Origin of the sequence: Streptomyces sp. NPDC051364 (assembly GCF_040682115.1) — a bacterium.
Taxonomy (GTDB): Bacteria; Actinomycetota; Actinomycetes; order Streptomycetales; family Streptomycetaceae; genus Streptomyces.
Genome location: NZ_JBFBAH010000004.1, coordinates 170,076 through 225,178 on the forward strand (window position 1 = coordinate 170,076; position 55,103 = coordinate 225,178).

At 71.7% G+C, this 55,103-nt stretch carries 56 protein-coding genes, 2 pseudogenes and 1 riboswitch (2 of these 59 cut by a window edge); of the genes and pseudogenes, 29 read left to right on the top strand and 29 right to left on the bottom strand.

Features of this window, described 5'->3' with window-relative positions:
* The 5 genes from AB0M76_RS10410 to AB0M76_RS10430 all read right to left on the bottom strand — a co-directional run.
* Positions 1-260: the 5' portion of an FxsB family cyclophane-forming radical SAM/SPASM peptide maturase gene (locus AB0M76_RS10410; protein WP_365952487.1), read on the bottom strand. Its footprint begins 991 nt before the window's first position; only the first 260 of its 1,251 coding nucleotides appear in the window; its start codon is at positions 258-260; its stop codon lies off the left edge, out of view.
* A 126-nt stretch (positions 261-386) separates the two neighbouring features.
* Complete coding sequence (fxsA, locus tag AB0M76_RS10415; RefSeq protein WP_365952488.1) at positions 387-581, bottom strand: FxSxx-COOH cyclophane-containing RiPP peptide; 195 nt, start codon at positions 579-581, stop codon at positions 387-389.
* A gap of 59 nt (positions 582-640) precedes the next feature.
* On the bottom strand, positions 641-3,892 hold the full coding sequence (locus tag AB0M76_RS10420) for an SAV_2336 N-terminal domain-related protein (RefSeq protein WP_365952489.1): 3,252 nt from the start codon (positions 3,890-3,892) through the stop codon (positions 641-643).
* Between the two features lie 6 nt (positions 3,893-3,898).
* Positions 3,899-4,951 carry a MoxR family ATPase gene (locus AB0M76_RS10425; RefSeq protein WP_365952490.1) on the bottom strand — a complete coding sequence of 351 codons (1,053 nt, stop codon included), beginning with the start codon at positions 4,949-4,951 and terminating at the stop codon, positions 3,899-3,901.
* Positions 4,952-4,976: 25 nt separating this feature from the next.
* On the bottom strand, positions 4,977-7,058 hold the full coding sequence (locus AB0M76_RS10430; protein WP_365952491.1) for a trypsin-like peptidase domain-containing protein: 2,082 nt from the start codon (positions 7,056-7,058) through the stop codon (positions 4,977-4,979).
* A 132-nt stretch (positions 7,059-7,190) separates the two neighbouring features.
* Between AB0M76_RS10430 and AB0M76_RS10435 the strand changes: the two genes are divergently transcribed.
* The gene (locus AB0M76_RS10435) at positions 7,191-7,376 is read left to right on the top strand and encodes a DUF6104 family protein (protein ID WP_010061466.1); all 186 of its coding nucleotides are present in this window, start codon (positions 7,191-7,193) and stop codon (positions 7,374-7,376) included.
* 118 nt (positions 7,377-7,494) lie between these two features.
* On the opposite strand, the gene sodN is transcribed toward AB0M76_RS10435, so the two are convergent.
* Complete coding sequence (gene sodN, locus AB0M76_RS10440; protein WP_266663854.1) at positions 7,495-7,890, bottom strand: superoxide dismutase, Ni; 396 nt, start codon at positions 7,888-7,890, stop codon at positions 7,495-7,497.
* Positions 7,891-8,133: 243 nt separating this feature from the next.
* On the opposite strand from sodN, the gene sodX reads away from it, so the two are divergent.
* Positions 8,134-8,493 carry a nickel-type superoxide dismutase maturation protease gene (gene sodX, locus AB0M76_RS10445; RefSeq protein WP_365952754.1) on the top strand — a complete coding sequence of 120 codons (360 nt, stop codon included), beginning with the start codon at positions 8,134-8,136 and terminating at the stop codon, positions 8,491-8,493.
* On the opposite strand, the gene AB0M76_RS10450 is transcribed toward sodX, so the two are convergent.
* Complete coding sequence (locus AB0M76_RS10450) at positions 8,397-9,026, bottom strand: CGNR zinc finger domain-containing protein (protein ID WP_266996989.1); 630 nt, start codon at positions 9,024-9,026, stop codon at positions 8,397-8,399. The two genes, sodX and AB0M76_RS10450, sit on opposite strands and share 97 nt — an antisense overlap.
* An 82-nt stretch (positions 9,027-9,108) precedes the next feature.
* Here AB0M76_RS10450 and AB0M76_RS10455 point away from each other — a divergent pair, with 82 nt between their 5' ends.
* The gene (locus tag AB0M76_RS10455) at positions 9,109-9,864 is read left to right on the top strand and encodes a class I SAM-dependent methyltransferase (protein WP_365952492.1); all 756 of its coding nucleotides are present in this window, start codon (positions 9,109-9,111) and stop codon (positions 9,862-9,864) included.
* A 113-nt stretch (positions 9,865-9,977) separates the two neighbouring features.
* On the opposite strand, the gene AB0M76_RS10460 is transcribed toward AB0M76_RS10455, so the two are convergent.
* The 3 genes from AB0M76_RS10460 to AB0M76_RS10470 all read right to left on the bottom strand — a co-directional run bounded on the left by AB0M76_RS10460 (position 9,978) and on the right by AB0M76_RS10470 (position 12,681).
* Positions 9,978-10,742 (bottom strand): amino acid ABC transporter ATP-binding protein, encoded by a 765-nt coding sequence (locus AB0M76_RS10460; protein WP_365165676.1) that lies wholly within the window; start codon positions 10,740-10,742, stop codon positions 9,978-9,980.
* Positions 10,742-11,614 carry an amino acid ABC transporter permease gene (locus AB0M76_RS10465; RefSeq protein WP_365952755.1) on the bottom strand — a complete coding sequence of 291 codons (873 nt, stop codon included), beginning with the start codon at positions 11,612-11,614 and terminating at the stop codon, positions 10,742-10,744. Before AB0M76_RS10465 ends, AB0M76_RS10460 begins: the two co-directional genes overlap by 1 nt.
* A 107-nt stretch (positions 11,615-11,721) precedes the next feature.
* A complete protein-coding gene (locus tag AB0M76_RS10470; protein ID WP_365952493.1) occupies positions 11,722-12,681 on the bottom strand; it encodes an ABC transporter substrate-binding protein in 960 nt (319 codons plus the stop codon).
* Between the two features lie 534 nt (positions 12,682-13,215).
* Here AB0M76_RS10470 and AB0M76_RS10475 point away from each other — a divergent pair.
* The 4 genes from AB0M76_RS10475 (at position 13,216) to AB0M76_RS10490 (ending at position 16,660) form a co-directional block, all read left to right on the top strand.
* A complete protein-coding gene (locus AB0M76_RS10475; protein WP_328623310.1) occupies positions 13,216-14,406 on the top strand; it encodes an NADP-dependent malic enzyme in 1,191 nt (396 codons plus the stop codon).
* Positions 14,407-14,860: 454 nt separating this feature from the next.
* Positions 14,861-15,823, top strand: a complete 963-nt coding sequence (locus tag AB0M76_RS10480) for a quinone oxidoreductase (protein WP_053784639.1) — start codon at positions 14,861-14,863, stop codon at positions 15,821-15,823.
* Between the two features lie 67 nt (positions 15,824-15,890).
* Complete coding sequence (locus AB0M76_RS10485; RefSeq protein WP_008741547.1) at positions 15,891-16,100, top strand: helix-turn-helix domain-containing protein; 210 nt, start codon at positions 15,891-15,893, stop codon at positions 16,098-16,100.
* The gene (locus tag AB0M76_RS10490; protein ID WP_365952494.1) at positions 16,100-16,660 is read left to right on the top strand and encodes a Clp protease N-terminal domain-containing protein; all 561 of its coding nucleotides are present in this window, start codon (positions 16,100-16,102) and stop codon (positions 16,658-16,660) included. The genes AB0M76_RS10485 and AB0M76_RS10490 overlap by 1 nt, the downstream gene beginning before the upstream one ends.
* A 45-nt stretch (positions 16,661-16,705) precedes the next feature.
* Here AB0M76_RS10490 and AB0M76_RS10495 read toward each other — a convergent pair whose 3' ends face one another.
* The 4 genes from AB0M76_RS10495 to AB0M76_RS10510 form a co-directional block, all read right to left on the bottom strand.
* Positions 16,706-17,629, bottom strand: coding sequence for a helix-turn-helix transcriptional regulator (locus tag AB0M76_RS10495; protein ID WP_365952495.1), 924 nt, complete (start codon positions 17,627-17,629; stop codon positions 16,706-16,708).
* Between the two features lies 1 nt (position 17,630).
* Positions 17,631-18,545: a DUF4097 family beta strand repeat-containing protein gene (locus AB0M76_RS10500; protein WP_365952496.1), complete on the bottom strand. Its 915-nt coding sequence runs from the start codon at positions 18,543-18,545 to the stop codon at positions 17,631-17,633.
* 104 nt (positions 18,546-18,649) lie between these two features.
* Positions 18,650-19,072: an alpha/beta hydrolase gene (locus AB0M76_RS10505; protein WP_365952497.1), complete on the bottom strand. Its 423-nt coding sequence runs from the start codon at positions 19,070-19,072 to the stop codon at positions 18,650-18,652.
* 229 nt (positions 19,073-19,301) lie between these two features.
* Positions 19,302-20,234 carry a LysR family transcriptional regulator gene (locus tag AB0M76_RS10510; RefSeq protein WP_266996974.1) on the bottom strand — a complete coding sequence of 311 codons (933 nt, stop codon included), beginning with the start codon at positions 20,232-20,234 and terminating at the stop codon, positions 19,302-19,304.
* A gap of 206 nt (positions 20,235-20,440) precedes the next feature.
* Here AB0M76_RS10510 and snpA point away from each other — a divergent pair, with 206 nt between their 5' ends.
* Entirely contained in the window at positions 20,441-21,106 is a 666-nt protein-coding gene (gene snpA, locus AB0M76_RS10515) for a snapalysin (protein ID WP_365952498.1), read from the top strand.
* A gap of 4 nt (positions 21,107-21,110) precedes the next feature.
* Here the strand turns inward: snpA and AB0M76_RS10520 are convergent, their stop codons facing one another.
* The 4 genes from AB0M76_RS10520 to AB0M76_RS10535 form a co-directional block, all read right to left on the bottom strand.
* Entirely contained in the window at positions 21,111-21,464 is a 354-nt protein-coding gene (locus AB0M76_RS10520; RefSeq protein WP_365952780.1) for a hypothetical protein, read from the bottom strand.
* Positions 21,413-22,036 (bottom strand): GNAT family N-acetyltransferase, encoded by a 624-nt coding sequence (locus AB0M76_RS10525; protein ID WP_365952499.1) that lies wholly within the window; start codon positions 22,034-22,036, stop codon positions 21,413-21,415. The genes AB0M76_RS10520 and AB0M76_RS10525 overlap by 52 nt, the downstream gene beginning before the upstream one ends.
* A gap of 187 nt (positions 22,037-22,223) precedes the next feature.
* Entirely contained in the window at positions 22,224-23,276 is a 1,053-nt protein-coding gene (locus AB0M76_RS10530; RefSeq protein WP_365952500.1) for a family 2 encapsulin nanocompartment cargo protein polyprenyl transferase, read from the bottom strand.
* Positions 23,277-23,317: 41 nt separating this feature from the next.
* A complete protein-coding gene (locus tag AB0M76_RS10535; protein WP_365952501.1) occupies positions 23,318-24,724 on the bottom strand; it encodes a family 2B encapsulin nanocompartment shell protein in 1,407 nt (468 codons plus the stop codon).
* 131 nt (positions 24,725-24,855) lie between these two features.
* On the opposite strand from AB0M76_RS10535, the pseudogene AB0M76_RS10540 reads away from it, so the two are divergent.
* From AB0M76_RS10540 to AB0M76_RS10550, 3 genes and pseudogenes are all read left to right on the top strand, one after another.
* Positions 24,856-25,899 (top strand): annotated as a pseudogene (locus AB0M76_RS10540) (FAD-binding oxidoreductase); the annotation flags it as partial.
* A gap of 150 nt (positions 25,900-26,049) precedes the next feature.
* Positions 26,050-26,640 (top strand): N-acetylmuramoyl-L-alanine amidase, encoded by a 591-nt coding sequence (locus AB0M76_RS10545; RefSeq protein ID WP_365952756.1) that lies wholly within the window; start codon positions 26,050-26,052, stop codon positions 26,638-26,640.
* A gap of 97 nt (positions 26,641-26,737) precedes the next feature.
* Positions 26,738-27,646, top strand: a complete 909-nt coding sequence (locus AB0M76_RS10550; protein ID WP_365952502.1) for a pyridoxal-phosphate dependent enzyme — start codon at positions 26,738-26,740, stop codon at positions 27,644-27,646.
* Positions 27,647-27,662: 16 nt separating this feature from the next.
* Here AB0M76_RS10550 and AB0M76_RS10555 read toward each other — a convergent pair whose 3' ends face one another.
* Positions 27,663-29,240 carry a Na+/H+ antiporter gene (locus AB0M76_RS10555; protein ID WP_365952503.1) on the bottom strand — a complete coding sequence of 526 codons (1,578 nt, stop codon included), beginning with the start codon at positions 29,238-29,240 and terminating at the stop codon, positions 27,663-27,665.
* Between the two features lie 76 nt (positions 29,241-29,316).
* On the opposite strand from AB0M76_RS10555, the gene AB0M76_RS10560 reads away from it, so the two are divergent.
* The 3 genes from AB0M76_RS10560 (at position 29,317) to AB0M76_RS10570 (ending at position 31,238) form a co-directional block, all read left to right on the top strand.
* Positions 29,317-29,577 carry a UBP-type zinc finger domain-containing protein gene (locus tag AB0M76_RS10560; RefSeq protein ID WP_365952504.1) on the top strand — a complete coding sequence of 87 codons (261 nt, stop codon included), beginning with the start codon at positions 29,317-29,319 and terminating at the stop codon, positions 29,575-29,577.
* Between the two features lie 204 nt (positions 29,578-29,781).
* A complete protein-coding gene (locus tag AB0M76_RS10565) occupies positions 29,782-30,195 on the top strand; it encodes an anti-sigma regulatory factor (protein WP_030291315.1) in 414 nt (137 codons plus the stop codon).
* Positions 30,192-31,238, top strand: a complete 1,047-nt coding sequence (locus AB0M76_RS10570) for an RNA polymerase sigma factor SigF (protein WP_365952505.1) — start codon at positions 30,192-30,194, stop codon at positions 31,236-31,238. Before AB0M76_RS10565 ends, AB0M76_RS10570 begins: the two co-directional genes overlap by 4 nt.
* A 42-nt stretch (positions 31,239-31,280) precedes the next feature.
* Here the strand turns inward: AB0M76_RS10570 and AB0M76_RS10575 are convergent, their stop codons facing one another.
* Complete coding sequence (locus AB0M76_RS10575; protein ID WP_365952506.1) at positions 31,281-31,718, bottom strand: hypothetical protein; 438 nt, start codon at positions 31,716-31,718, stop codon at positions 31,281-31,283.
* An 84-nt stretch (positions 31,719-31,802) separates the two neighbouring features.
* Between AB0M76_RS10575 and AB0M76_RS10580 the strand changes: the two genes are divergently transcribed.
* Together AB0M76_RS10580 and AB0M76_RS10585 are read left to right on the top strand one after the other, a co-directional pair.
* Complete coding sequence (locus AB0M76_RS10580; protein ID WP_365952507.1) at positions 31,803-32,768, top strand: diacylglycerol kinase family protein; 966 nt, start codon at positions 31,803-31,805, stop codon at positions 32,766-32,768.
* A gap of 322 nt (positions 32,769-33,090) precedes the next feature.
* Complete coding sequence (locus tag AB0M76_RS10585; RefSeq protein WP_004937597.1) at positions 33,091-33,348, top strand: WhiB family transcriptional regulator; 258 nt, start codon at positions 33,091-33,093, stop codon at positions 33,346-33,348.
* 134 nt (positions 33,349-33,482) lie between these two features.
* Here AB0M76_RS10585 and AB0M76_RS10590 read toward each other — a convergent pair whose 3' ends face one another.
* Together AB0M76_RS10590 and AB0M76_RS10595 are read right to left on the bottom strand one after the other, a co-directional pair.
* Positions 33,483-34,952, bottom strand: coding sequence for a PAS domain-containing sensor histidine kinase (locus AB0M76_RS10590; RefSeq protein WP_365952757.1), 1,470 nt, complete (start codon positions 34,950-34,952; stop codon positions 33,483-33,485).
* Between the two features lie 407 nt (positions 34,953-35,359).
* The gene (locus tag AB0M76_RS10595) at positions 35,360-35,953 is read right to left on the bottom strand and encodes a TetR/AcrR family transcriptional regulator (protein ID WP_365952508.1); all 594 of its coding nucleotides are present in this window, start codon (positions 35,951-35,953) and stop codon (positions 35,360-35,362) included.
* Between the two features lie 85 nt (positions 35,954-36,038).
* Here AB0M76_RS10595 and AB0M76_RS10600 point away from each other — a divergent pair, with 85 nt between their 5' ends.
* Positions 36,039-36,800 carry an SDR family oxidoreductase gene (locus AB0M76_RS10600; RefSeq protein ID WP_365952510.1) on the top strand — a complete coding sequence of 254 codons (762 nt, stop codon included), beginning with the start codon at positions 36,039-36,041 and terminating at the stop codon, positions 36,798-36,800.
* A gap of 36 nt (positions 36,801-36,836) precedes the next feature.
* Here the strand turns inward: AB0M76_RS10600 and AB0M76_RS10605 are convergent.
* Positions 36,837-37,011 (bottom strand): annotated as a pseudogene (locus tag AB0M76_RS10605) (glucosamine-6-phosphate deaminase); the annotation flags it as partial.
* A gap of 15 nt (positions 37,012-37,026) precedes the next feature.
* Complete coding sequence (locus AB0M76_RS10610; protein ID WP_365952511.1) at positions 37,027-37,251, bottom strand: hypothetical protein; 225 nt, start codon at positions 37,249-37,251, stop codon at positions 37,027-37,029.
* 190 nt (positions 37,252-37,441) lie between these two features.
* On the opposite strand from AB0M76_RS10610, the gene nagB reads away from it, so the two are divergent.
* The 3 genes from nagB (at position 37,442) to AB0M76_RS10625 (ending at position 40,149) form a co-directional block, all read left to right on the top strand.
* Positions 37,442-38,227 carry a glucosamine-6-phosphate deaminase gene (gene nagB / locus AB0M76_RS10615; RefSeq protein WP_365952512.1) on the top strand — a complete coding sequence of 262 codons (786 nt, stop codon included), beginning with the start codon at positions 37,442-37,444 and terminating at the stop codon, positions 38,225-38,227.
* A gap of 280 nt (positions 38,228-38,507) precedes the next feature.
* Positions 38,508-39,668: an adenylate/guanylate cyclase domain-containing protein gene (locus AB0M76_RS10620; RefSeq protein ID WP_365952513.1), complete on the top strand. Its 1,161-nt coding sequence runs from the start codon at positions 38,508-38,510 to the stop codon at positions 39,666-39,668.
* Positions 39,652-40,149 carry a Pycsar system effector family protein gene (locus tag AB0M76_RS10625; protein WP_266663914.1) on the top strand — a complete coding sequence of 166 codons (498 nt, stop codon included), beginning with the start codon at positions 39,652-39,654 and terminating at the stop codon, positions 40,147-40,149. The genes AB0M76_RS10620 and AB0M76_RS10625 overlap by 17 nt, the downstream gene beginning before the upstream one ends.
* A 90-nt stretch (positions 40,150-40,239) precedes the next feature.
* Here AB0M76_RS10625 and AB0M76_RS10630 read toward each other — a convergent pair whose 3' ends face one another.
* The 4 genes from AB0M76_RS10630 to AB0M76_RS10645 all read right to left on the bottom strand — a co-directional run bounded on the left by AB0M76_RS10630 (position 40,240) and on the right by AB0M76_RS10645 (position 45,057).
* Positions 40,240-41,748, bottom strand: coding sequence for a glycoside hydrolase family 3 protein (locus AB0M76_RS10630; RefSeq protein WP_365952514.1), 1,509 nt, complete (start codon positions 41,746-41,748; stop codon positions 40,240-40,242).
* 6 nt (positions 41,749-41,754) lie between these two features.
* Complete coding sequence (locus AB0M76_RS10635; RefSeq protein WP_365952758.1) at positions 41,755-42,591, bottom strand: carbohydrate ABC transporter permease; 837 nt, start codon at positions 42,589-42,591, stop codon at positions 41,755-41,757.
* A gap of 62 nt (positions 42,592-42,653) precedes the next feature.
* The gene (locus tag AB0M76_RS10640; protein ID WP_365952515.1) at positions 42,654-43,670 is read right to left on the bottom strand and encodes a sugar ABC transporter permease; all 1,017 of its coding nucleotides are present in this window, start codon (positions 43,668-43,670) and stop codon (positions 42,654-42,656) included.
* 103 nt (positions 43,671-43,773) lie between these two features.
* Positions 43,774-45,057: an extracellular solute-binding protein gene (locus tag AB0M76_RS10645; protein ID WP_266663920.1), complete on the bottom strand. Its 1,284-nt coding sequence runs from the start codon at positions 45,055-45,057 to the stop codon at positions 43,774-43,776.
* A gap of 290 nt (positions 45,058-45,347) precedes the next feature.
* Between AB0M76_RS10645 and AB0M76_RS10650 the strand changes: the two genes are divergently transcribed.
* From AB0M76_RS10650 to AB0M76_RS10660, 3 genes are all read left to right on the top strand, one after another.
* Complete coding sequence (locus AB0M76_RS10650) at positions 45,348-46,112, top strand: GntR family transcriptional regulator (RefSeq protein ID WP_030153577.1); 765 nt, start codon at positions 45,348-45,350, stop codon at positions 46,110-46,112.
* 206 nt (positions 46,113-46,318) lie between these two features.
* A complete protein-coding gene (locus tag AB0M76_RS10655; RefSeq protein ID WP_365952516.1) occupies positions 46,319-48,472 on the top strand; it encodes a carbon starvation CstA family protein in 2,154 nt (717 codons plus the stop codon).
* Positions 48,469-48,666, top strand: a complete 198-nt coding sequence (locus AB0M76_RS10660; protein WP_365952518.1) for a YbdD/YjiX family protein — start codon at positions 48,469-48,471, stop codon at positions 48,664-48,666. Before AB0M76_RS10655 ends, AB0M76_RS10660 begins: the two co-directional genes overlap by 4 nt.
* Before the next feature lie 49 nt (positions 48,667-48,715).
* Here the strand turns inward: AB0M76_RS10660 and AB0M76_RS10665 are convergent, their stop codons facing one another.
* Positions 48,716-49,300 (bottom strand): Uma2 family endonuclease, encoded by a 585-nt coding sequence (locus AB0M76_RS10665; protein WP_365952519.1) that lies wholly within the window; start codon positions 49,298-49,300, stop codon positions 48,716-48,718.
* 78 nt (positions 49,301-49,378) lie between these two features.
* Between AB0M76_RS10665 and AB0M76_RS10670 the strand changes: the two genes are divergently transcribed.
* From AB0M76_RS10670 to AB0M76_RS10695, 6 genes are all read left to right on the top strand, one after another.
* Positions 49,379-49,879, top strand: coding sequence for a GNAT family N-acetyltransferase (locus AB0M76_RS10670; RefSeq protein ID WP_365952520.1), 501 nt, complete (start codon positions 49,379-49,381; stop codon positions 49,877-49,879).
* Between the two features lie 44 nt (positions 49,880-49,923).
* Positions 49,924-50,055: riboswitch (cobalamin riboswitch) on the top strand.
* Positions 50,056-50,211: 156 nt separating this feature from the next.
* Positions 50,212-52,599: a ribonucleoside-diphosphate reductase subunit alpha gene (locus AB0M76_RS10675; RefSeq protein WP_365952759.1), complete on the top strand. Its 2,388-nt coding sequence runs from the start codon at positions 50,212-50,214 to the stop codon at positions 52,597-52,599.
* Entirely contained in the window at positions 52,599-53,612 is a 1,014-nt protein-coding gene (locus tag AB0M76_RS10680; RefSeq protein WP_365952521.1) for a ribonucleotide-diphosphate reductase subunit beta, read from the top strand. The genes AB0M76_RS10675 and AB0M76_RS10680 overlap by 1 nt, the downstream gene beginning before the upstream one ends.
* 86 nt (positions 53,613-53,698) lie before the next feature.
* On the top strand, positions 53,699-54,409 hold the full coding sequence (locus AB0M76_RS10685; RefSeq protein ID WP_365952522.1) for a helix-turn-helix domain-containing protein: 711 nt from the start codon (positions 53,699-53,701) through the stop codon (positions 54,407-54,409).
* Positions 54,410-54,456: 47 nt separating this feature from the next.
* Positions 54,457-54,843, top strand: coding sequence for a DUF3703 domain-containing protein (locus tag AB0M76_RS10690; RefSeq protein ID WP_365952523.1), 387 nt, complete (start codon positions 54,457-54,459; stop codon positions 54,841-54,843).
* Positions 54,844-55,026: 183 nt separating this feature from the next.
* Positions 55,027-55,103: the 5' end (the start) of a helix-turn-helix domain-containing protein gene (locus tag AB0M76_RS10695; protein ID WP_365952524.1), read on the top strand. It continues 892 nt past the right edge of the window; the window shows 77 of its 969 coding nt (coding positions 1-77); its start codon is at positions 55,027-55,029; its stop codon lies beyond the right edge, outside the window.

Below are 55,103 nucleotides of genomic sequence, written 5' to 3' on the forward strand. Positions count from 1 at the left end.
ATGCGGTCGGCGGCGCGGGCGGTGGTGGCCGGGGACATCGCGGCCGGCTGGCCGCGCCAGCCCTGGTCGGCCATCTCGTACACGTAGCAGTAGGTGCAGGCGAGGTTGCAGCGGCTGCGGGTCTTGAGCACGAACTGCCGTATCGGGTGCGGCCGGTGGCCTGCGGCGCGCAGCGCGGGCACGTCGAGCCGGGCGTACGGCCACGGCGCGTTGATCCGATGGGAGGGCAGCACGACATCGCTCGTGTTGGTCTGCCTCATCGTTCGTACCTCCCGCGCCGCGGACGGTGCATCCCTGCCCGGCGGACGGCACCGGCTAACGGCGGAAACGGGTCAACTGTGGCTGCTCTGCGTATCCTTGGGAATGCGGTGCGTGAGCGGACCGCGTCAGGCCACTCCGGAGTCGAACGCGTTGAGGATCTCGGCGGGGTGGGTGACCCGCTCCACCATGCCTTCGATGACCCGGGCGAACACGGGATGGTCGATCCCGCGCAGTGCGGCCAGGTCGAGGCCGGAGAGGTCCGGTAACTGCCCGGAACATGCGGAGCCCGTCGTTTCCGCTTCCTGCTGCCGAGTCACCATGGGCTGCCCGTCCCCCTGTTGAGTCGCATGTCTGATGGTCCACTACCCAAATCCAGGGGTCACAGCCCCGCCTCCAGGGTCCGGACCCTGGATCCCAGGGCGTCCCGCCGGTCCGCGGCCGCCGGACCGAGCCGGGTCCAGAGCTCCAGCGCCGAGCGGTACGCGTCGAGGGCCGCCCGGGGCCGCGCCAGGCGCTCGAGCACCTCCCCCCGCAGCTCCTGTACCCGCGCCCCCAGTTCCACCGCCACGTCCCGCCGCTCCTCCCGGTCGGCGGCCAGCGCGGACCGCCAGGCCCGGCGGTAGGAGTCCGCGGCCCGGTCGAGCCGGTCCGGCGCCCGGGTGTGCGCATGGATCTCCTGCTGGACGTCGCCGTGCTCGCGCCAGGCGCGGGCCTGCTCCAGCGGGCTGCGGCTCTGCCGGACGGCCAGCTCCAGCAGGTACTCCGCCTCCCTCAGGTCGACCACGTCGCCCTCGTAGCCGTGCCGCAGCCGCAGCCCCGCCGCGAGCCGCATCAGCCGCTGCGCGGAGCGGGGGTCGGACTGCGGGACCGCCGCCCGGCTGTCGCGCAGCACCCGTACGGCCGTCGAGGTGAACCGCCGCCCGTCGGCGGCCCGCGCCCGGTCCAGGAGTACCTCGCCCCACTCGGGCAGCAGCTCCCCGTAGGCCTCCCCGTCGCGGGGGATCAGCCGGCGGGCCCTGCCGTACGCCTCGGCCGCGTCCTCCAGCGCCGCAGGGTCCGCGTCCCGCGCGTACCGGGCCCGGTGCACCCGCGCCAGGCAGACCAGGCCGGCCAGCCGCAGCTCCGGGTCCCCGGTGGCCTCGGCCAGGGCCAGGTCCAGCTGCCCGGCCGCCTCCTCCAGCCGCCCGGGCAGGTACCACAGGGCCGTCGCCAGCTCCACCCGTACGCGGGCGGCCGCCGCTCCCGACGGCTCGGCGGCCAGGCCGGCCGCCAGGTGCTCGGCGGCCAGGCCGGCCAGGGCGGTGCGCTCCTGCGGGTCGGGGGTGCGGGGCAGCAGGGCCAGCAGGACCCGGCCGAGGGCCGGCCGTACCGCCGGGTCGGAGGCCGGGCCGCCGGTCACCGCCTCCAGCGCGGACCGCGCCTCGCGCAGCGCGCCCGTGTCCTCGCGGAGCTCGCCGAGGCGGACCAGGGTCTGCGCCCGCCGCACCACGCAGTCGAGGCGCAGCCGCGGGTCCAGGTCCGGGCCGGCGGCGCCGCCGACGGCCGCGAACTCCCGTTCCGCCGCGGCCAGCAGCTCCGCGTCCGGCTCGGCCGCCAGGGCCTGCTCGTACAGCACCCGGCCGAGCACGGCCCGGGCCGGCGGCGTCCCGAGGCCGGCCACCGCCCGCTCGGCCTCCGCGAGCAGTTCCGGGTCCCGCTGCCCGGCCCACAGCCGCAGCAGTACCCCGGCCAGCTCGCACTCCGCCTCGCCCGGCGGGTCCTCGGGCCCGGCGGGTGCGGCGACGGCCCGGCGCAGTACGGCGACGGCCTCGTACAGTCCGCGCTGCCCGCCGTCCTGATCGTGGGCGGCGAGCCGGTCGCGGGCCGTGCGCACCGCCCAGGCCCGGCCGGGCGGGGGTGCGACGGGTTCGGCGACGGCCGGGTCCTCGGCGGGCGGCCCGGGCAGGTAGCGCCGTACGACGCGTGCCGAGACCTCGGCGAAGGCCTGCGGGAGCCGCCCGGCGGGGACCCGCTCCTCGCCGCCCTCCTCGACCACGGGCGCCCCGGTGAGCTGGGAGACGGCCAGGGCGGGGAAGTTCCGTACGCCCCGCCCGAAGTGCGCGAGCACGTACTCGGAGCAGTGCTTGAGCACCAGCGCGGCCTCGTCCCGGCCGAGCGGCCCGAGCAGGACGTCCTGGACGCCGGGCACGAACTCGTACCACTGCCCGGCGGACCGGCCGCGCCGCAGCAGCCCGCTCAGCAGCACCTCCGCCAGGTCGGAGGGCTCGGAGTCCGGCAGCATCGTGCGCTGCACGAGCCGCATCACGGGCAGGGTCAGCGGCGCCGCCGACAGGTACACGGCGAGCTGTACGGCGCGGGGCGAGGCGGAGGCGCGGAAGCGGCGCACCAGCTCGCGCGGCGGGCGGACGGCGCGCGGCGGCGGTACGGGCGTCGCGGGGTGGTCGGCGAGGACCCGGCCCACCTCGGCGGGGACGGGCCCGGTGCCCAGCCCGGCGACGAGGCGGGCCCAGGCGCCGAGCGCGGTGGCGCTGGGTGGCAGGACGGGGACGGCCAGCCCGCCGGTGGGCCGCCCGTGGCGGGCCGGCCGGTCGGGCCGGAACCGCAGCTTCCCGGCGCTGCCCTCGGCGCGGGTGAGGGCGCCCCGCTCGGTCGGCAGCCAGCTGCGGCTCCACAGCCGCTGCGGCAGCGGCTGGACGACGGCGCAGGGGGTGCACTCGGCCCAGCGGTGCAGCAGCCGCTGGGCCTCGCCCTCGCGCCAGAGCGGTCCGGCGCAGTCGGAGACGACCATGGTCAGGGCCCGTCCGGTCGGGTCCCGCAGCTGGTCCCCGGAGCGCAGCCGGGTGCCGGGGCCGGGTCCGCGCCCGACGGCGGCCCGGCCGTCGCCGAGCCGGTGCAGGTAGTGCACCTGTACGTCCCGGAAGGCGCCGAGGCGCTCGCACACGGACCGCAGTTCCTCGAACATGTCGTGCCACACGGCCATCGACGGCGAGGCGTCCATGACCAGCCGTACGGTCGCCTCGCGCCGGCTCTCGGGCCGCAGCACCGGGATGACCAGCCCGAGGGCACGGGCGCTGGCCTCGGCGGTGGCCGGCTCGTCGAGGACGAGGCGGGTGGGCGGGCCGGGCGGGCGGTGCCGCTGGAGGGCGCGCAGGGCCCGCTGGATCTCCAGGATCCGGGGCAGCGCGGCCGCTCCGGGGACCCGTACGGGCACTCCGGCGCCCGCCGGGAACTCGGCAGCCTCCTCCGCGACGGTCCCGAGGACCCGGGAGGCGTAGAGCCTGACCGGGTCCTCGGGCTCGGGCTCGGGCCGTACGGGCTCCTCCTCGGGCGGCGGCGCATCGCCCGAGGTCCGCGGCCGCCGGGGCGGGGCCGTCCGGTCCCGGTCCGGGGCGGCGGGGCCGGGCGGGCCGATCCGCCCGGCCAGCCACAGCGCGTCGGCGAGCTCCTCGGCGGTGGGGTCGAGCCCGGCGGCGCGCAGCAGCCCGGCGAGGTCGCGGAGCGCGGCGGGGACGGGTGGCGGGTCGGGGGAAACGGGGACGGGAGGCTGCTCGGGGACGGGAGGCTGCTCGGGGACGGGAGGCCGGTCAGGGACCGGAGGCTGCTCGGGGACGGTTGGCCGGTCGGGGGACACGGGCGCTCACCTCGGGCGGTCGAGGCGCTGGATGAGCAGGTCGGCGAGGTCCTCCCGGGTGGGCGGGGCGGCGTAGTGGGTGAGGTAGATGGCGTTCAGCAGCTGGTCGGCGGCGACGAGTTCGGACTGGGAGCGGCTGAGGAACTCCCGGATCAGGTCGGCGCCGAGCTGGGCGGCCTCCTCGCCGAGGTGCGCGCGGACCATGGTGGCGAGCCGTTTCTCGCCGGGCTGCCCGAGCTTGAGCTGGATGCAGCGGCGCAGCAGGGCGGCCGGGAAGTCCCGTTCGCCGTTGCTGGTCAGGATGATGAAGGGGAAGGCCCGGCAGCGCACCCGGCCGCCCTGGACGGTGACCTTCGCCCCGTCGTCGGTGAGCACCTGCACCTCGGGCTCGGTGTCGGCGACCCGTTCCAGCTCGGGCAGGGCGAACTCGCCCTCCTCCAGGACGTTCAGGAGGTCGTTCGGCAGGTCGATGTCGCTCTTGTCGAGCTCGTCGATGAGCAGCACGCGGGGCCGTTCGGTGGGCAGCAGGGCCGTCCCCAGCGGTCCGAGCCGGATGTATTTTCCGATGCCCGGGACCTTGCCGATGCCGGGCGGCGTGCCGGCGCCGGTTGCGGGAGCCGCGCCGGGGAAGCCGCCGCTCGCGGCGATCTGGACGTCCTGGAGCCGGGCGATGGCGTCGTAGCGGTACAGGCCCTCCTGGAGCACGGTCCGCGAGACCACGGGCCAGCGCAGCACCCGGCCGAGTTTCAGCTCGTGGGCGACGGCGTGGGCGAGGGTGGACTTCCCGGTTCCGGGGTAGCCGGTCACGAGCAGCGGCCGCCGCAGGTACAGGGCCGCGTTGATGGCCTCGAGCTCCTCGGGCTCGGGCCGGTGCAGCTCGGCGGCCTGCCGGTGCGCCCCGAGGCGGCGCGCCACGTTCCCGTCGGCCGTGTCCGCGAGTCCGCCGGGCTCGCCGACGGGGCCGCCGTCGAAGTCCCGCCACGGCGGCGGATCGGGCAGGGCCTCGATCCCGTCGTGGGGTGCGCCGACCCCCCGGTATATGAGCCATTCCTCGTTCACGGCTGCTCCCTCCCCCTCCCGCCCGTCACAGGTCGCCCTGCAGCGGCTCGTCTTCGGGCAGCGCGCGGGCCGGGTCGTCCCATACGAGGGCCATCCCGTCCGCCCAGTACGCGTCGGGGTCGGCCCCGTGCGCGCGGGCCCGCAGTGCCTGGAGCCGGACCGGCAGCGGCGCTCCCCGCCCCGCCTCGGTCAGCTCCTCGCGCAGTCCGCGGTGGAACGGCGCGCAGTCGGCCGCCGGATCGGCCGGGGGCCGGCGGGTGACGGCCACCCCGTATCCGGCGTCGTGGACCGCGTGGAGGGAGCCGCGGGTGGGCTCCGCGTCGGCGGCCCGGCAGTGCACGGGCACGGTGTTGTCCGGAAGGGCGTCGAGCCATTCGGGCGCCGGGGTCCGGGGACGCCCGCGCGCGCAGTCGGCCCGCTCGTCGGCCAGCGGCCCGGCCTGGACGCGGGCCCAGCGGTCGGCTCGGCGGTGGACGGACTCGTCGTCGGGCGGGGTGTCGCCGTTGCCGGCCTGGTGGCGGAACACCACCGGCCGCTGGACGCCCAGCGGCACCCGGCCCGCCACGGTCCAGGTGTCCACGGGCAGGCCGAACAGCTCGGGCGCCACGGCGACTTCGAGGAGGGCTGCCGCCTCGTGGGTGTCGCAGCGTCGGAAGGCCTCGGCGAGCGGGACCCGCAGCGCCTCCGCGAGGCCCGCGCGGGTGACCCGTACGCCGGAGTCCACCGGGGTCAGCCGCCCCGGGTGGGCGGGCCCGGCCAGCACCGAGACGCGCCAGTCGTAGACGTCCTCCCAGCCGTGCGCCCACGCCTCCAGCAGCACCGACGGCCCGCGGGTCAGCCCGTCGACAGGGCGTGCGTGCCCGTTCGTGTGCCCGGGGGCCGCGTCCCGGCGGCGCCGGTCCCGCTGTACCAGGCCCTGTTCGTGGCGCTCGCCCAACTCCCGCCGCAGGGGCCGCCACAGCCGCTCGGCCGTCGCCCGTACCCAGTCCCACAGCTCTTCGTCGGAGCCCGGGGAGGGCGGCTCGCGGTGGTCGGCCACGCTCACGTCGGTCGCGTACCGGAGCATCGCGGCGGCCTCGCCGGCGCCGGCCGGCGGGTCGTGGAGCATGCCGAGCCCGTCGCGCCAGCTGAGCGGGGCCGGCAGGCCCGGGTCCGGCTCCTCGCCGCGGGCGGCCTCGACCAGGGCGCGGACGGCCTCCGAGGAACGCGGCGGGGGCAGTTCGGCAAGCAGCCCGCACAGGGTGGTGCGTTCGGCGGCGGTGAGCCGTCTGCGGCCCTCGTACGGGTCGCCGCCGGCCGGGAGCTCGTCGTGGACGTCGGTCCAGGTGCGGCGGCTGCCCAGATCGCTCAGGTGCTGGTCGTAGTGGTAGAGGTCGTGGGCCTGCATGACGCGGCGGTAGAGCCCGACCTGGCCGGTGGCGGCCAGCGGCAGGGTGCGTAACTGGACGACGGACACGGCGAGTCCGCCGCCGCCGGTGTGCCGGCGGGCCTTGACCACGCCGACGACCTCGCCGCGGGCCAGGTCCACGACCGGGCCGCCGGACATGCCGGGCTCGATCTCGTCGTCGCCGCCGAGGCGCAGGGCGGCGCCGGCGGCGGCGGTACCCCGCAGGCGGGTGGTGCGGCCGGTGATCTCGGGGGTGCCGAGGTCCTCGGTGCAGCCGAAGTAGGCGACCTCGTCGAGGCGGGGTCTGGCGCGGTCGGTGAGCCGTACGCAGGCGTGCGTGATCGGTGCGAGGATCCGGACCAGCGCGAGGTCGGGCAGGTCCCACAGGGCGTGCCGGGCGGGCCGGCGCTCCTCGAGCCGCTCGGGCAGGACGCACTCGACGCGGCCGGTGACGGTCCCGGTGGCGCCGCCGGCGCCGGAGGAGAAGGTGATGCCGAGCTCACGCCCCACGAGACGCACCGCTGCACCCCCTTCACCGACGACGTGCGCGCACGTCAGGACCCAGCCCGGGGCGATGAAGAAGCCACTCCCCCAGGTGGGACCGGTCCCATGGGGTGCATACCCGTCCGGGGCCGCGTGGACGCGCACGGTGGCCGCCTGGACGAGGGGTTCGAGGAGCTCGTAGGCGCGCGCGGCGCCGCCCGTGCGCCCGTCCGGCATCCCCTGCCCCCTCAGGTGTCTGGCAGTCCAGGCTAGCGCCGGGGCCGGTAGGGCGGGAGGTCTCGCCGGGCATGCGGATTATCCTGGCGGGAAACATCCCCTGCACACCTTCATCACGGCACGGAGCCCGACTTGTACTTCACCGATCGCGGCATCGAGGAGCTGGAGAAGCGGCGCGGCGAGGAGGAGGTCACCTTCGAGTGGCTCGCCGAGCAGCTGCGCACCTTCGTCGACCTCAACCCGGACTTCGAGGTCCCCGTGGAGCGCCTGGCCACGTGGCTGGCGCGGCTGGACGACGAGGACGACGAGGACGAGTAGTCCCACCAGCGGACGAGTGGTCCCACGGGGGGACGAGTGGTCCACGCGCAGTCCCTGCACGGCGAAGGGGCCCGACCGGTGACGGTCGGGCCCCTTCGTGCAGGAGAGCAGGCCTGGATCAGGCGGCCTTGGTCTCCCAGAAGATGCGGTCGATCTCGGCGATGAGCTCGAGAGCCTTCTGGCCGGTCGCCGGGTCGTTCGACGCCTTGGCGGCCGAGAGGGCCTTCAGGGTGTCGTTGACCAGGGTGTGCAGCTGCGGGTACTTCTCGAAGTGCGGGGGCTTGAAGTAGTCGCTCCACAGCACCGAGACGTGGTGCTTGGCGAGCTCGGCGCGCTGCTCCTTGATGGTGATGGCGCGCGCGCGGAAGTCAGCGTCCGTGTTGGCCTGGTACTTCTCCTGTACGGCCTTGACGGACTCGGCCTCGATGCGGGCCTGGGCAGGGTCGTACACGCCGCACGGAAGATCGCAGTGGGCGGAGACCTTCGCCTTGGGGGCGAAGAGGCGGGAAAGCATGGAGTTTGTCCTCCTCGTGATCGTCTTCTCAAGAGGGGAGATTACTCCGTGGGAAAGGGGATTTCGCGAGCGGCCCCGTGGGCTTAGGACAAAAGTCCAGGGTGGCGTGCGGACCGGTGAGCGAACGTACGGGAGTGTGCGGCAGCATGCGCAGTGAGTCGAGAGCGGGCGAGGAGGTCGGGCACGGTGGAGAGAAGGCGCTCGCGGGCGGCGTTCGAGGTGCTGGAGGTGGCGGGGCCCTCAATGGTGCCGACGCTGCTGCACGGCGACCGGCTGGTGGTCCGGTACGGGGCCGCCGTGCGCCCGGGTGACGTGGTGGTGCTGCGGCACCCGTTCCAGCAGGACCTGCTGGTGGTCAAGCGGGCGGTGGAGCGGCGGTCGGGCGGCTGGTGGGTGCTCGGGGACAACCCGTACAACGAGACCGGCGACAGCACCGACTACGGGACGGTGCCCGAGGAGCTGGTGCTGGCGACGGCGGTGCTGCGCTTCCGGCCGCGCGCGGCGGATCAGAGTTCGCTGAGGGCGCGGCTGTCCTGGGCCGCGTCGGCGCTGCGGCCGCTCTGGCCGGACGCCTCGGCTTCCAGCCGTTTGCGGGCCCGGTAGGCGGCGACGTTGGCCCGGGTGGCGCAGCGGTCGGAGCAGTAGCGCCGGGAGCGGTTGGTGGAGGTGTCGAGGTAGGCGTTGCGGCAGGGCGCGGCCTGGCACAGGCCGAGGCGGTCGGGGCCGTGCTCGGTGAGGTGGAAGGCCAGGCCGAAGGACGCGAGCGCGGCGTAGCCGGCGGAGGCGTTCGAGGGGTGGTCGGCGAGGTGGATGTGCCAGTTCGGGCGGCCCTCGTCGTCGAGGTACTCGTGGCCGGAGACCTGCGGGCTGACCGGGAACTCCATGAGCAGGGAGTTCAGCAGGTCGACCGCGAGGACGTGGTCGCCGCCGTCGGCGGCCTCGAAGACGGCGCGCAGCCGGCCGCGGACGTTGCGGAAGCGGGTGACGTCGGCGTCGGTGACCCGGCGGGCGGCCTGGACCCCGGTGCCGAAGAGGCCCCGGACGGCGTCCACCGAGGTGAGCGAATCCTTGTTGCGGGCCGGCTCCTCGGTGTTGACCAGGCGCACGGCATAGTCCGAGTAATGGGCCAGTTCCACTTGTAGTCCTTACGGCTGCGGATTAGTGTCTCGGGTAACGGGTGAGACTTATTCGAGGGTATTACGACTGGAGGGGTCAGTGATGGCGGAGACCACGACCGACTGGCAGGCCTGGCAGGAGAGCTGGGACCGGCAGCAGGAGTGGTACATGCCCGACCGCGAGGAGCGCTTCCGGGTCATGCTGGACATGGTCGAGGCACTCGTGGGCCCCACCCCCCGGGTGCTCGATCTGGCGTGCGGTACGGGAAGTATTACGGACCGCGTCCTCGAGCGGTTCCCGGAATCCACCAGTACGGGCGTCGATCTCGACCCGGCGCTGTTGACCATCGCCCGGGGCCACTTCGACGGCGACCGGCGCGTCACGTTCGTGACCGCCGACCTCAAGGACCCCGGCTGGACCTCGACGCTCCCGTACGACACGTACGACGCCGTCCTCACGGCCACCGCGCTGCACTGGCTGCACAGCCCGGACCTCGCGGTGCTCTACGGGCAGCTCGCCCCACTGGTGCGGCCGGGCGGGGTCTTCATGAACGCCGACCACATGCCCGACCCGGCGACCCCGCGGATCAACGCCGCCGAGCGCGCCCACCGGCACGCCGGGATGGACCGGGCACGGGCGGCCGGCGCGCTGGACTGGGCCGACTGGTGGGCCCTCGCGGCCGCCGACCCGGTGCTCGCCGAGCCGACGAAGCGCCGGTTCGAGATCTACGGCGAGCACGCCGACGGGGACACCCCCGACGAGGCCTGGCACGCCCGGACCCTGCGCGAGGCGGGCTTCGCGGAGGCCCGGACGATCTGGCGCTCGCCCTCCGACGGGCTGGTCCTAGGACTGAAGTAGTGCCCTTGTAGGAAAGTGAGAACTTCCGCGACATACGAGCGGCATGCGAGAGGGGCGGTACGGGAATCCCGTACCGCCCCTCTCGACCGTTCTGCGCGGTTACAGCACCGCGGTTACAGCACCTTGGACAGGAACGCCTTCGTCCGGTCGTGCTGCGGGTTGCCCAGCACCTCGCGCGGGTGGCCGGACTCGACCACGACGCCGCCGTCCATGAAGACGAGGTTGTCGCCGACCTCGCGGGCGAAGCCCATCTCGTGGGTCACCACGATCATGGTCATGCCCGACTCGGCCAGGTCCCGCATGACGTCGAGGACGTCGCCGACGAGCTCCGGGTCGAGCGCCGAGGTGGGCTCGTCGAAGAGCATCAGCTTCGGCTCCATGGCCAGCGCGCGGGCGATCGCCACGCGCTGCTGCTGGCCGCCGGAGAGCTGGGTGGGGTAGTTCCCGCCCTTGTCGCCGAGGCCCACGCGGTCCAGGAGGCGTACGGCGCGCTCGCGCGCCACCGCCTTGGACTCGCCCTTGACCATGACCGGGGCTTCCATGACGTTCTCTATGGCCGTCATGTGCGGGAACAGGTTGAAGCGCTGGAAGACCATGCCGATGTCCCGGCGCTGGGCCGCGACCTCGCTGTCCTTCAGCTCGTAGAGCTTGTCGCCCTTCTGCCGGTAGCCGACGAGGTTCCCGTCGACGTACAGCCGTCCGGCGTTGACCTGCTCCAGGTGGTTGATGCACCGCAGGAAGGTCGACTTGCCGGAGCCGGACGGGCCGACCAGGCAGAACACCTCACGCGGGGCGACCTCCAGGTCGATGCCCTTGAGGATGTGCGCCGCACCGTAGGACTTGTGGACGCCCTCGGCCTTCACCATGGCAGTCGTCATCAGGCCACCGCCTTGCGGTTCGAGAAGCGGGACAGTTTCGCCTTGATCTTCTGCAGCGGCGTAAGCGGCAGCGAGCGGAGCGAACCGCGGGCGTAGCGGCGCTCCAGGTAGTACTGGCCGACGCTGAACACGCTGGTCAGGGCGAGGTACCAGATCGACGCGACGAAGAACATCTCCATCACCGCGAACGAGGTGGACGCGATGTCCTGGGCCGCGCGCAGCAGGTCGAAGTACTGCACGGCCACGACGAGCGACGAGGTCTTGAGCATGTTGATGAACTCGTTGCCCGACGGCGGCACGATCACCCGCATGGCCTGCGGCAGCACGACACGGCGCATGGTCTGCATCCGGGTCATGCCGAGCGCGTGCGAGGCCTCGGTCTGGCCCTCGTCGACCGACTGGATGCCGGCCCGGACGATCTCCGCCATGTACGCGCCCTCATTGAGGCCGAGACCCAGCAGGGCGGCCAGGAAGGGCGTCATGACCTGGGTCATCTCGTCCTTGTAGAACCCGAGGTTCAGGATCGGGAAGATCAGGGCGAGGTTGAACCAGATCAGGAGCTGCACGTACACCGGGGTGCCGCGGAAAAGCCAGATGTAGAACCAGGAGATGGTGCTGGTCACCGGGTTCTTCGAGAGGCGCATCACGGCGAAGAGGACACCGAGCACCAGGCCCAGGGCCATCGAGGCGACGCTGATCCAGACCGTGTTGACGACACCACGCAGGATGGTGGGGTCGAACAGCTTCTCCGGGACGGTCGCCCAGCGCACGTTGCCCTGCGAGAAGGCGATGGCGAGCGCCACGACCAGTCCGATGACGACCACGGCGCTGATCCAGCGGCCGTAGTGGCGGACCGGGATGGCGCGGATCATCTCGGGGTGGGCGGTCCCGGCCGGCGGGGTGTCCGCCGGGTCCGGGACCTTGTCGAGCTTGTCAGTCACAGTGACTGCCCTTCAGTGTGCTGCGGTCTGCGCGGAGGTCAGGAGCCTGCGTTGATCTTGGCCTCGGTCACGGCGCCGGAGCCCGCGTTCCACTTGTCCAGGGCGGCCTTGTACGTGCCGTCCTTGACGACCGCGTCGAGGGCTTCCTTGAGCGCGTCGCGCAGCTCGGTGTTCTTCTTGTCCACGGCGATGCCGAAGAGGCCGGCGTCGGTCGGGTTGGCGATGGCCTCGAAGTCGTTGCCGCCACCGGCGGTCTGCGCGATGTACGCGGCGACCGGGGAGTCGTTCAGGTCGGCGACGGCGCCGCCCGCCTTCACGCGGGTCTGGGCCTCGGCGTCGGTCGGGAAGGACTCGATGGCGACCTCGCCCTTGCCGGCCGCCTTGCACTTCTCGGACTGGTCCTTGGCGGACTGCTCGTACGTCGTGCCGCGCTGGACGGCGACCTTCTTGCCGCACAGGTCGTCGAGGGTCTTGATGCCCTCCGGGTTGCCCTTCTTCACCAGGATGCCGGTCGAGGCGGAGAAGTAGTCGACGAAGTCGACGCCGGCACCGGTCTTGGCGCCCTTCTCGTCCAGACCCTCCTGGCGGGCCTTGGTGTCGGTCAGCGAGGACATGACCAGGTCGCTGCGGCCCGTCTGCATGCTGCCGATCAGCGTGTCGAAGGTGCCCGACTCGAACTGGAACTTCACACCGAGCTGCTTGCCCAGGGCCGCCGCGACATCGGGGTCGACACCGACGATCTTGCCGCCCTGGGTGAACTCCATCGGCGCGTAGGTCGAGTCCGTGCCGACCTTGATGACACCGGCGTCCTGGATCTTCTTCGGGAGCTTGGAGAAGAGCGGCGCGCTGCTGTTCGCCGCACCCGACGGGCTGGTGGAAGCCTTGTCCGTCTGGTCTCCGCAGCCGGTGAGAATCAGGGCTCCGGCGACCGCGATCGCGCCGACCGCGGCGATCCGGGACCGGGCGGCGGTCGTACGACGGGTGGTGCTTGCGGTCATGAGCTGGTTCCTCCGGCTGGCTGGTGGAGCATCCGAGAGCGGTCGGCACGCACCTTCGAGTGTCGCGACCTCGTGTGATTACGGCATCTTGCCATTCGGACTGACGCATTCAGGCAGTTCGTCAGGTCAAAATCGGATAACGGGTGGGTGGGGGTACCCAACAGGACTGCGGAATGTGGCCTTGAGCGCCGCAGAAACCGCTGTGACCTGGCCCTTTTGACGGACTATTTGCGGTCCGTCTCGCCCGTTGGACAGAGGTGTTTGGACCTTTCGCCAAAAACAGGACAAGAGGTCTACTGCCGAGTCGGAATCGACTCGTCTGGGTGAGCGTTCTTCGGGTACAACGGATCCTTACACCCCTCATCCGGGGCTCAGGGCGCGCGTGCGGCGCGCCCGCGCGTACGAACCTCCCCTTCGCGGAGACGGGCCAACCGTCGATGCGGAGTACGGACGCGGTGCCCGCCCACCCCTTAACCAGGTGTGGTCACCCTCAACGATTCAAAAACCTAAGGGGCCAAGAAAGTGGCAGCGGAGATCGTCAATCCTCGCAGCGACAGCGCGACGGACAACAACCCGGACGCGGTGTTCGCGCTGCACCGGGGCGGCAAGATGGCCATCCAGGCCACGGTGCCGGTCCAGAACAAGGATGACCTGTCCCTCGCGTACACGCCCGGCGTGGCGAAGGTCTGCAGCGCCATCGCGGAGCAGCCCGAGCTGGTGAACGAGTACACCTGGAAGTCCAACGTGGTCGCCGTCGTCACCGACGGTACGGCCGTGCTCGGACTCGGTGACATCGGTCCCGAGGCCTCCCTCCCCGTGATGGAGGGCAAGGCCATCCTGTTCAAGCAGTTCGGTGGTGTGGACGCGGTGCCGATCGCGCTCGCGACCAAGGACACGGACGAGATCATCGAGACGGTCATCCGCCTCGCTCCGTCCTTCGGTGGGGTCAACCTGGAGGACATCTCCGCCCCCCGCTGCTTCGAGATCGAGCGCCGGCTCCAGGAAGCCCTGGACATCCCGATCTTCCACGACGACCAGCACGGCACGGCGATCGTGACCCTGGCCGCCCTGCGCAACGCGGCGAAGCTGACCGGGCGCACGCTCGGCGACCTGCGCGCCGTGATCTCGGGTGCGGGCGCGGCGGGCATCGCCATCGCCAAGATCCTCGTGGACGCGGGCATCGGCGACGTCTGCGTCACCGACCGCAAGGGTGTCGTCTCCGCGGACCGCTCCGACCTGACGGACGTCAAGGCGGAGATCGCGGGCCTGACGAACAAGACCGGCCAGACCGGCTCCCTGGAAGCGGCCCTGAACGGCGCGGACGTGTTCATCGGCGTCTCCGGCGGCACGGTGCCCGAGGAGGCGGTGGCCTCGATGGCGAAGGACGCCTTCGTCTTCGCCATGGCCAACCCGAACCCGGAGGTCCACCCGGACGTCGCGCACAAGTACGCGGCGGTCGTGGCAACGGGCCGCTCGGACTTCCCGAACCAGATCAACAACGTGCTGGCGTTCCCGGGCATCTTCGCGGGCGCCCTGAAGGTCCGCGCCAGCCGGATCACCGAGGGCATGAAGATCGCCGCCGCCGACGCCATCGCCGGTGTCGTGGGTGACGAGCTCGCCGCCGACTACGTGATCCCGTCGCCGTTCGACGAGCGCGTCGCCGAGGCCGTTGCGGCCGCGGTCGCCGCCGCGGCCAAGGCCGACGGCGTGGCCCGCCTGGTCTGACCCGGCAGCAGCACAGAAGAGGGGCCCTGCCGGATGTTTCATCCGGCAGGGCCCCTCTTCTGTTGGGCACACCCTCCCCGCCCCCGAACCGGGAGGGGATGCTCCGCCTCAGCGCCTCGACGAAGCTGACGCTTCGTCAATGAGAATGCGGCCACAAGGTGGCAGGCTCATGACGAGCGGGCGGCATGGCGTGAATATTACCGCCACTCGAGGCTTGATCCCGACGTTCCGCTTCCCCCTCTCGGTCACACAAGACCGCACGTGGCACGCTTAGTTGAGCGCGAAACGAATGGTTCCGCTCGCCCGCCGGACGGCCCAGTACGGACGCAGGAACACCCCCGTCCGGTTCCCGCCGACGGCCACCGATCCGTACGGGCGGCCGTGCGACGAAGGCCTCACCCACAGAGCCCCGACAGGGCTGGCCCGCCGCGCTACCGGGCGGTAGCGTCGCGGCATGTTCGCTGCCTACGCCGCCCGAATCGACCGTGACCAGCCGCTGAGCGGCCTTGTGCTGGGCGAGCGCCCGGCCCCCGAGGCCCGCCCCGGCTGGGTGACCGTGAACGTCAAGGCCGCCTCTCTCAACCACCACGACCTGTGGTCGCTGCGCGGGGTCGGCCTCGGCGAGGACAAACTCCCGATGATCCTCGGCTGCGACGCCGCCGGCATCGACCAGGACGGCAACGAGGTCGTCCTGCACTCCGTGATCGGCCAGACCGGCCACGGGGTCGGCCCCGACGAGCCGCGCTCGATCCTGACCGAGCGCTACCAGGGCACGTTCGCGGAGCAGGTGACCGTCCCCGCCTGGAACGTGCTGCGCAAGCCCGCCGAGCTGTCGTTCGAGGAGGCCGCGTGCCTGCCGACGGCGTGGCTGACGGCATACCGGATGCTGTTCACGAACGCGGGCGTGCGCCCCGGCGACTCGGTGCTGGTGCAGGGTGCCGGCGGCGGGGTCGCGACGGCCGCGATCGTCCTCGGCAAGGCGGCGGGCCTGCGGGTCTTCGCCACCAGCCGGGACGAGGCCAAGCGCAAGCGGGCGGTGGAGCTGGGCGCGGTGGAGGCGTACGAGCCGGGGGCGCGGCTGCCGCAGCGGGTGGACGCGGTGATCGAGACGGTCGGCGCGGCCACCTGGTCGCACTCGGTCAAGTCGCTGCGTCCGGGCGGCACCCTGGTCATCTCGGGCGCCACGAGCGGGGACCGCCCCGCGCACGCCGAGCTGACCCGGATCTTCTTCCTGGAGCTCAAGGTGGTCGGCTCGACGATGGGGTCCAAGGACGAGCTGGAGGACCTCCTCGCCTTCTGCGCGGCGACCGGGGTGCGGCCGGTGATCGACGAGGTCCTGCCGCTCGACCGGGCGCGGGAGGGCTTCGAGAAGCTGGAGGCCGGCGACCTGTTCGGGAAGATCGTCCTGACGGTGTAGCCGGAGACCCTCCCGTCGCGTCAACGGTGGTTGACACCGGCATGCCCGTCAACCTAAATTGACAGGCATGACAGAAGCGACCGATCTCGCCGAGCGGGCCGGGGACCGCGACCCCCGCGTGGGCCTGCGTGCCGTGGCCGCGCTCCGCAGGCTGCTGGAGCAGCTGGAGGCCGTACAGGTACGCAGCGCCCGTGCACAGGGGTGGTCCTGGCAGGAGATCGCGGCCGAGCTGGGCGTCAGCCGGCAGGCCGTACACAAGAAGCACGGGAGGGTCTGATGTTCGAACGCTTCACGCAGGACGCCCGGGACACCGTGACGGGCGCCGTGGCCGAGGCCCGCCGGGCCGGCGCCGCCACGGTCACCGAGGAGCACCTGCTCCTGGCCCTGCTGGACCGGGGCGCACTGGACCCGCTGGGCGTGGACCGCGCCGCGGTGACGGCCGACCTCGCCGCGGCCCGCCGCCGGGGCGGCATGTCCCGGGCGGACGAGGAGGCCCTCGCGGGCCTCGGCATCGACGTCACCGAGATCGTCTCCCGGGTCGAGGAGACCCACGGCGAGGGCGCACTCGCCTCGGCTGCCCCGCGCCGGCGGACCCTGGGCTCCTCGCTCCGCTCGGCGCTGGGCCGCCCGGAGCCGGAGAGCCGCCACGTCCCCTTCGCCCAGGGCGCGAAGAAGGCCCTGGAGCAGTCCCTGCGCATCGCGCTGGGCCGCCACGACCGCCACATCGCCACCCTGCACCTGCTGCTCGCGCTGCTCTCCCGCCCGGGCACGGCCGCCGAGGTCCTGGCAGACCACGGCGTCACGTACGCGGCGGCCGAGGCGGGCCTGGCGGCCTGATCCGCGGCCGGATCCCCCAGGCCGATCCGCGGCCGGACTCGCGGTCTACCGCGGCGGCCGGAGCGCCTCCGCGAGGCGGTCCGCCGCCGCCGCGAGGTGGGCTCGGGCCTCGGCCAGCCTGGCCGGGGTGACGCCGTGGTCGCGGGCCGCATCGCGGACGTCGTCGCGGAAGCGGTCCAGCAGGCGGTCCAGGTCGCGGGCCGGGTCGCCGGTGGGGGCGAGGTCCTCGGCCCAGTGCGAGTCCGCCGCCGCGGCGCCGGCGGTACCCGTACCGCCGCCCGTACTGCTCGTGCCGCTCGCGCCGCCGGTGCTGCCGCCGGTGCTGCCGCCGAGCCAGGAACCGGCCAGATTGCCCAGCACCCCGCCCGACTTCGCGAACTGCTCCTGCAGCTGGCCCGCGATCCGCATGACCTCCTCGCGCGCCCGCTCCTGCGCCTCCTTGGCCTGGCGGCGGGCCTGCTGGGCCTCCTCGCGGGCCCTGCGGCTCTCGTCCTTCGCCCGGCGTGCCTGCTCCTTCCACTCCTGCTTGGCCTTGCGCAGCTCCTCCTTGGCCGCCGCCCAGGACGCGTCCTCGACCGGGGTCGCCGTCGCGGAGGCCGCGGCCCGCATCTCGCGCCGCAGGGCACCCGCCGCGCCCCGTACGTCGTCACGGATCTCGGCGGCCAGCTCGGAGACCGAGTCTCGGATCTCCAGCTCCAGGTCGGCGAGTTCACCGCCGCGGTCGGCGAGTTCGGCGCGGCCCGCCTCGGTGATGGAGTACACCTTGCGCCCGCCTTCGGTGGCGTGCGTGACCAGGCCCTCGGCCTCCAGCTTGGCCAGCCGGGGGTACACCGTGCCCGCGGAGGGCGCGTACAGGCCCTGGAAACGCTCCTCCAGCAGCCGGATCACCTCGTAGCCGTGACGCGGTGCCTCGTCCAGCAGCTTGAGCAGGTAGAGGCGGAGGCGGCCGTGGGCGAAGACGGGCGGCATGTCAGAGCACCTTCTTGTCGAGCACGAGGGGGGCGGCCGGGGCGTCGGCGGCCGGGCGGCGCAGCAGGGCGATGGAGCCCGAGACGGTGGTGGCCCGCAGGGTTCCGGTGCCTGCGCCGAGCGTGCCGGTGATCCGCTTGGCCGCGAACTGGCCGGAGACGAGCAGGTCCTCGAAGGCGTTGGAGACGCCGCCGGTGGCCGTGTTGGCCTCCACCCGTGCGTCGGCCGGGTGCGGAAGGCGGATCGCGACCTGCCCGGACACGGAGTTGAGGGAGATGTCCACCGGCCGCGGCTCGGCCGCGTCGAGGGCCAGGTCGATGAGCATGTCGCCGCTGACGGAGTCGGCGCGTACGGTGCCGCCGGCGCCGTCGACCACGGTCAGACTGCCGGAGACGGAGTGGAAGCCGAGCCCGCCGGTGAGGGACTGCGCCTCGACGCCGCCGGAGACGGTCTTCGCGTTGACCTTGCCGGACAGGCCGACCAGCGTGATGTCGCCGGAGACCCCGCTGACGTCGGTGTCGGCGCCGATGCCGGAGACGACGGAGGTGGCACTGACCGTTGCCAGGTGCACATGGGTGGCGGCGGGGACCGTGAGGGTGACGGTGGCCCGACGCTCCCAGGCCTTGCGGCCGCTGCCGGAGCGGGACCAGGCCTTCCAGGGCTTGCCCTCGAACCACTTCTTGAGGTCCTGGGACCCGTTCCAGGGCAGGTCCTCGTAGGACACGGTGAGGGTGCCGCCCTCCTGGACGACGTACAGCGGCGGCCCGTCGACCGCGGCCACCTCGAGGCGGGCCGGACCCTCGTCGGCGACGACGTTGACCGTGCCGCCGACGAGGCGGACGCGGAGCTCGGTCACCGGCTCCTCGAAGGTGAGCTTCTGCGGTTCGGCGACCGACCACGTCTTCTGCTCTGCCATGGTGCTGATCCTCCTCGGCGTACGGACACGGCACGCAACATATCGCGTCTTCTGGCTAACACGATATATCGCGGATGCCCGAAGTCAAGCGCCTCCTTCGGCGCTCAGCACGCGATGGGGTGACGCTCGAGGAACCGGGCCATGGCTTCGGCGACCGGCCGGGACTGCTCGATGTGGAGGAGGTGGCCCACGCCTTCGGCGACGTACTCCTCGACGTCGGGCACGTTCGAGCGGAGGAACTCGGCGACTTCGACCCACAGCGGCCGGGTGTCGCTGCCGAGCACGGACAGCACCGGCCGGCCGATCGCCGCGGCCTGATCAGGGCCGAAGCGCCACTCGGCCAGGGACGGCAGCTCGATCCCGAAGAACGTGTCGGCGTCCTTGACCGCCTGCGCGCCGCTGCCGGGTACCCGCTCGTCGAGCAGTGTCCGGCAGTGGTCCCAGTCCATCCCGCTGACGACGGGCATGAACAGCCGCACGGCCCGTTCGGCGTCCCCGTCGGCGTACGCCTCGAACGCCGGCGCCACCTGTTCGAAGAACGCCGCTCCTGCAGGTACCGACAGCAGGGAGAGCTCCAGCAGGGTGACCGTGGCGACACGGTCGGAGTGGTCCTGGGCGAGCTGGTCGGCGACGGCCGCACCGCTGTCGACCGCACCATCCGTACCGGGACCTACTGCGCCTACTTGCCCGACCCGCGCTTCCCTTCCCCGTGGTCCGCATGACGCGCATCGGCGCTGGTCACCCCGCCATCGGCGGCTACGCCGCCAGGAGGGGGCTGGCGTGGTGGTGGAGCCAGGCGCGGTACGGCGGCGTGCGGAGGGCGGCTTCGCGGTAGGCCGCCCGGAGGTCCTCGAAGACCTCGGCATGCGCACCGGGCCGCGTGGCCAGCAGCAGCCGGACCGCTAGGGGGTCGCCGGACAGCGGCCGTATGGCCATGTCGTCGCGCGGCCCGGAGGTCGGCTGGCAGGGGGCCACCGCCTCGCCGGAGACGATCAGCGAGGTCGCGGTGTGGTAGTCGGCGTGCAGGACGGGCGGGTCCAGCCCGGCCCCGGCGAACACCCGGCGCAGGCCGTCCCATTCGCCGTCCACAGAGGGGTCGACCGTCCACCGGTCGGCCGCCAGGTCCTGTAACTCCACCACCGGCCGGCGTGCCGCCGGATGGTCCCGGGACATCGACACGAACTGCGGCTCCCGCTCCATCAGGACCCGCAGCTCCAGCCCGGCCGGCACCCGCAGCGGGCTGCCCTCCACCTCGTGGACGAACGCCACGTCCAGCTGCCCCGAAGCCACCATCCGCAGCAGGGCGTTGGCGGACACGTCCACCACCAGCGAGGTCTCGAAGTCCGGCATCCGGCGGTGGATCCGGCGCAGCCACCCCGGTATCGCCCGGCTGGCGGTGGAGCCGATGTTCAGCCGCGGACCGCGGGCCAGCGCCCGGGCCTCGGCGACGAGCGCTGCCATCTCGGCCAGCAGCGGGCGGGCCCGGCCCAGGACCGTGCGGCCGAACGGAGTGGGCCGGCAGCCGGTGCGTTCACGCAGGAACAGCTCGCCGTCCAGGGCGCGTTCGATGCGGCGCAGCTGGGTCGTCAGGGAGGGCTGGCTCACGCCGAGCTGCCGCGCGGCTTTGTGCAGACTGCCGGCGTCGGCAATGGCGCACAGTGCGCGCAGGTGCCTCACCTCGAGCTCCATGACCCGAGAGTAGGCCGGTCCCAGCGGACCGCACCAGCCACTGATACCCCACCGAATCCCGCCATTCTCATGGAAGTTGACCTTCCGAAATCTCCCCGATAGGCCGGCGCTATCGGTGGCTGACATCATCCGCCGGCCGCTCCCGCTCCCGCAGACTCCGGTACCGAACGACCCACCCCCCACTGGATCGAGTAGGAGCCCCCCACATGCGCCACTCCCGTATGTCCCGAAAGGCCGTACTGGCCACCACCGTCGGCCTCGGCCTCGCGGCTGCCCTCGGCGTGGTCCCCAACGCCAGCGCCGCCCCCGCGCCCGTCGGCAATGCCGCGACGTACGCGGCGTACGAGGCGTCGCAGGAGAACCAGGACGCCAACCGCGCCTTCTTCGAGGCCGTGCAGCACTCGGTCGCCGAGCAGCGCGCCGCGAACCCGGCCGTCCTCGCGGTGACCGTCACCTACAACACGCGCAACGCGCCCAGCTTCCGCAGCCAGATATCCCGCTCCACGCAGATATGGAACAGCTCGGTCTCGAACGTGAAGCTGCAGGAGGTCTCCTCCGGCGGGAACTTCTCGTACAACGAGGGCAACGACTCGCGCGGTTCGTACGCGAGCACGGACGGCCACGGCCGGGGCTACATCTTCCTCGACTACCGGCAGAACCAGCAGTACAACTCCACCCGGGTGACCGCGCACGAGACCGGCCACGTGCTGGGTCTGCCGGACCACTACTCGGGCCCCTGCTCCGAGCTGATGTCGGGCGGCGGCCCGGGCACCTCGTGCCAGAACGCCAACCCGAACAGCGCGGAGCGCTCGCGCGTGGACCAGCTGTGGCGCAACGGGCTGGCCGCGTCGGGGCTGGGCTCGAAGAGCTGACGAGCTAGGGCAGCTTTCCCACCTCGGGTACGTATTCCGCGCAGTCCGGGTTCCGGCAGGGACCCGGTACCCACTCCGGAATGAAGATCCCCAGCGCCTTGCGCCGCCGGATGACGGTTGCGACGGGGCGCCCGCAGACCGGGCACGCGAGCTGTTCGTGCGCGGTCTGCGGGTCCACCGGGTCGGGCGGGTGCGGGTGGCGCCGATCCTGCTGTTGGTGCTGTTCACCGGCCATACCTCCACGGTAGGCCGGTTCCGCGCGTTCGGCCGCTTTCAGCGCTTGCGAAAGTGCGGCGCGAGCTGCGGTCAGCGCGAACGGGATGACGTCGTCCCCTGCGGCTTGCGCCACATCGGCCACATCAGCGGCCCCTCCGGCAGCTGCACCGCCTCGCCCGTGAACTCCCAGCCGAGCCGTTCGTACAGCCCCTTGCTGCGCTCACTGCTCGCCTCCAGGTACGCCGGCACGCCCTCGCGGTCGCAGCGCTCGAGCACCGGCCGCATCAGCTCGGTCCCGAGCCCCTCGCCCTGCCGGCCCGGGGCGACCGCGATCATCAGCAGGTACTCGTGCTCCTCGGCGGTCGGGTGCACCGCGCCCGTCAGCCTGCCGACCAGCTCGCACCGCTCGTTGTCGGGGTCGGCGACAGCGCGCATCTTCGCCGGGACGTCGTCCTCGGCGGCTTCCCCCTCCGGATCCCCGGCCGGGATCCGCAGCCACAGCGCCGCCGCCGAACCGTCCACCGCGTAGTCGATCCGGCCCTCGGCCAGCGCGACGTCCACGAACACGCCCAGGAACCTGCCGTGCACCGCGGCCCGGTGCTCCGGATCCGGGAAGACCCAGCTGCTCACCGGGTCGGTGCGGAAGGCCTCGTCGAGCAGCCGCGCCACCGCGTCCCGGTCCGACTGATCCGCCTGACGTATCTCCAGCGCCACTGGTCACACCCTTCGCTCACGTTTCAACTGCCGCGGGCGATCCTAGAGTTGGCGCCGGAACAGCGGAAAGCCCCGTTCCGGCACGATGCGGTGCCGGAACAGGGCTTGCGCAGGGGGCCTGCGTAGGGGGCTCGCATGGGCAGCTTGCGTACGGGGGCTCGGGTACGGCCTTCTCCGCGCTACGGGCTCACCGGGTCCGCCGGGTGACGAACTCCGCCAGCGCCAGCAGCCCGCCCGCCGCCCCGAGGTCCGGCACGGCCCGGGACAGCAGCTGCACCGCCCGGCCCATCCGGTCCGCGGCATGGGCCTGCGCCCAGTCGCGCCCGCCGGCCCGGTCGACCGCGTCGGCGGCCTTCCGTACGTCGTCCTCGGCCATGGGACCCGCGTACAGGGCCGCCAGCTCCTCGCCGGCCGCGGTGCCCGAGGTGAGCGCGGCCACGACGGGGAGGGACTTCTTGCGGGCGATCAGATCGGCCCCGGCGGGTTTGCCCGTGTGCCCCGGATCCCCCCAGATGCCGATCAGGTCGTCGATCAGCTGGAAGGCCAGCCCGGCCTCCCGCCCGAAGGCGTCCATCGCATCGACCTCGTCCGGCCCGGCGCCGGCGTAGAGCGCGCCGAGCGCGCAGGCGCAGCCCAGCAGGGCTCCGGTCTTGGCCGTCGCCATGGTCAGGCACTCGTCGAGCGAGACGTAGGGACGCTGCTCGAAGGCGCAGTCCGCCTGCTGGCCGGCGCACAGCTCGATGACGCAGGCCGCGAGCCGCGCCGAGGCCTGCACCGAGGCGGGGTGCGGATCCTCCGCCAGCAGCCGCAGCGCGAGCGCCATCATGGCGTCGCCGGTGATGATCGCGTCCGGTACCCCGAAGACGGTCCAGGCCGTGGGCCGGCCCCGGCGCTTGGTGTCCTTGTCGATGACGTCGTCGTGCAGCAGCGTGAAGTTGTGCGCGAGCTCCACGGCCACCGCCGCCCGTACCGCGCCTTCGGCCGTCTTGGCGTCCGGGCCCCGCAGGGCCTGGGCGGCAGCGAGCACGAGGGCGGGGCGGATGGCCTTGCCCGCGTTGCCCGCGGCCGGGGTGCCGTCCGCGTGCTCCCAGCCGAAGTGGTACATCGCCACGCGCCGCATCGACCCCGGGAGGTTCTCGACGGTGCGGCGCAGTTCCGGGTTGACCGTTTCTCTTGTCCGCTCCAGCAGGGCCGCGGCCTCCTGCCCCTCGCCGGTCGTGATCGCCTCAGTGGTGCCCATGGCGTGTCCCCGATCCCCGGTCGTACTGCTCGGCCGGCCGCTCAGCGCCAGCGGGCGATCTCGACGTTCTCCAGGATGCCGAGCGCGTCCGGCACGAGCACCGCGGCGGAGAAGTAGGCGGTGACCAGGTACGAGATGATCGCCTGCTCGCTGATGCCCATGAAGCGCACCGACATGCTCGGCTCGATCTCGTCCGGGATCCCGGGCTGGTGGAGGCCGATGACGCCGGACTCGTCCTCGCCGGTGCGCATGCAGAGGATGGAGGTGGTGCGGGCGTCGCTGATCGGGATCTTGTTGGACGGGAAGATCGGCACCCCGCGCCAGGACGGCACCCGGTGCCCGTCGACGTCGATCGTCTCCGGGTACAGGCCGCGCTTGTTGCACTCGCGGCCGAAGGCGGCGATGGCCTTGGGGTGGGCGAGGAACAGCTTGGAGCCGCGCCGCATGCTGAGCAGCTGGTCCATGTCGTCGGGGCTGGGCCCGCCGTCGTGCGGCTGGATGCGCTGGTCGTAGTCGGCGTTGTGGAGCAGGCCGAAGTCGCGGTTGTTGAGCATCTCGTGCTCCTGGCGCTCGCGCAGCGCCTCGACCGTGAGCCGCAACTGCTGCTCGGTCTGGTTCATCGGCTGGTTGTAGAGGTCGGCGACGCGCGTGTGCACCCGCAGGACCGTTTGTGCAATGGAGAGTTCGTACTCGCGCGGCCTGGCCTCGTAGTCCACGAAGGTGCCGGGGAGGACGGCCTCGCCCCGGTGGCCGGCGGAGAGGTCGATCGCGGCCTCGCCGTACTTGTTGGTGCGCTGGGCCGGCAGGGCCCGCTGGGCCTCCACGTGCGCGCGCAGCGAGTCGACCCGGTCGGCGAGGAGCTGGAAGTCCTGGCGGGACAGGACGAGCGCGGTGCCGGAGGTGACGGCGCGGGCGGTGTACTCCCAGATCGCCTCCTCGTCGACGAGGGAGTCCTCGCCGAAGTAGGCGCCGTCCGCGACGGTCCGCAGGACCGCGTCCTCGCCGTAGGGGCCGGGGCCGACCTGGTCGATGCGTCCATGGGCGAGCAGGAACACCTGGTCGGAGGCGCTCCCGAAGGAGGTCAGCTCCTGGCCGGCCTCGAAGTCGACCTGCCGGCACCGCTGGGCGAGCTCGGAGAGCACTTCCAGGTCCTCGTAGGTGCGCAGCAGCGGCAGCTCGCCGAGCTCGGCCGGGATGACCTGGACCTGGGTCCCGGTCTTGATGAACTCCACGCGTCCGTCGCCGACCGAGTAGCTCAGCCGCCGGTTCACCCGGTACGTGCCGCCCTGGACGGACACCCACGGGAGCATCTTCAGGAGCCACCGCGAGGTGATCTCCTGCATCTGCGGGGCGGACTTGGTCGTGGTTGCCAAGTTCCTCGCGGCCGATGTCGCAAGACTCCGCTGCGGTGTCTGCACCTCGGGTTCGGAACCTGCCTGGACCGACATGTGTTTCCCTTTCGATCACTCCATGGATCTGCGGGATGCAGCCTTCCAGTACGGAACATGGTGGGACCATTACACAAAAGGGTGGGACTACTCCGTCCGGGCGTGGGCACCCTTTGGAGTTCACCTCGTTCACTCGAGTCCTCTCCCATCCCACCCCGGACACCCGCCCCGACGTGATGCTGCACCGCATCGCACACAAGCACGCCTCGCTCGGCGTCACCCGCGAGCAGTACGCGGTCGTCCACCGCCACCTCTTCGCGGCGATCGCCGAGACCCTCGGCGAGGCGGTCACCCCCGAGGTGGCCGAGGCCTGGGACGAGGTCTACTGGCTGATGGCCAACGCCCTGATCGCCATCGAGGAGCGGCTCTACGCCGAGCAGCAGGTCCTCGCCGGCGACGTCTGGCGCACCTGGACGGTCGCCGCCCGCATCGAGGAGACCGCCGACTGCACCACCTTCCACCTGGTCCCGGCGGACGGCTCCCCGGCCCCCTCCTTCAAGCCAGGCCAGTACGTCTCGGTCCAGGTCGAACTGCCCGACGGGGCCCGTCAGATACGCCAGTACAGCCTCTCCGCGGCCCCCGGCGCCCCGGTCCGCTCGATCACCGTCAAGCGGGTCCACGGCCCGGCCACCGCGGGCCCCGAGGGCGCGGGCCCCGACGGCGAGGTCTCGAACCACCTCCACGCCCGGATCGCGACCGGCGACACCCTGCGGGTCTCGGCCCCGTACGGCGACCTGGTCCTGCGCGACTCCGCGGCCCCGGTCCTGCTCGCCTCGGCCGGGATCGGCTGCACCCCGATGCTCTCGATGCTGGCGCACCTCGCCGACACCGGGCACGCCGCCTCGGTGACCGTCCTGCACGCCGACCGCTCCCCCGCCGACCACGCGCTGCGGGCCGACCACCGGGCACTGACGTACAAGCTGCCCGACGCCTCGGCCCGCTTCTGGTACGAGGCCGGCGCCGAGCCGGGCGACGGCGAGGGCCGCCTCGACCTCTCGGACGTCCCGGTGGCCCCGGGCACCACGGCGTACCTGTGCGGGCCGCTCCCCTTCATGCGGGCCGTACGCGCGCAGCTGCTGGCCAAGGGGGTCCGCGCCGCGGACATCCACTACGAGGTGTTCGGCCCGGACCTGTGGCTGGCGTCGGCCTCGGCCTCAGCCTCGGCCTCTGCGTAACTCCCGTGACGGGTGGGCCGGTCGGGACGAGTGTCCGGATCGGCTCGCTCACTGTACGAAGGCACTAGCCCGGAGGGGCGGCCTCCATTACACCGGAGTGCAACGAGGTGGACACGCAAGGTGACCACCACGCACCCGGAGGAGGCGGCCATGTCCGCACCCATGTCCGCGGACCGGTTCATCGGCGCGCTGCGGAACGAGGGTCTGACCGTCGTCGAGGTCGGCGCCTGGCGCACCCACAACCGCAACCACAAGGGCCCGTGGGGGCCGGTGAACGGAGTGATGATCCACCACACCGTCACGCACGGCACCAAGTTCACCGTCGAGCTCTGCCGTGACGGCGACGAGGACCTCCCCGGCCCGCTCTGCCACGGGGTGATCACCAAGGACGGCCGGGTCCACCTGGTCGGCTACGGCCGCGCCAACCACGCCGGGAAGGGCGACTCCGACGTCCTGGCGGCGGTGATCGCGGAGAAGCGGCTCCCGCCGGACCGCCGCGCGAACACCGACGGCAACCCGCACTTCTACGGCTTCGAGTGCGAGAACCTCGGCGACGGCGACGACCCCTGGCCGGAGGTCCAGCTCGACGCCATGGCCCGCGCGGCGGCAGCCGTCTGCCGGGTCCACGGCTGGACCGAACGCTCGGTGATCGGCCACCTCGAATGGCAGCCCGGCAAGCCCGACCCCAGGGGCTTCACGATGGATGCGTTCCGCGCCCGCGTCGGCGAACGCCTGAAATAACCGCCCCACGACCGACACCCCGTCGACCCTGCCCGCGCCGGGCGGGCAGGAGGTCGCCGATCCGGCCACGAGTCGGCGCGCGGCGGACAATGGGTGGGTGAATCGCTCCCCCGACCCCGCCGTCGTCCTGCAGCCCCGGCCGCCCTCCCCGCTGCTGGAGGTTCGTGACGAGCGGTTCGGGCAGTACGGGGTGCGGCTGCTGCTGAAGCGGGACGACCTCGTGCATCCCGAGCTGCCCGGCAACAAGTGGCGCAAACTCGCGCCGAATCTGCGGGCCGCCGTCGAGGGGGGCTTCCCCGGGGTGGCGACCTTCGGCGGGGCCTACTCGAACCACCTGCGGGCCACCGCGGCGGCCGGGCGGCTGCTCGGGATGCCGACCGTCGGGATCGTCCGCGGGGACGAGCTCGCCGGCCGGCCCCTCAACGACTCCCTGGCCCGGTGCGCGGCGGACGGGATGCGGCTGCACTTCGTCACGCGCTCGGAGTACCGCCGCAAGGCCGAGCCCGAGGTGCTGGCCCGGCTGCTGGCGGGGGCCGGCGCGGCCGGCTCGTACGTCGTCCCCGAGGGCGGCAGCAACGCCCTCGCCCTGCAGGGGTGTGCGGAGCTCGGGCGGGAGCTGCGCGGCATGTCCGACGCGGTCGCGGTGGCCTGCGGTACGGGCGGCACGCTGGCCGGGCTGGCGGCGGGGCTGGCCCCGGGCCAGCGGGCGCTGGGCGTTCCCGTCCTGGCGGGTGAGTTCCTGGGGGCGGAGATACGTTCCCTCCAGCAGGCGGCCTTCGGGGGCCCGGCAGGGCTCTGGAGCCTGGCGGAGGGCTTCCACCACGGCGGCTACGCACGCGTCCCCGCAGTACTCGACGAGTTCGCCGCCGACTTCGAGGAGCGGCACGGGTTCCCGGTGGAGCGGATCTACGTGGCCAAGCTGCTGTGGGCCCTGGCGGCCCTCACGGAGTCGGGCACCTTCCCGCCGGGGACAACCCTGACCGCCGTCGTCACCGGCCGCCCGTAGCCCGCTGCGCGGGGGATCAGGCCGCGTCCTCGCGGTAGGCCGCCGCTTCCTCCAGGTCCAGTCTGCGGAGCAGGCCCCGGAGCATCTCGTCGTCGATCCGGCGGTGGTCCCGCAGGGTCACGAACACCTCGCGCTCGGCGGCGATCATCTCCCGCGCGAGGCGCCGGTAGACGTCGTCCGCCGATTCGCCGGTGACCGGGTTGACCTCCCCCAGCCGCTCCCACACCGCGTTGCGCCGCCGTTCCATGACCGTACGGAGCCGCTCGGCCAGCGGCGGCGGCAGCGCGTTCTCCGGCTCCGCCAGCAGCTCCGCCAGCCGGTCCTCCGCCGACCGCGAGGCCTCGCTCTGGGCCTGCGCCTCCGCCAGTGTCTCCGCGTGCAGGTCACGCGGCGGCAGCCGCAGCAGCCGGATCAGCGGCGGCAGCGTCAGGCCCTGCACCACCAGCGTGCCGATCACCGTCGTGAAGGTCAGGAAGAGGATCAGGTTCCGGTGCGGCACGCTGATCGGCACCGAGAAGGCGATCGCCAGCGAGACCACCCCCCGCATTCCGGCCCAGCCCACGATCACCGGCGCCTTCCAGGTGGTGTCCGGCTCCCGGTTCCGGATCCGCTCCGACAGCCGCGGCACGAACGTCGCCGGGAAGACCCATACGAAGCGGGCCACCACCACCGCCAGGAACACCGCCAGCGCGTACCAGGCCGCGTCCCAGCCCGCGTACTCCGCGAGCCCCTTCAGGACCACCGGCAGCTGGAGGCCGATCAGCGCGAAGACCACCGACTCGAGGATGAAGGCGACCATCTTCCACACCGCCTCCTCCTGGAGCCGGGTCGCGAAGTCGACCTGCCAGTTGCGGTGCCCGAGGTACAGCGCCACCACGACCACCGCGAGCACGCCCGAGGCGTGCACCCGCTCGGCCGCCGCGTACGCCACGAACGGGATCAGGAGCGACAGCGTGTTCTGGAGCAGTGGCTCCCGCAGCCGCTTGCGCATGTGGTGGATCGGCACCATCAGCACCAGGCCCACCCCGACGCCCCCCACCGAGGCCAGCAGGAACTCCGCGATCCCGCCCGCCCAGCCGGCGCTCACCCCGACCGCCGCGGCCAGCGCCACCTTGTACGCGGTGATCGCGGTGGCGTCGTTCACCAGGGACTCGCCCTGCAGGATGGTCGTGATCCGGTTCGGCAGTCCGAGCTTGCGGGCGATCGCCGTCGCGGCCACCGCGTCGGGCGGCGCGATCACCGCGCCCAGCACCAGCGCCACCGGCAGCGACAGCCCCGGCACCACCAGGTACGCCGCGTACCCGACGGCGACCGTCGCGAAGAGCACGTACCCGACCGACAGCAGCGCCACGGGCCGCATGTTCGCGCGCAGGTCCAGATACGAGCTGTCCACGGCGGCCGTGTACAGCAGCGGTGGGAGCAGCAGCGGCAGCACGATGTGCGGGTCGAGGGCGTACGAAGGCACGCCCGGGATGTACGCGGCCATCAGCCCGGCGGCGACCAGCAGCAGGGGCGCGGGCACCCGCGTCCACCGGGCGGCCCCGGCAACGATCGCGCTGCCCGCCACCAGCGCCACCAGTGGCAATACCTCCATCGAAGATCCACCCTCGCTCGTCGTCGCTGATCGGCATGTCGTCCTGCGGCGCCCGCACGTCAGTACGCTGGTCATCATGAGCGAGTGCACCCACGTTCCCGAACTGCCGCGCCCCGAGCCTGTCCCGACTGCCCTGACCTGCCCTGAATGCCAGGTGCTCGGCAGTCATCCGGTGCAGTTGCGGATGTGCCTGGGGTGCGGGTACGTGGCGTGCTGCGACTCCTCCCCACACCGGCACGCCACGGCGCACCATCAGAGCACCGGCCATCCGGTCATGCGAAGCTTCGAGCCGGGCGAGACGTGGCGGTGGTGTTTTGTCGACGGTTCGATCGTCTGAACCGGGGTAGGTCAACCCTCCGCCGGTTCCCCTGATTTGGGCCCGCAGACCTCTAGCCACTGTGCGTACCCATGGGCTTACCATCAGTCACTGGCCGTGGGCATGGATGTCTGGAACGGGCGTCATGAGGGGTGCCGCGACACGATCGCCCGGATCGCGGTAGCGTCACCGGCGAACAGAGCTCGTACCACCTTGGAGGTGAGGGTGTCCCAGATCGCAGGCGAGCCCGGGACCCAGGACTTCGTGGAAGTCCGGCTGCCCGCTGCGGGTGCCTACCTGTCGGTGCTGCGAACGGCCACGGCCGGCCTCGCGGCACGTTTGGACTTCACCCTCGACGAGATCGAGGACCTCCGCATCGCGGTGGACGAGGCCTGCGCGATCCTGCTTCAGCAGGCCGTGCCGGGCTCCGTCCTCAGCTGCGTGTTCCGGCTGGTCGACGACTCGCTCGAGGTGACCGTCTCGGCGCCGACCACGGACGGACGTGCGCCCGAGCGCGACACGTTCGCCTGGACCGTCCTGTCGGCGCTGGCCGGCAAGGTCGAGTCCACCGTCGAGGAGGACAAGACGGTGAGCATCAGCCTCTACAAACAGCGCGGCGCGGGTCCAGGCCCGGCGTGAGCGGCGGGGAGATCCCGGTGCGGGGCGGGGATCGGCCCCGGGTACGGCACGAGGTCGACGGCGGCATCCCGGAGCAGCAGCACGCCCGGCCGCACCCGGCTGACGCGGATGCGGAAGACGGCTTTTTGGACTCGGCGGAGCGACGGGCGGGCCCTATGAGCGAGAACCAGCACGAAGAACCACAATCCTCACAGCCACCCGGGGCCGCTGCCACGGCCCCGGACACGGAACCGGAACCGGCACCGGCGCCCACACCGGTGCTGCCGGTGCCCACGGCGCTGCCCGATCCGCGCGACCGCAGCGGGGCGCGGGCCCTGTTCATCGAGCTGCGGGCGCTGCCCGACGGCTCGGTGGAGAAGGCGGAGCTGCGCAACCGGCTCGTGCGGATGCACCTGCCGCTGGTCGAGCACCTCGCCCGGCGGTTCCGCAACCGCGGTGAGCCGCTCGACGACCTGACGCAGGTCGCCACGATCGGCCTGATCAAGTCGGTGGACCGGTTCGACCCGGACCGCGGGGTCGAGTTCTCCACGTACGCGACGCCCACCGTGGTCGGCGAGATCAAGCGGCACTTCCGCGACAAGGGCTGGGCCGTGCGCGTGCCGCGGCGCCTGCAGGAGCTGCGGCTCTCGCTGACCACGGCCACGGCGGAGCTGTCCCAGCAGCACGGCCGCTCCCCCACGGTCCACGAGCTCGCCGAACGGCTCGGGATCTCCGAGGAGGAGGTGCTGGAGGGGCTGGAATCGGCCAATGCCTACAGCACGCTCTCGCTGGACGTCCCGGACACCGACGACGAATCGCCGGCCGTCGCGGACACGCTGGGCGCGGAGGACGAGGCGCTGGAGGGCGTCGAGTACCGCGAGTCGCTCAAGCCGCTGCTGGAGGGGCTGCCTCCGCGGGAGAAGCGGATCCTGCTGCTGCGGTTCTTCGGCAACATGACCCAGTCGCAGATCGCACAGGAGGTCGGCATCTCGCAGATGCACGTCTCCCGCCTGCTGGCCCGCACCCTGGCCCAGCTGCGCGAGAAGCTCCTGGTCGAGGAGTAGGAGTACGGGTACGAGCCGCAGGGCTCGTACCGACTGTCAGACCTATCGGGTCTGCTCGCCGGGCCCGATTCCCAGTGCCTCGGTCGCCGTCGGGTTCACCAGCAGGGCCACGACGGCCACCGCGGCCACGGCCAGCGCCACGGCGGCGGCGATCATCGCACCGCCCGTGGAGTACAGGGTCCACGCCACCGGCAGCGCCATCAGCTGGGTGATCAGCGCGGGCCCGCGGCTCCAGCGGCGGCCCAGGCGCAGCCCCCGGGCCGCGATCAAAGGCAGCACGGCGAGCGCGAGCAGGGTGATCCCGCCGGTCTCGGCCTGCTGTGGGGAGTCGGGGTCGCCGGCGATGCCCACGAACAGCATGTAGACGCCGAGGCCGGCCAGCGCCAGGCCCTCCAGGGCGGTCAGCGCGGCGGCGGCGGTGAGCCGTCCGGGCAGCGGGGCGGTCGGCTGGGCCGTGGCGGGGGTGGGCTTCGTACTCACCACAGCAGGGTAGCCGCGCGCCCCCGCCCCCGGAGGGGACGGGCAGTATGGGCTGCATATGAACGGGTCGGTAGGCTGGCGGTCATGCGTGCACTTCTCGTGGCCAACCCAGCAGCGACGACCACCAGTGCGCGCACGCGCGATGTCCTGACCCATGCCCTGGCCAGCGAGATGAAGCTGGAGGCGGTGACCACCGAGTACCGCGGGCACGCCCGGGACCTGGGCCGCACGGCTGCCGAGAACGGCATCGACCTCGTCGTGGCGCTCGGCGGCGACGGCACGGTCAACGAGGTGGTCAACGGGCTGCTGCACAGCGGGCCGGATCCGGAGCGGCTGCCCCGGCTGGCGGTGGTCCCCGGCGGCTCGACCAATGTGTTCGCCCGCGCGCTCGGGCTGCCCAACGACGCGGTCGAGGCGACGGGCGCCCTGCTCGACGCACTGCGGGAGCAGCGCGAGCGGACGGTGGGCCTCGGACTGGCGGCCGGCACCCCGGGAACGGAGGACGAGTCGGTTCCGGCGCGCTGGTTCACGTTCTGCGCGGGCTTCGGTTTCGACGCGGGGGTGGTGGGCCGGGTCGAGCAGCAGCGGGAGCGCGGCAAGCGTTCGACCCACGCCCTGTACGTACGACAGCTGATGCGCCAGTTCTGGGACGACCCGAACCGGCGCCACGGCACGGTGACGCTGGAGCGCCCCGGCGCGGATCCCGTCACGGGCCTGGTGCTGTCGATAATCTGCAACACCTCGCCGTGGACGTATCTGGGCAATCGCCCGCTTTACGCCTCTCCGGAGGCGTCGTTCGATACTGCGCTTGACGTATTGGCACTCAACCGTTTGTCAACTCCGGCCGTCGCCCGCTACGCCACACAGCTCCTGACCTCGACTCCTGAGCGCGGTCCGCACGGCAAGCACGCAGTGTCTCTGCACGATCTGACCGACTTCACCTTGCATTCGAAGGTTCCGCTTCCGTTCCAGATGGACGGAGACCACCTCGGCCTGCGCACCAGCGTTCGGTTCACAGGCGTACGCCGTGCACTGCGTGTGATTGTGTGAGCGGAAGGGCCCAAAGTCCTTTCACTCGAACGTTTACACGCCGGTCCACCCTCACGATGTAGGGCTGTGACCTAGTAGACACCGACGAATCAAAAAAAACTTTCCGGAAGGGGTTGTATCCCCGTCCGAGGTTTGCGAATCTCTTCATGGCGATCGGGACAGCCCGCAAAACCCGGCACCCACACAGACCGCCAGAACCCCTCCACGAGTCCCTGACTGACCTTCCAGGAAACTGGCTGGTCGCCCTTCCCTCACGGGGGGATTCGTGAAAGCGTTCACATTCACAAGCAACCTGCCCGCAATACAAGGAGATGGAGCAGCCATGGACTGGCGTCACAACGCCGTTTGCCGCGAGGAAGACCCGGAACTCTTCTTCCCCATCGGCAACACCGGTCCTGCGCTGCTGCAGATCGAGGAAGCCAAGGCCGTCTGCCGCCGCTGCCCCGTCATGGAGCAGTGCCTGCAGTGGGCGCTCGAGTCCGGTCAGGACTCCGGCGTCTGGGGCGGTCTCAGCGAGGACGAGCGCCGCGCGATGAAGCGCCGCGCCGCTCGCAATCGGGCGCGTAACGCCACCGCCTGACATCGACTTTCGAGCCTCGAGCCGCAGCGCGTAGCACCTGACAAGCGCTCAGCAACGTGCTCTTGAGCCCCGGACCGAGAACCTTCGGTCCGGGGCTCAGTGCTGTCCGGGACACCTTTCGTCACACGGCGTGACTACTTCTGCGGGCTGACCGGGACGTCGAGGACGACCTTGGTACCGCGCGGCTCGGCCCGGAGCATGTCGAACGTGCCGCCGAGCTCGCCCTCCACGAGGGTCCGTACGATCTGCAGCCCGAGGTTTCCGGCGCGCTGCGGGTCGAAGCCCTCGGGCAGACCGGAGCCGTCGTCGAGCACCGTGATCAGCAGCCGGCCGTCGGCGCGGCCGGTGCCGGTGCGGGTCGCGGACACCTCCACCCGGCCGCCCTCCCCCTGGGTGAAGGCGTGCTCCAGGGCGTTCTGGAGGATCTCGGTCAGCACCATCGACAGCGGAGTGGCGACCTCCGCGTCCAGGATCCCGAACCGGCCGGTACGCCGGCACTCCACCTTGCCCGGCGAGATCTCGGCGACCATCGCGATGACGCGGTCGGCGATCTCGTCGAACTCGACGCGCTCGTCCAGGTTCTGAGAGAGCGTCTCGTGCACGATCGCGATCGAACCGACACGGCGCACGGCTTCGTTGAGCGCCTCGCGGCCGCCCTCGGAATCCATCCGGCGGGCCTGCAACCGCAGCAGTGCTGCCACGGTCTGCAGGTTGTTCTTCACCCGGTGGTGGATCTCCCGGATGGTCGCATCCTTGGTGATCAATTCGCGTTCGCGACGGCGCAGTTCCGTGACGTCCCGGCACAGGACGAGGGAGCCGATCCGGATGCCCTTCGGCTTGAGCGGGATGGCGCGCAGCTGGATGACCCCGCTGTTGCCCTCGATCTCGGTCTCGCGCGGGGCCCAGCCGCTGGCGAGCTTGACGATCGCCTCGTCCACCGGGCCGCGGGAGGGGGCGAGTTCGGCGGTGGTGGTGCCCAGGTGCTGGCCGACGAGGTCGGCGGCCAGGCCGAGCCGGTGGTATGCGGAGAGCGCGTTCGGGGACGCGTACGTGACCACCCCGTCGGCGTCGAGCCGGATCAGGCCGTCGCCCGCCCGCGGGGAGGCGTCCATGTCCACCTGCTGGCCGGGATACGGGAAGGTTCCGGCGGCGATCATCTGGGCCAGGTCGGAGGCGGACTGGAGGTAGGTGAGCTCCAGCCGGCTGGGTGTACGCACAGTGAGCAGGTTGGTGTTCCGGGCGATCACTCCGAGTACCCGGCCCTCGCGGCGCACCGGGATGGACTCGACGCGGACGGGCACCTCCTCGCGCCACTCCGGGTCGCCCTCGCGCACGATCCGGCCCTCGTCGAGCGCGGCGTCCAGCAGCGGGCGCCGGCCGCGCGGTACCAGGTGGCCGACCATGTCGTCCTGGTAGGAGGTGGGGCCCGTGTTGGGGCGCATCTGTGCGACCGAGACGTACCGGGTGCCGTCGAGGGTCGGAACCCACAGCACGAGGTCGGCGAAGGAGAGATCGGAGAGCAACTGCCACTCCGAGACCAGCAGGTGGAGCCACTCCAGGTCGGTTTCACTGAGAGCGGTGTGCTGGCGTACGAGGTCGTTCATGGAGGGCACGTGGCGAGCGTACCCCGGGTAGAGGCCATGACTTTCCCCACGGCGACTACTCAGGAGTATCCAGGAGGGGCTCCGTCCGCGTACTGTTGGAGGAAGTGACGGGATGGCAGAGCCCGTCATTGGATGGACAGAACAGAATGGTCTAGTCCACAATTGGCGTAAGCTTCCGCCCTCCCCGCACAGGAGGACGGATCGAGGTAAGCCGCGCGCTCTGCCCTGACTGCGCAGGCACCTCCCACCGGCCGGAGGGAACCGCACACCCGCCGGCCGTAAGTACTCCGGGCTACGGTGCCGGACGGGCTGAGGGTCCCGTCCCGGCACCGTGGCCCAGAGGAATTTCCGGGCGGAATTCTTTCGGGGCGGAACCGCGGGGCGTGTTCGCCCGCTTACGCGGCCGCTTACTGCGGCCAGGCCCCCATCGCCAGTTCCGCCACCGCTTCCAGTTCTTCCCGGCTCGCCCCGTCGCGCGACTGCTGGGACATCCCCACGAGCACCGCCAGCGCGTAGCGGGCCAGCGCCTGCGTGTCCGTGCCGGCAGACAGCGCGCCGGAGGCGACGTCCGCCCGGATCCTTCGCTCGAACATCTCCAGGTTGGCGTTGCGGCGCTCACACAGGGCCTGGGCCACCTCCTGCGAGGTGGTGTTGACGGCCGCGCTGATCACCAGGCATCCCGGCGGGTGGGCCGGATCGGTGTAGATCTCGGCCGCCTCGCGCAGAACGCGCCGCAGGCCGGCCCGGGCGGTGGGCTCCTCGGCCAGGGCCGCGCCCGCGAAGTCGGCGTAGCGGCCGCCGTAGACCACCACGACCTCGTCGAACAGCTTGCGCTTGTCGCCGAAGGCGGCGTACAGGCTGGGCGCGCTGATGCCGAGCGAGGCGGTCAGGTCGGAGATCGAGGTCGCCTCGTAGCCGCGCTCCCAGAAAGCGAGCATCGCCTTGTCGAGGGCTGCGCCGCGATCGAAGGAGCGGGGCCTGCCGCGCTGTCCGGTCACCATGGGCTCATTCTATAGCGGGCGTTACGAAATCTGGTACGGTCCCTTTCTGTAGCGACCACTATCAAATTCTGAAGGGAGGCGCGTCATGGGCGTGCTCAAGGGGAAGACGGCACTGGTCACGGGCGGCAGCCGGGGTATCGGGCGGGCGGTGGCGGAGCGGCTGGCCCGGGACGGGGCGCTGGTCGCCGTGCACTACGGGCGGAACGAGGAAGCGGCGAAGGAAACGGTCGCGGCCATCGGGGCGGCCGGCGGACGGGCGTTCGCGATCGGGGCCGAGCTCGGGGTTCCGGGTGACGCGCAGGCCCTGTGGGCGGCGTACGAGGCGCACCCGCTGCACACCGACGCGGTCGACATCCTGGTGAACAACGCGGGCGCCGCCACGTTCGCCGGCATCGCGGACACCGACGAGGAGACGTACGACCGGGTGCACGCGCTCAACGCGAAGGCGCCGTTCTTCGTGATCAGACACGGGCTGGCGCGGCTGCGGGACGGGGGCCGGATCGTCAATGTGACCGGCACCCCGGAGATCGCCCTGCCCGCGATCCTGGCCACGATCGCGGCCAAGGGCGCGGTGAACGCGCTGACCCGGTCCCTGGCGGCCGAGCTGGCCCCGCGCGGGATCACCGTGAACTCGGTGGGTCCCGGCATCACGGACACCGACCTCAACGCGGCCTGGCTGGCGGACCCCGCGGCGCGGGCGCACGCGTCCTCCCGCTCCGTCTTCGGGCGGGTGGGCACGGTCGACGAAGTCGCCGACGTGGTGGCGTTCCTGGCCTCGGCGGACTCCCGCTGGGTGACGGGCCAGCACCTGGACGCGACGGGCGGCCTCCAGCTGTCACTGCTCTGAGCGGCGCGGGGGCGTGCCCCACTTCCCCGAGGCCGCTCAGTGCGTCTCCGTGACCCTTGGCCAGTGCTCTCGGGGCGTCCGGGTCCTGGCCGCGGGCGACGGTCACCTCGTACGCGAGGAGCTGGAGCGGGAGGATCTCCAGCAGGGGCTGCAGCTCCTCGGGTACGCCCTCGACGGGCAGCGCGAACCCGGTGGTCGCCTGCTCGACCTGCTCCTAGCCGAGCCCTCAGGGCAGTCCGTGCCCGACCTCGAGCAGGTACTTCCCGTAGAGCGCTGCGTGATCGGAACTCCCCCGGGCGGCGAGCAGGACGAACCGCGGCTGCCGCTCGGCGATCGCCCGGGCCGTCCGCGCGACGGGCCCGGCCTCGTCGGCGAGGATCCGCCGCCACACTTCGGGCTGCTGCGCGATCTCGGCGGCCATGATGCTCCCGTGCCGCTCCACAGCGGGCATGCGCCCCACCTCCGCGTTCCAGAATCCCGCGAGCGGGGCTGCGCTGCACGTCCTGGCGCCGGGAGGCCGAGGGCCGGGAACCGGATCACCATGAGAGGGAGGGGAGTGGGCGGAGACCGGCCTGGGGCGGCCCCGCCTCTGCTAGATTGGTCTATACCACACTGTCCCACTCCAGATCGGCAGGCCCCGCGTGGAAGTTGTCATCGTCCCGGACGCCCAGGCAGGCGGCGAGCTCATCGCGGAGGCCATGGCCGCCCTGGTCCGCCGCAGGCCCGACGCCCTGCTCGGCGTGGCGACCGGGTCTACCCCGCTGCCCATCTACGAAGCCCTGGCCGCCAAGGTGAAGGCCGGCGAGGTCGACGCCTCCCAGGCCCGCATCTGCCAGCTCGACGAGTACGTCGGCCTGCCGGCCGGGCACCCGGAGTCGTACCGCGCCGTCGTGCTCCGCGAGGTCGTCGAGCCGCTCGGCCTGTCCGAGGCCGCCTTCATGGGCCCCGACGGCTCCGCCGCGGACGTCGTCGCGGCGTGCGAGGCGTACGACCGCGCGCTGGCGGAGGCCGGCGGCGTGGACCTCCAGCTGCTCGGCATCGGCACCGACGGGCACATCGGCTTCAACGAGCCCTGCTCCTCACTCGCCTCCCGCACCCGCATCAAGACGCTGACCGGGCAGACGCGCGTCGACAACGCGCGCTTCTTCGACAACGACATAGCCCAGGTCCCGCACCACGTCATCACCCAGGGCATCGGCACCATCCTCGACGCCCGCCACCTGATCCTGCTCGCCACCGGCGAGGGCAAGGCGGAGGCCGTCGCGCAGACCGTCGAGGGGCCGTTGTCGGCGCTGGTCCCGGCGTCGGCGCTGCAGCTGCACCGGCATGCGACGGTGGTCGTGGACGAGGCCGCCGCGTCCAAGCTGAAGCTGGCGGACTACTTCCGGCACGCGTACGCCAACAAGCCCGCGTGGCAGGGGCTTTAGGCGGCGCCGCGCCACGCGTGAGAAGGCCGGGCCCTGACAGCCGGCCACGTGCTGCAACGACCCCTGGAAGCCGCCCCTGCAGCGGGCAAACCGGCCCTTCGCCGCGCCCCGGGCCGGGCCCCGTGCTCGTGAACGACCGCTTCAGTTCGGGAAGTTCACATAAACCGTGACATGGATCACTAGACTCGAAAGCGGGGGTGGGCGCCGGCGGCGCCGGCTTCCGCACGCAGAAATGCAGCTCGCGTACGCGGCACGAGCACGGCGATCCAGGGGGTACCCGTTGGCGATTGACCATTTCACTCTCTTCCAGGAAGCACTGCGGAATCCCGACCGGCCCTACCGGGTCATCCTCTTCGCAGACCTCTCCGGATCCACCGAGATGAAGGGCAAGTCGGGGGAGGTCGGCTGGCTCCCGACCATCGGCAAGTTCCTCGACATCACCACCGAGGCCGTCCGGGCACACGGCGGCACGGTGGTGAAGTACCTCGGCGACGGCACGCTCGCGGCCTTCGACGGGGAACGCGCAGCCGAGGCGATCCGGGCCGCCATCCGGATCCAGGAGATGCTGCGCTCGGAGAACAGCGCGGGCGTCCTCAACGAGTGCCTGGCCACCATCGGCATCGCGACCGGCCGGGTCGTCGAGTACGAGGCGCCCGGCGGCGGCCTCGACTACAGCGGCTCCGTGGTCGACCTCGCCGCACGCCTGTGCAGCGCCGGCGCCCCGCAGGCCATCTGGGTGGACAGCGCGACGGTCGCCTCGGCGAACATGAGCCGCGTCGAGTCCCAGATGGGACTGGTTCTCGAGTACTCGCCCGACGACTACCTCTCCGACGAGGAGAAGGTCGACCTCAAGGGCTTCGCCAAGCCGATCAAGTACCGCGAGGTCATCTGGCACCGCAAGGCCTTCGGGGTGAAGAACACGGTGCTCACCGAGGCCATCAACCGGGCCCAGACGCACGCCATGGTGCCCCCGCAGCCCGGCCCCGGGGCCCTGCCGCACCCCCCGGAGGAGACGCTCGACGGCGTGGTCGTGCGCTGGGACTCCGAGCAGGGGCGCGGCTTCATCGGGACGACCGAACACGGCGACCACTACGTGGACCGCCGCTTCATCGTGAGCGAAGAGGACCTCGCGGAAGGACAGAACGTCCGCTTCGTTCCGCTGCCGCCCCTCAAGCCGGGCCAGCGGCCGGTCGCCGGGGCCTGCGTCCAGGAGGGCCAGCGGATCGAGGGAACCTTCCAGCGCGTCCTCGCCCACAAGGGGTTCGCCTTCGTCGACGCCACCGACACCCGCGGCACCCGGCAGAGCCTGTTCGTCTTCCTCGGCGACGGTGCCGCCGGGCACCAGACGGGCGAGCCCGCGACCCTGCTGGTGAGCCGCAACGCCAAGGGCATCGCCGGTCAGCTGGTGGTGAGGAGCGCCGCCGATGACAGCCCCGTCTAGCCTCCAGGACGTCCAGGCGGCCCTCCTGGAGGTCCGTACGGAACTGGCCAGGGCGGACCAGAAGGCGGCGACGCTCCTCGCCCTGTTCTCGGCGATCGCGGCGGGCATCGTGGCCACCTTCGTCGTCCGCAGGGAGGGCATCTTCACGCTCTGGAACGGCGTGGAATGGGCCGCCTGGGCGGGGATCCTCTGCCTGGCGGGCAGCTTCGCCCAGCTGCTGTACTGCGTACGCCCGGTCGGCGTCGCCCGCCTCCAGGGCAACGGGTACTTCGCGCACTACGCCCAGTACGCCGGCCGCCCCGCCGACCTGGCCGCCCTGCTGGCCGCCGTACCCCACCCGGAGGTCGAGCGGTGCGCCCAGCTCGCCGACCTCTCGGTGCTGGCCACGCGGAAGTACCGGCTGATCGCCCGGGCGGTCGACCTCCTCGGCTGCTCGCTCGTCCTGATCGCGGGGGCCACCCTCCTCGACGCCCTGCACTGAGCGGGCGGGCGGCGCGCACGCCGACGGGTCCGGCCCGGGGCTCACGGGGAGTTCCCGGCCGGACCCGTCGCAGCCGCGCGCCAGGGGTGGTCAGACCCCGACGATCACCTCGGCGGCTGCGCGGCCACAGACGCGCGAGGCTCCGTGCGTCGCGATGTGCAACGCGCCGCGGGGCTCGGCCCGGGGGACGCCCATCTCGACCACCACCGTGTCCGGCCGCGCAGCGACCAGCGCGTCCAGGGCCTGCGCCATCCACGGGTGGCGGTGCGCGTCGCGGACCACCGCGACCACCGTGCGGCTGCCCGCCGCCGCCAGGATGTCCGTGGCCGTGGCGCCCTCCGGGAACACCCCGGACCCCGTTCCCGGTACCAGCGCGGCCAGTTCGGCCGCCACGCCCCACGGGGTCTCGTCACCCACCGCGATGTTCGCGACGGGCGCGAGCGTGGCGACGTACGGGGCGGACACGGGCGCGGCGGTGCCGGAGACGGCCACCGCGCGGCGGGCCGCCGCCAGGCCGATGCCGGGCGCGCTCCCCTCCAGCGGCGCGCCCGGCGCGGCGGCGGCCCGGGCCTGCCGGGTCCATGCGGCCAGCGCCCGTACCCGGGCGGCGGCGTCGGCGAGCCGCTCCGCCGGGAGCGCACCCTCCCGTACGGCCGCGACCAGGGCGTCGCGCAGCCGCAGCACGGTGGCCTCGTCGGCGAGCCCGCCGCCTACGCAGATCGCGTCGGCGCCGGCCGCGATGGCGAGGACGGAGCCGCGCTCGATGCCGTACGTCCCGGCGATGGCGTTCATCTCCATGCCGTCGGTGACGATCAGGCCCTCGTAGCCGAGCTCCTTGCGCAGCAGGCCGGTCAGGATCTGCGGGCTGAGCGTGGCCGGGCGGGTCGGGTCGAGGGCGGGCACCAGGATGTGCGCGCTCATCACGGCCTTGGTGCCGGCCTCGATGGCCGCCCGGAAGGGCACCAGTTCGCGCGCCACCAGCGTGTCCAGGTCCACGTCGATGCGCGGCAGGGCGTGGTGCGAGTCGACGTTGGTGTCGCCGTGGCCCGGGAAGTGCTTGGTGCACGCGGCGACGCCGGCGGCCTGGAGGCCCTCGACGTAGGCGGCGGTGTGCCGGGCGGCGAGGTGGGTGTCGGCGCCGAAGGACCGTACGCCGATCACCGGGTTGTCCGGGTTGGAGTTGACGTCGGCGGACGGGGCCCAGTTGAGGTTGACCCCGCACTCGGCGAGGCGGCGGCCGAGCTCGCGGGCGACGTCCCGGGTCAGCGCGGTGTCGTCGACGGCGCCGAGGGCCAGGTTGCCGGGGAAGGACGAGCCGCCGCGGACCTCGAGGCGGGTGACGTCGCCGCCCTCCTCGTCGATGGCGACGAGGACGTCGTCGCGTTCGGCGCGCAGCTGCGCGGTGAGCGCGGCGAGCTGCTCGGGCGAGGTGATGTTGCGGCCGAACAGGCCGACGGCGGTGAGCCCTTCGCCGACCTGGCGGAGCAGCCACGCGGGGGCGGTGGTGCCCTCGAAGCCGGGCTGGAGGACCGCGAGGGCGTCGCGGGTCAAGTCATCGTTCGCATCAGATGCAGTGACGCCGTGCGCAAGGACGGTCATGTGGCGTTATCCCTTCACGGCGCCGGCGGTCATGCCGCCGACGGCCTTGCGCTGCAGGAAGACGAAGATCACCAGGACCGGGACCGCGAACAGCGAGGACGCGGCCATGGTGGCGCCCCAGTCGTTGCCGAAGGCGGTCTGGAACTGGGTCAGCCACAGGGGCAGGGTCTGGGCGGTCTTGTCCTTGTTGAGGATCAGGACCATCGCGAACTCGTTCCAGGCGGTGATGAAGCCGAAGAGCGAGGTGGACATCAGGCCGGGGGCCAGCAGCGGCAGGATCACCTTGCGGAAAGCCTGGCCGCGGGTGCAGCCGTCGATCTGGGCGGCCTCCTCCAGCGTCACCGGGACGGCGGCGATGAAGCCGCGCAGGGTCCAGATGGTGAAGGGCAGGACCATCACGAAGTAGATCGCGGTCAGCAGCGGGAGGCTGTTCAGCATCTCGGCGTCACGGGCGATCATGTACATCGCGATGACCATGACCTCCCAGGGGGCCATCTGCGCCATCATGACGCCGAGCACGAGGCCCTTGCGGCCCTTGAACTTCATGCGGGCGATGGCGAAGCTCGCGGCGAGGGCGACGACCAGGGCGAGGACGACGGCGCCGACGGTCACGAGCAGGCTGTTCTGCACGTACGTCCAGAACAAGTCGACGCCGGTGGCCTTGGTGAAGTTGTCCAGCGTCGGGGTGAAGACGAAGACGGGGTCCTTGGAGAGGATCTCCCCGGACGGCTTGAGGGCCGAGGAGAACATCCAGTAGACCGGGAAGACGAAGACGCCGGCCAGGACGAGGGCGCCCAGATTCTTCGCCACGGTGCCCGGGCGGAGCGGGCGGCGCGTGCGCAGCCGCTGTGCGGGCTTCGCGTTCTTCGGCGCGGCGGGTGCGGGCTTCGGCGCGGTGGTGGTGCTCACTGCTCCTCCTCCTGCTTCAGGATCAGGCGGAAGTAGAAGGACATGACGATCACGAGCATCACGATCGTCAGGACGGAGATCGCAGCCGCGAGCGCGTAGTGGCCCTGGCTCTGGCCCTCGACGAAGGCGAAGACGGGCAGGGTCTCGGAGGCGCGGTCGGGGCCGCCGCGGTTCATCGCGTAGACCTGGGTGAAGGCCTTGAAGACCCAGATCACCTCGAGGAACGTGGTGACGAGGAAGAACGGCTTGAGGTTCGGGAAGACGACCTGCCAGAACGTCTGCCAGCCGTTCGCGCCGTCCATCCGCGCGGCCTCGTACAGCTCGCCGCTGACGGTGGTCAGGCCGGCGTACATGTTGAGGGCGACGAAGGGGACGGAGCCCCAGACCACCAGGACGGTGACGATCACCAGGGTGGAGAAGCCGGACTCGAACCAGTTGTGCTGCTCGTAGCCGGAGAAGCCGAGGGTGCGCATGACCCAGTTCATGACGCCGAACTGCTCGTCGAACAGCCACTGGAAGACGGTGACGGACGCGACGATCGGCATGGCCCAGGCCATCACCAGGGCCATCGACAGGACCAGGCGCATCCACGTGCCGAGCCGGTTCAGCAGGATGCCGAGGAGGCTGCCGATCACCATGATCAGCGCGACGTTGGCCGCGGTGAAGGCGAAGGTGCGCACGACGACGGTCCAGAAGTGCGCGTCGCCCAGCAGCTGGGTGTAGTTCTCGACCCCGTTGAAGGGCGCTTTGCGCTGGATGAACTCGATCTTGTCGACCTTCTGGAACGACAGGATCACGTTCTTGACCAGCGGGTACAGCAGCAGCGTGGCCAGGCTGAGGACCGCGGGCCCGATCAGGAGGTACGGCAGCCAGCCCGAGGGGAGCGACGTTCTGCCCCGGCGAGGAGACGAGGGAGCGGTCCCGGTGGTGGTGGGCGGCGTCTGCTGCCGTCCGGCGGACTTCGGTGGTGCGTCCTGTGGAGCGGTCGCCGCTCCCTGGGATTGCACGGTCATGTCTTGGTTACCTCGGCTGCGGTCGGGCGTCGCACAGGTCTGTCGATGCGCGACCGGGGGTGCGGCGGGCGCGTGGGCGCCGCCGCACCCCCGGTGCTACGTGCTACTTGTTGATGCGGTTCGCGATTTCCTTGTCCGCGTCCGCGCCCGCCTTGGCGGCGTCCTCACCCTTCAGGACCTTGGTCATGAACTCCTTGAGCGGGTTGGGCTCGGTCTCGACGTTCGCCCAGCCCGGGGTGACCGGGGTGATGCGGCCGTTGACGCCGCCCTTGCCCATGGCCTCGGCGAAGGAGCCCGCGGCGGGGGTGAAGTTCGCGGCGGCCTGGTTCGGGAGCAGCGCGCCCTTGGTCTCGGCGGCGTACTTCGTCATCTGGTCCTTGCCGGCGGCGAGGGCCAGCCACTCCTTGGCGAGCTCCTTGTTCTTGGAGCGCTCGGCCACGGCGAGGTTCGAGCCGCCGAGGAAGACGGTGCCCGGCTTGTCGGCGGTCTTGCCCGGGATCGGGAAGTAGCCGAAGTCGGCCTCCTTGCCCGCCTCCTTCAGGGCCTTCTCCGCGCCGCCGGCCTCCCAGCCGAGACCGATCCAGGAGGCGACGCCGCCCTTGGGAACGACGTCGGTGGACTGCTGCGGGGTGGCCTCGTCCTTGTCCTTCGGGGCGGTGGAGTAGGACTGGAGCTTCTTGTAGAACTCCATCGCGGAGGCGGCCTGGGGGGTGCCGAGGCCGCCCTTCCACTTGCCGCCGTCCTTGACGGCGAGGTCGCCGCCCTCGTCCCAGAGGAAGCCGGCGAGGACGTACCAGCTCTGGCCGGGGAGGTAGATCGGCTGCGAGGCGGGGTCCGCGGCCTTCAGCTTCTCGAGGCCGGCGATCCACTCGTCGCGGGTGGTCGGCGGGGTGACGCCGGCCTTCGCGAAGGCCTTCTTGTCGTACACGACGACGCGGTTGGCCGCATACCAGGGAGCGGAGTAGAGCTTGCCCTCGTACTCGGCCGAGGCGAGCATGCTCTTCTGCCAGGCGTCCGCGCCGAGCTTGGACTTGTCCTTGGTCAGGTCGGCGAGGCCGCCGGTGACCGCGTAGCCGGCGCTCTGGGTGTTGCCGAGCTCGAGGACGTCCGGCGGGGTGTTCTCGGAGAGGGCCGTGGTGACCTTCTCCTGGATGCCCTTCCACTGCTGCTCTTCGACCTTGACGGTGACACCGGGGTGCTTGGCCGAGAACTCCGCGTTGACCGCGTCGATCCAGGCCTTGGGCGCGGAACCGTCCATCACCCAGACGGTGATCTCCTTGGCGCCGCCCGCGTCGGTCTTCCCCTTGTCGTCGCCGCCGTTGCCGCACGCCGCGACTCCGACCATCATGCCCGCGACACTGACCGCCGCGATGAGCTTGCGCTTCACGCCACCCTCCTCAGGGATGCTGCCTGCAACTTCCCTCGCCCGCCGCGGTGACATGCACCAAGTACTGCCCTGGGGCCGGGATCTGATCCATATTGGTTTAGACCAGTAACCGGAGCTTGGCCTAGACCTTTAGGGGTGTCAAGGGTCTAATGAGCGGGTGATCGGTCCGTTACCGGACCGACACCTGGGGGAGGGAGGAGGCCTGCCCTCCCACCCGTGTCACGATGTGACCGCACATATCGGAGGAGCCGGTGACGGCAGCGAAACTGGAGTCGGGAAGGCGGGCGGCGATGTCCACCGAAGGGGCGACCACGGAGCCGGAAGGCGGGGCAGCCACTCGCACGGCGCGTGTGCCCAAGTACTACCGACTCAAGCGGCACTTGCTCGACATGACCGAGACGCTGCCCCCCGGCACGCCGGTACCGCCGGAGCGCACGCTCGCGGCCGAATTCGACACCTCGCGCACCACCGTGCGCCAGGCGCTCCAGGAGCTCGTCGTCGAGGGCCGGCTGGAGCGTATTCAGGGCAAAGGCACCTTTGTCGCGAAACCGAAGGTCTCCCAGCCGCTCCAACTGTCCTCGTACACGGAGGACATGCGGGCCCAGGGGCTGGAGCCCACGTCCCAACTCCTCGACATCGGCTACGTGACGGCAGACGACACCCTGGCCGGGCTCCTCAAGATCGCCACGGGCGGCCGGGTGCTGCGCATCGAGCGGCTGCGCCTCGCCAGCGGCGAGCCGATGGCCATCGAGACCACCCACCTCTCGGCGAAGCGCTTCCCCGCGCTGCGCCGCTCGCTGGCCAAGTACACGTCCCTCTACACCGCCCTCGCCGAGGTGTACGACGTACGGCTCGCGGAGGCCGAGGAGACCATCGAGACCTCCCTGGCCACCCCGCGCGAGGCGGGCCTGCTGGGCACCGACGTCGGCCTGCCGATGCTGATGCTCTCCCGCCACTCGCTGGACGCCGACGGCGAACCCGTGGAGTGGGTCCGGTCGGTGTACCGCGGCGATCGTTACAAGTTCGTCGCCCGACTCCAGCGCCCCGCCGTGTGATTCGTAGTTGACTCTCGTTCCGCTATACGGACGGGGGCTTACGTTCACCGGGCGGCCCCCGTAGATTCCCTGCGCTTAAGCAGATGATCAACGAGGGGACGAGGATCATGCCGGAACCGGAAGCAACAGGTACAGAACGGAACGCGGCGAGTCCGGGCACGGCGGCGGACTCGCCTTCCGCATCAGGGGACATGGCCTCGGGCGGCATGACCCCGAAGGCGATCGCCGTCTGGGTGCTCGTCGGCCTCATCGGGGCCCTCGGCTGGGGCATCCTGGCGCTCTCGCGCGGCGAGGAGATCTCGGCCGCCTGGCTGCTCGCCGCCGCGCTGGGCTCGTACGCCATCGGCTACCGCTTCTACGCGCGCTTCATCTCCCACCGGGTCCTGAAGGTCGACAAGACGCGGGCCACCCCGGCCGAACGCCTTGACAACGGTGTCGACTTCCACCCCACCGACCGCCGCGTGCTCTTCGGCCACCACTTCGCCGCCGTGGCCGGCGCCGGTCCGCTGGTGGGCCCCGTGCTCGCCGCGCAGATGGGCTACCTGCCGGGCACCATCTGGATCGTCGCGGGCGTCATCTTCGCGGGCGCCGTCCAGGACATGGTCACCCTCTTCTTCTCCACCCGCCGCGACGGGCGCTCGCTCGGCCAGATGGCCCGGGACGAGATCGGCCCGGTCGGCGGAGCCGCCGCCCTGGTCGCCGTGTTCGCCATCATGATCATCCTGCTGGCCGTGCTCGCACTGGTCATCGTCAACGCCCTGGCGCACTCCCCCTGGGGTGTCTTCTCCATCGGCATGACCATCCCGATCGCCCTCTTCATGGGCTTCTACCTGCGCGTGCTGCGGCCGGGCCGGGTCACCGAGATCTCCGTCATCGGCGTCGCGCTGCTGCTGCTCGCCATCGTCGCGGGCGGCTGGGTCGCCGAGTCCTCGCTGGCGAGCACCTTCACGCTGGAGAAGGAGACGCTCGTCCTCTGGATGGTCGCGTACGGCTTCATCGCCTCGGTGCTGCCGGTGTGGATGCTGCTCGCGCCCCGCGACTACCTCTCCACCTTCATGAAGGTCGGCACCATCGCGCTGATGGCGGTGGGCGTGGTGCTGGCGATGCCGACGCTGAAGATGCCCGCGGTCACCGACTTCGCCGCCCGCGGGGACGGGCCCGTCTTCGCCGGGTCGATGTTCCCCTTCGTCTTCATCACCATCGCCTGCGGCGCCCTGTCCGGCTTCCACGCACTGGTCTCCTCGGGCACCACCCCGAAGATGATCCAGAAGGAGACCCAGGTCCGGGTCATCGGCTACGGCGCCATGCTGACGGAGTCCTTCGTCGCCGTCATGGCAATCATCGCGGCCACCATCATCGAGCCCGGCCTGTTCTTCGCGGTCAACTCCCCCGCCGGCGTCATCGGCACGACCGTCGAGACCGCCTCGCAGGCCGTGACCAACTTCGGCTTCGCCGTGTCGCCCGAGTACCTCGCGCAGGCCGCGAAGGACGTCGAGGAGGCCAGCCTGCTGTCCCGTACGGGCGGCGCGCCGACCTTCGCACTCGGAATGTCGGAGATCTTCTCGTCCGTGGTCGGCGGCGCCGGGATGAAGGCGTTCTGGTACCACTTCGCGATCATGTTCGAGGCGCTGTTCATCCTGACGACCCTCGACGCGGGCACCCGCGTCGGCCGGTTCATGCTCCAGGACACCCTCGGCAACGTGCACAAGTCCTTCAAGGACATCAGCTGGAAGCCGGGCGTGTGGCTGGCGAGCGCGCTCGTCGTCGGCGGCTGGGGCTACTTCCTGTGGGTCGGCATCAAGGACCCGCTGGGCGGCATCAACCAGCTGTTCCCGCTGTTCGGGATCGCGAACCAGCTGCTCGCGGCGGTGGCCCTGGCCGTCTGCACCACGCTGCTCGTCAAGTCCGGGCGGCTCAAGTGGGCGTGGGTCACCGGCGTCCCGCTGGCCTGGGACGTGGCCGTCACGCTCACCGCGAGCTACCAGAAGGTGTTCTCCGACGACGTGAAGGTCGGCTTCTTCGCGCAGCGCGACAAGTACCAGACCGGGATCGACGCCGGGAAGGTGCTGCCGCCCGCCAAGAACATGGACGAGATGCACACCGTGGTCACCAACGCCACGGTGGACGGCGCACTGTCGGCGCTGTTCGCCATCCTGATCATCATCGTGCTGCTGGACGCGGCACGGACCTGCTTCAAGGCGATCGCCGCCCCGGAGACGGTCAGGCTGTCCGAGGTCCCGTGGACCGAGTCGAAGATCATCGCCCCGGCCGGGCTCATCGCGACGCCGGAGGAGCGGGCGGAGCTCGCCGCCGCCGGCCTGGACTCGGGCGGCGGCCGCGTGAAGGAGCCGGTGGCGTGAGCGGCGTCCGCGCGGCGCTGGCGAAGGCGCGGTTCTTCGTACGGGAGTTCTCGGGCGAGGCGGCGTACGACCGTTACGTCGCGCACGCCCGCGCGCACGACCCCGCGGCCGAGGTCCTGACCCGCCGCGCCTTCGAACGCGCCCGCACGGACGCCCGCGAGGCAGACCCCCGCGAGGGCTTCCGCTGCTGCTGAGCACGTATGTGAAGGGCCCCGCCGGATCGGTGGGGCCCTTCGCCGTCCCTCAGCGCACCCAGTCCTTGAGGACCTCGGTCTGCAGGGTGATGCCGACGGGCTCGGGGAGCGCGATGTCCGTGCCGTACGGCACGATGTGGATGCTCTCGTACTGTCGGCCGTTCGGCTGGCTGTAGACGGAGATTTGGCACTTGGCCCGGTCGATCAGGAGGTAGACGGGGATACCCGTCTCCGCGTAGGCGCGGGGCTTCTCGACATGGTCGCGCCGGTGGGTGTCCGAATCCCACGAGGTCACCTCTACGACCATGAGGATCGGATCGGGGTCGACCCAGTCCCCCTGCCCGACGAATGCTTCGGAATGCGCGAGCGCCGCATCCGGAATCGCCCGGCCGGCCCGGTACTCCTGGGCCTTGATGCCCTGCCCCGGATGCAGCCACAGCTCGGGGCGGTGCTGCATGCAGATCCGCGTGAGCCACTGGATGATCATCCCGTGGTCGCCGTCCGGCATGGCCTTGCTCCTGATGATCCCGTCGATGAATTCCAGCCGCGTCCCCTCCCTCTCGCGGGCCGCTATGCGCGCCACGGCTTCGAAGTCCTCAGTCAGCATGTGGGGCCGGTCTGTCATCACGGTCATGCCTCGCTCGCCTTCCTCGACGGTGCTGTCTCCGACGATAGCGCCGGGCGCTGACACCCGTACGGCACACTCGACCGCATGGACATCGTGATCAGGCAAGCGCTGGCGGCGGAGTACGGAACGCTCGGGGAGATCACCGCGCAGGCCTATCTCGGGGACGGGCTGCTCACGTTCGGCGAGGACGATCCGTACCTCGCGCGGCTGCGGGACGTGGCCGGGCGGGCGCGCGACGGGGTGATACTCGTCGCCGCCGCGAGCGACGGACGGCTCCTCGGAGGTGTGGCGTTCGCCGCGCCCGGGAGCCCGCTGTGCGACATCGCCCGAGCCGGCGAGGCCGAGTTCCGGATGCTGGCCGTCGCCCGGGAGGGCCGCGGGCGGGGCGCCGGGGAGGCGCTCGTACGGGCCTGCGTGGAGCGGGCGAGGGTCATCGAGGGCGTACGGCGCCTTGTTCTGTCCACCACGGACGACATGGTCGGAGCCCACCGGATCTACGAACGGCTCGGCTTCGTCCGCACGCCCGAACGGGACTGGGAGCCCGTCCCCGGCCTCACTCTGCTCACGTACGGTCTCGAACTGTAGCCACGCCGACACAACATCTAGGGGGTCGCACAGGAAGCGGCCCCCACATGTATGCTCATGCTCGCTGTCGCCGCAGGGGAATCCGGTGCGAATCCGGAACTGTCCCGCAACGGTATGAAGTACACCCATTGGTGTCACCGCAAGTCCGAGGACCTGCCGACAGTGCGCCCGGCTCGACCGAACCGGGTGCCGACACGTCCGGGCCCCGCGGTTGGGCCGGTGGACGCCGTGCGGTGTGAGCGTGCCCAGCCAGGCCCTGCCCCGCGCGCGCCCGCTCGCGCCCGCACCGAAGGTGTCCCGGAGCCGAGCGAGGGAGAGCTCCCCCCGTGACCATCGCGCCTTCCGCACCGCGCGCCGAGTCCGACCCGTCCGACACCGGAATCGAGACCGGGGGACCTGGGGCCGCACTGCTGCGTACCCTCACCGAGCTGACCGCCGACCTCCCCGACACCGACCCGGGCCGGGTCGCCGCAGCCGCGCTCCGCGGGCGCAGCGCCGCCGCCGACGAGGCCGAGCTGCGCGGGCTGGCCACGGAGGCCGCCGCCGGTCTCATCTCCGAGGACCCGGCGTACTCCCGGCTCGCCGCCCGGCTGCTGACGCTGGCCGTCGCCGAGGAAGCCGCGGGCCAGGGGGCCACCTCCTTCTCCGCCTCCGTCGCGGTCGGCCACCGCGAGGGCCTGATCGCGGACCGCACCGCCGAGTTCGTGGCGCTGCACGCGAGCCGCCTGGACGCACTGGTCGAGCACACCCTCGCCGAGGGCGCCGACGACCGCTTCGGCTTCTTCGGCCTGCGCACCCTGCACAGCCGCTACCTGCTGCGCCACCCGATCACCCGTCAGGTCGTCGAGACCCCGCAGCACTTCATGCTGCGCGTGGCCTGCGGCCTCGCCGAGAACGACAGTGTCCAGGCCGTCGAGGAAGTGGCCTCGCTCTACCGGCTGATGAGCCGCCTCGACTACCTGCCGTCCTCCCCCACGCTCTTCAACTCCGGCACCCGGCACCCGCAGATGTCCTCCTGCTACCTGCTGGACTCCCCGCTGGACGAGCTCGACTCGATCTACGACCGCTACCACCAGGTCGCGCGCCTGTCGAAGCACGCCGGCGGCATCGGCCTCTCGTACTCGCGCATCCGCGCCCGCGGTTCGCTGATCCGCGGTACGAACGGCCACTCCAACGGCATCGTGCCGTTCCTGAAGACCCTCGACGCCTCCGTCGCCGCCGTGAACCAGGGCGGCCGCCGCAAGGGCGCCGCCGCGGTCTACCTGGAGACCTGGCACGCGGACATCGAGGAGTTCCTGGAGCTCCGCGACAACACGGGCGAGGACCAGCGCCGTACGCACAACCTGAACCTCGCGCACTGGGTGCCGGACGAGTTCATGCGCCGCGTGAACGCGGACGCCGACTGGTCGCTGTTCTCCCCGGCCGACGTGCCCGAGCTGGTCGACCTGTGGGGCGACGAGTTCGACGCCGCGTACCGCAAGGCCGAAGCGGACGGCCTGGCCCGCAAGTCCATGCCCGCCCGCGACCTGTACGGCCGGATGATGCGCACCCTCGCGCAGACCGGCCAGGGCTGGATGACCTTCAAGGACGCCTCCAACCGCACGGCGAACCAGACCGCCGAGCCGGGCCGGGTCGTGCACTCCTCGAACCTGTGCACCGAGATCCTCGAGGTCACCAACGACGGCGAGACCGCTGTCTGCAACCTCGGCTCGGTCAACCTGGGTGCGTTCGTCCTCACCGAGACGGGTGAGATGGACTGGGAGCGGCTGGACGAGACCGTCCGCACCGCCGTGACCTTCCTCGACCGCGTCGTGGACATCAACTTCTACCCGACCGAGCAGGCCGAGCGCTCCAACTCCCGCTGGCGCCCGGTCGGCCTGGGCGCGATGGGCCTGCAGGACGTCTTCTTCAAGCTGCGCCTGCCCTTCGACTCCGCCGAGGCCAAGGCCCTCTCCACCAAGATCGCCGAGCGCATCATGCTCGCCGCGTACGAGGCCTCCTGCGACCTGGCCGAGCGCCACGGCGCGCTCCCGGCCTGGTCGGAGACCCGTACGGCCCGCGGTGTCCTGCACCCGGACCACTACGACACCGAGCGCGCCTGGCCCGAGCGCTGGGACGCCCTGCGCGCCCGCGTCGCCGAGACCGGCATGCGCAACTCGCTGCTCCTCGCCATCGCCCCGACGGCGACGATCGCCTCGATCGCCGGCGTGTACGAGTGCATCGAGCCGCAGGTCTCCAACCTCTTCAAGCGCGAGACGCTGAGCGGTGAGTTCCTCCAGGTCAACGGCTACCTGGTGGAGGAGCTGAAGCAGCTCGGCGTGTGGGACGCCCAGACCCGCGAGGCCCTGCGCGACTCCAGCGGCTCGGTCCAGGGCTTCGGCTGGATCCCGGCCGAGGTGCGCGAGCTGTACCGCACGGCGTGGGAGATCCCGCAGCGCGGCCTGATCGACATGGCGGCGGCCCGTACGCCGTACCTCGACCAGTCGCAGTCGCTGAACCTGTTCCTGGAGACGCCGACCATCGGGAAGCTGTCCTCGATGTACGCGTACGCCTGGAAGCAGGGCCTGAAGACCACGTACTACCTGCGCTCGCGCCCGGCGACGAAGATCGCCCGCGCCGCGCAGGCGGCCGCCCCCGTCGCGCTGCCCCAGGCGGTCGCCGACGCCGAGGCGCTGGCCTGCTCCCTTGAGAACCCCGAGTCCTGCGAGGCCTGCCAGTAATGAGCTCCACCAACAAGAACCTGCTCGACCCGGGCTTCGAGCTGACTCTCCGCCCCATGCGCTACCCGGACTTCTACGAGCGCTACCGGGACGCGATCAAGAACACCTGGACCGTCGAGGAGGTCGACCTCCACTCGGACGTCGCCGACCTCGCGAAGCTGACGCCCGCCGAGCAGCACATGATCGGCCGCCTCGTCGCGTTCTTCGCGACGGGCGACTCGATCGTCTCGAACAACCTGGTGCTGACGCTCTACAAGCACATCAACTCCCCGGAGGCGCGTCTGTACCTGTCGCGCCAGCTGTTCGAGGAGGCCGTGCACGTCCAGTTCTATCTGACGCTGCTCGACACCTACCTGCCCAACCCGGACGACCGCGCGGCCGCCTTCGACGCGGTCGAGGAGATCCCGTCGATCCGCGAGAAGGCGCAGTTCTGCTTCAAGTGGATCAACGAGGTCGAGAAGCTGGACCGGCTGGAGACGCAGGCCGACCGCCGTCGCTTCCTGCTGAACCTGATCTGCTTCGCGGCGTGCATCGAGGGCCTGTTCTTCTACGGCGCCTTCGCGTACGTGTACTGGTTCCGCTCGCGCGGCCTGCTGCACGGCCTGGCCACCGGCACCAACTGGGTGTTCCGCGACGAGACCATGCACATGAACTTCGCGTTCGAGGTCGTGGACACCGTCCGCAAGGAGGAGCCGGAGCTCTTCGACGACGCGCTCCAGCAGCAGGTCACCGACATGCTGAAGGAGGCCGTCGAGGCGGAGCTGCAGTTCGGCCGCGACCTGTGCGGTGACGGCCTGCCGGGCATGAACACCGAGTCGATGCGCGAGTACCTGGAGTGCGTCGCGGACCAGCGCCTGGTCCGCCTCGGCTTCCCCGCGGTGTACGGCTCGCAGAACCCGTTCTCCTTCATGGAGCTGCAGGGCGTCCAGGAGCTGACGAACTTCTTCGAGCGCCGCCCGTCGGCCTACCAGGTTGCGGTCGAGGGCACGGTCGACCTGGACGAAGACTTCTAAGTCGCCGGCTCCGGTCGCTTGATAGCGTCCCCGCCCATGGGGAGGAACATCCCGGTCACCGGGGTCCTGGGCGGGGGCGCTTCGTCGTGTCCGTGAGCGGGTGGGCCGGGCGGGCGCGGCTGCGGCCCGGGGGCGTGCTGTACGGGGGCGCCGTCGGGTCCGCCACCGCGCACGCGCACCACTCCGTGCAGGTCATCGCCGCGCTGGGCGGGGACGAGCTGCTGATGGCCGGGCCGGGCGGGGAGCCGTTCCGGTGCCGGGCCTACGTGGTCCCGGCCGGGGTGCGGCATTCCGTGCTGAGCGGGGTTCCGCGCGGGGTGGTGCTGCACTACGACCCGCTCTCCGTCACCGGGCGCCGGCTCGCGGCGCTGGCGGGGGACGCGGGGGACCTCGTACCGGATGCGCTGCCCGCCGATCCCTTCGAGGCGGCCTGCGCGCTGGACTCCGTACTGCCCCAGGGGCCGCTTCCGGGCGCGGATCCGCATCCGGGGCTGGTGCGGGTGCTGGACTGGCTGCCCGGGCGGGAGCACGTACGGCTGTCCCGGGCGGCCGAGGTGGCGTGCCTGTCGGAGAGCCGCCTCGCGCACCTCTTCCGGTCCGAGCTGGGGCTGCCGTTCCGCCCGTACGTGCTGTGGCTGCGGCTGATGCACGCGGTCGAACTCGCCTCCCGGGGGCACTCCCTGACGGACGCGGCACACGGTGCGGGCTTCGCCGACGGGGCGCATTTCAGCCGGGTGTGGCGGCGGATGTTCGGGATCACGCCGTCGGACTTCACCCGCACCATCCAGTGGATGTAGCAGGTTCGTTCAAGTGCCGAAGGCCCTGTCGGCCGCACCGTGGACGCATGCGAAAGATGATGAGCAAATGCGTCGCCGCCTGCACGGGGAAGACCATGCCGCCCGCCGTGCGCGAGGCCTTCGAAGCCGAGTTGCGCCGCGCCCGTGAGGCCGCGCCCGACACCCGGGCCATGTGGACCGCCCTGGAGCGGGCCCACATCATCTCCCAGGCCTGGGCCTGGCCCCACACCCGTGCGCACTGGCACATGTTCCGGCTCGCGGTGCGCTGCCGGGACGGGGCGGAGACGGTGGGGCAGGTGGTGCGGATCCTGGTCGCGGGGGCCGGGTCAGTGACCGGGCGCGTGCCGTACGGAAACACGGGGCGTACGGCGGCGGGGCTGCGCACTCCCATGCCCATTCCGGATGACCTGCGCGTGCTGCTTGGCCGCGCGTAGCTGCCGGTCGATGCGGCGGTCGCGCAGAGCGCCGTAGAGCGCGGGGCCGAGGAGGAAGGCGGCGATGGCGAGGACGACGAGGTAGTCGAGGAACGTGTTCATGGCTCCACTCTCCTCAGTGCGGCAAAAACCGGACAGTGGCAGGACTGTCATGGAAGGGCGAATTACTGCCACACTGGAGTCATGCTGAACAACGTGGCCGTGGCCCTCGTCAATGGCGTCGCCCCGTTCGAGCTGGGGATCTTCTGCGAGGTCTTCGG

Coding starts and splice junctions, on each gene's coding strand:
- fxsA (WP_365952488.1), bottom strand. CDS start 581: ATGGTGACTCGGCAGCAGGAAGCGGAAACGACGGGCTCCGCATGTTCC.
- AB0M76_RS10430 (WP_365952491.1), bottom strand. CDS start 7,058: ATGCCGGACGGGCGCACGGGCGGCGCCGCGCGCGCCTACGAGCTCCTC.
- sodN (WP_266663854.1), bottom strand. CDS start 7,890: ATGCTTTCCCGCCTCTTCGCCCCCAAGGCGAAGGTCTCCGCCCACTGC.
- sodX (WP_365952754.1), top strand. CDS start 8,134: ATGGTGCCGACGCTGCTGCACGGCGACCGGCTGGTGGTCCGGTACGGG.
- AB0M76_RS10455 (WP_365952492.1), top strand. CDS start 9,109: ATGGCGGAGACCACGACCGACTGGCAGGCCTGGCAGGAGAGCTGGGAC.
- AB0M76_RS10460 (WP_365165676.1), bottom strand. CDS start 10,742: ATGACGACTGCCATGGTGAAGGCCGAGGGCGTCCACAAGTCCTACGGT.
- AB0M76_RS10465 (WP_365952755.1), bottom strand. CDS start 11,614: ATGATCCGCGCCATCCCGGTCCGCCACTACGGCCGCTGGATCAGCGCC.
- AB0M76_RS10470 (WP_365952493.1), bottom strand. CDS start 12,681: ATGACCGCAAGCACCACCCGTCGTACGACCGCCGCCCGGTCCCGGATC.
- AB0M76_RS10480 (WP_053784639.1), top strand. CDS start 14,861: ATGTTCGCTGCCTACGCCGCCCGAATCGACCGTGACCAGCCGCTGAGC.
- AB0M76_RS10485 (WP_008741547.1), top strand. CDS start 15,891: ATGACAGAAGCGACCGATCTCGCCGAGCGGGCCGGGGACCGCGACCCC.
- AB0M76_RS10490 (WP_365952494.1), top strand. CDS start 16,100: ATGTTCGAACGCTTCACGCAGGACGCCCGGGACACCGTGACGGGCGCC.
- AB0M76_RS10495 (WP_365952495.1), bottom strand. CDS start 17,629: ATGCCGCCCGTCTTCGCCCACGGCCGCCTCCGCCTCTACCTGCTCAAG.
- AB0M76_RS10500 (WP_365952496.1), bottom strand. CDS start 18,545: ATGGCAGAGCAGAAGACGTGGTCGGTCGCCGAACCGCAGAAGCTCACC.
- AB0M76_RS10510 (WP_266996974.1), bottom strand. CDS start 20,234: ATGGAGCTCGAGGTGAGGCACCTGCGCGCACTGTGCGCCATTGCCGAC.
- snpA (WP_365952498.1), top strand. CDS start 20,441: ATGCGCCACTCCCGTATGTCCCGAAAGGCCGTACTGGCCACCACCGTC.
- AB0M76_RS10530 (WP_365952500.1), bottom strand. CDS start 23,276: ATGGGCACCACTGAGGCGATCACGACCGGCGAGGGGCAGGAGGCCGCG.
- AB0M76_RS10535 (WP_365952501.1), bottom strand. CDS start 24,724: ATGTCGGTCCAGGCAGGTTCCGAACCCGAGGTGCAGACACCGCAGCGG.
- AB0M76_RS10545 (WP_365952756.1), top strand. CDS start 26,050: ATGTCCGCACCCATGTCCGCGGACCGGTTCATCGGCGCGCTGCGGAAC.
- AB0M76_RS10555 (WP_365952503.1), bottom strand. CDS start 29,240: ATGGAGGTATTGCCACTGGTGGCGCTGGTGGCGGGCAGCGCGATCGTT.
- AB0M76_RS10560 (WP_365952504.1), top strand. CDS start 29,317: ATGAGCGAGTGCACCCACGTTCCCGAACTGCCGCGCCCCGAGCCTGTC.
- AB0M76_RS10580 (WP_365952507.1), top strand. CDS start 31,803: ATGCGTGCACTTCTCGTGGCCAACCCAGCAGCGACGACCACCAGTGCG.
- AB0M76_RS10585 (WP_004937597.1), top strand. CDS start 33,091: ATGGACTGGCGTCACAACGCCGTTTGCCGCGAGGAAGACCCGGAACTC.
- AB0M76_RS10590 (WP_365952757.1), bottom strand. CDS start 34,952: ATGAACGACCTCGTACGCCAGCACACCGCTCTCAGTGAAACCGACCTG.
- AB0M76_RS10595 (WP_365952508.1), bottom strand. CDS start 35,953: ATGGTGACCGGACAGCGCGGCAGGCCCCGCTCCTTCGATCGCGGCGCA.
- AB0M76_RS10600 (WP_365952510.1), top strand. CDS start 36,039: ATGGGCGTGCTCAAGGGGAAGACGGCACTGGTCACGGGCGGCAGCCGG.
- AB0M76_RS10610 (WP_365952511.1), bottom strand. CDS start 37,251: ATGCCCGCTGTGGAGCGGCACGGGAGCATCATGGCCGCCGAGATCGCG.
- AB0M76_RS10625 (WP_266663914.1), top strand. CDS start 39,652: ATGACAGCCCCGTCTAGCCTCCAGGACGTCCAGGCGGCCCTCCTGGAG.
- AB0M76_RS10630 (WP_365952514.1), bottom strand. CDS start 41,748: ATGACCGTCCTTGCGCACGGCGTCACTGCATCTGATGCGAACGATGAC.
- AB0M76_RS10640 (WP_365952515.1), bottom strand. CDS start 43,670: ATGACCGTGCAATCCCAGGGAGCGGCGACCGCTCCACAGGACGCACCA.
- AB0M76_RS10650 (WP_030153577.1), top strand. CDS start 45,348: ATGTCCACCGAAGGGGCGACCACGGAGCCGGAAGGCGGGGCAGCCACT.
- AB0M76_RS10655 (WP_365952516.1), top strand. CDS start 46,319: ATGACCCCGAAGGCGATCGCCGTCTGGGTGCTCGTCGGCCTCATCGGG.
- AB0M76_RS10665 (WP_365952519.1), bottom strand. CDS start 49,300: ATGACCGTGATGACAGACCGGCCCCACATGCTGACTGAGGACTTCGAA.
- AB0M76_RS10670 (WP_365952520.1), top strand. CDS start 49,379: ATGGACATCGTGATCAGGCAAGCGCTGGCGGCGGAGTACGGAACGCTC.
- AB0M76_RS10680 (WP_365952521.1), top strand. CDS start 52,599: ATGAGCTCCACCAACAAGAACCTGCTCGACCCGGGCTTCGAGCTGACT.
- AB0M76_RS10690 (WP_365952523.1), top strand. CDS start 54,457: ATGCGAAAGATGATGAGCAAATGCGTCGCCGCCTGCACGGGGAAGACC.